General features: G+C 72.0%; 54 protein-coding genes (1 of these 54 running past the window's edge). 32 read left to right on the top strand and 22 right to left on the bottom strand.

Annotated elements, in window-relative coordinates; all coding sequences use genetic code 11:
* Positions 1-107 precede the first annotated feature (107 nt).
* The 5 genes from NIE79_RS23290 to NIE79_RS23310 form a co-directional block, all read right to left on the bottom strand.
* Entirely contained in the window at positions 108-293 is a 186-nt protein-coding gene (locus NIE79_RS23290) for a DUF6104 family protein (RefSeq protein ID WP_238680583.1), read from the bottom strand.
* Positions 294-409: 116 nt separating this feature from the next.
* Positions 410-4,165 carry a multifunctional oxoglutarate decarboxylase/oxoglutarate dehydrogenase thiamine pyrophosphate-binding subunit/dihydrolipoyllysine-residue succinyltransferase subunit gene (locus NIE79_RS23295; RefSeq protein WP_238680584.1) on the bottom strand — a complete coding sequence of 1,252 codons (3,756 nt, stop codon included), beginning with the start codon at positions 4,163-4,165 and terminating at the stop codon, positions 410-412.
* A gap of 287 nt (positions 4,166-4,452) precedes the next feature.
* Positions 4,453-5,265, bottom strand: a complete 813-nt coding sequence (locus NIE79_RS23300) for an ABC transporter permease (protein WP_196929680.1) — start codon at positions 5,263-5,265, stop codon at positions 4,453-4,455.
* Positions 5,262-6,197, bottom strand: coding sequence for an ABC transporter ATP-binding protein (locus tag NIE79_RS23305; RefSeq protein WP_238680585.1), 936 nt, complete (start codon positions 6,195-6,197; stop codon positions 5,262-5,264). Before NIE79_RS23305 ends, NIE79_RS23300 begins: the two co-directional genes overlap by 4 nt.
* Before the next feature lie 142 nt (positions 6,198-6,339).
* A complete protein-coding gene (locus tag NIE79_RS23310; RefSeq protein ID WP_238680586.1) occupies positions 6,340-6,987 on the bottom strand; it encodes a hypothetical protein in 648 nt (215 codons plus the stop codon).
* A gap of 159 nt (positions 6,988-7,146) precedes the next feature.
* Here NIE79_RS23310 and NIE79_RS23315 point away from each other — a divergent pair, with 159 nt between their 5' ends.
* From NIE79_RS23315 to NIE79_RS23355, 9 genes are all read left to right on the top strand, one after another.
* Entirely contained in the window at positions 7,147-7,920 is a 774-nt protein-coding gene (locus NIE79_RS23315; RefSeq protein WP_238680587.1) for a GNAT family N-acetyltransferase, read from the top strand.
* Positions 7,917-8,855 (top strand): lysophospholipid acyltransferase family protein, encoded by a 939-nt coding sequence (locus NIE79_RS23320; RefSeq protein WP_238680588.1) that lies wholly within the window; start codon positions 7,917-7,919, stop codon positions 8,853-8,855. The genes NIE79_RS23315 and NIE79_RS23320 overlap by 4 nt, the downstream gene beginning before the upstream one ends.
* A 123-nt stretch (positions 8,856-8,978) precedes the next feature.
* Entirely contained in the window at positions 8,979-9,803 is an 825-nt protein-coding gene (locus NIE79_RS23325) for a DUF4097 family beta strand repeat-containing protein (RefSeq protein ID WP_238680589.1), read from the top strand.
* Positions 9,800-10,411 (top strand): PadR family transcriptional regulator, encoded by a 612-nt coding sequence (locus NIE79_RS23330; RefSeq protein ID WP_238680590.1) that lies wholly within the window; start codon positions 9,800-9,802, stop codon positions 10,409-10,411. The genes NIE79_RS23325 and NIE79_RS23330 overlap by 4 nt, the downstream gene beginning before the upstream one ends.
* Before the next feature lie 85 nt (positions 10,412-10,496).
* Positions 10,497-11,198, top strand: coding sequence for a response regulator transcription factor (locus NIE79_RS23335; protein WP_184178241.1), 702 nt, complete (start codon positions 10,497-10,499; stop codon positions 11,196-11,198).
* Positions 11,195-12,751, top strand: a complete 1,557-nt coding sequence (locus NIE79_RS23340; protein WP_238680591.1) for a sensor histidine kinase — start codon at positions 11,195-11,197, stop codon at positions 12,749-12,751. Before NIE79_RS23335 ends, NIE79_RS23340 begins: the two co-directional genes overlap by 4 nt.
* A 62-nt stretch (positions 12,752-12,813) precedes the next feature.
* Positions 12,814-14,439: a trypsin-like peptidase domain-containing protein gene (locus NIE79_RS23345; RefSeq protein ID WP_238680592.1), complete on the top strand. Its 1,626-nt coding sequence runs from the start codon at positions 12,814-12,816 to the stop codon at positions 14,437-14,439.
* Positions 14,440-14,616: 177 nt separating this feature from the next.
* Positions 14,617-15,288, top strand: coding sequence for a BON domain-containing protein (locus NIE79_RS23350; RefSeq protein ID WP_238680593.1), 672 nt, complete (start codon positions 14,617-14,619; stop codon positions 15,286-15,288).
* Positions 15,289-15,436: 148 nt separating this feature from the next.
* A complete protein-coding gene (locus tag NIE79_RS23355) occupies positions 15,437-16,492 on the top strand; it encodes a glycosyltransferase family 4 protein (protein ID WP_238680639.1) in 1,056 nt (351 codons plus the stop codon).
* Positions 16,493-16,510: 18 nt separating this feature from the next.
* On the opposite strand, the gene NIE79_RS23360 is transcribed toward NIE79_RS23355, so the two are convergent.
* Entirely contained in the window at positions 16,511-18,010 is a 1,500-nt protein-coding gene (locus NIE79_RS23360; RefSeq protein WP_238680594.1) for a serine/threonine-protein kinase, read from the bottom strand.
* Between the two features lie 165 nt (positions 18,011-18,175).
* On the opposite strand from NIE79_RS23360, the gene NIE79_RS23365 reads away from it, so the two are divergent.
* From NIE79_RS23365 to NIE79_RS23395, 7 genes are all read left to right on the top strand, one after another.
* Positions 18,176-19,009: a patatin-like phospholipase family protein gene (locus tag NIE79_RS23365; RefSeq protein WP_238680595.1), complete on the top strand. Its 834-nt coding sequence runs from the start codon at positions 18,176-18,178 to the stop codon at positions 19,007-19,009.
* The gene (locus tag NIE79_RS23370; RefSeq protein WP_238680596.1) at positions 19,009-20,013 is read left to right on the top strand and encodes a 1-acyl-sn-glycerol-3-phosphate acyltransferase; all 1,005 of its coding nucleotides are present in this window, start codon (positions 19,009-19,011) and stop codon (positions 20,011-20,013) included. Before NIE79_RS23365 ends, NIE79_RS23370 begins: the two co-directional genes overlap by 1 nt.
* 21 nt (positions 20,014-20,034) lie before the next feature.
* The gene (gene cutA, locus NIE79_RS23375; RefSeq protein ID WP_091406014.1) at positions 20,035-20,355 is read left to right on the top strand and encodes a divalent-cation tolerance protein CutA; all 321 of its coding nucleotides are present in this window, start codon (positions 20,035-20,037) and stop codon (positions 20,353-20,355) included.
* 48 nt (positions 20,356-20,403) lie between these two features.
* Positions 20,404-23,865 (top strand): SCO7613 C-terminal domain-containing membrane protein, encoded by a 3,462-nt coding sequence (locus NIE79_RS23380; RefSeq protein WP_238680597.1) that lies wholly within the window; start codon positions 20,404-20,406, stop codon positions 23,863-23,865.
* Positions 23,866-24,001: 136 nt separating this feature from the next.
* Positions 24,002-25,051 carry a fatty acid desaturase family protein gene (locus tag NIE79_RS23385; RefSeq protein ID WP_238680598.1) on the top strand — a complete coding sequence of 350 codons (1,050 nt, stop codon included), beginning with the start codon at positions 24,002-24,004 and terminating at the stop codon, positions 25,049-25,051.
* Between the two features lie 122 nt (positions 25,052-25,173).
* Positions 25,174-25,467: a 4a-hydroxytetrahydrobiopterin dehydratase gene (locus tag NIE79_RS23390; RefSeq protein WP_238680599.1), complete on the top strand. Its 294-nt coding sequence runs from the start codon at positions 25,174-25,176 to the stop codon at positions 25,465-25,467.
* The gene (locus NIE79_RS23395; RefSeq protein ID WP_238680600.1) at positions 25,464-26,618 is read left to right on the top strand and encodes an FHA domain-containing protein; all 1,155 of its coding nucleotides are present in this window, start codon (positions 25,464-25,466) and stop codon (positions 26,616-26,618) included. The genes NIE79_RS23390 and NIE79_RS23395 overlap by 4 nt, the downstream gene beginning before the upstream one ends.
* A gap of 53 nt (positions 26,619-26,671) precedes the next feature.
* On the opposite strand, the gene rocD is transcribed toward NIE79_RS23395, so the two are convergent.
* From rocD to NIE79_RS23410, 3 genes are all read right to left on the bottom strand, one after another.
* Positions 26,672-27,886, bottom strand: a complete 1,215-nt coding sequence (gene rocD, locus NIE79_RS23400) for an ornithine--oxo-acid transaminase (RefSeq protein ID WP_238680640.1) — start codon at positions 27,884-27,886, stop codon at positions 26,672-26,674.
* Positions 27,886-28,701, bottom strand: coding sequence for a dimethylargininase (ddaH, locus tag NIE79_RS23405; protein ID WP_181518433.1), 816 nt, complete (start codon positions 28,699-28,701; stop codon positions 27,886-27,888). The genes rocD and ddaH overlap by 1 nt, the downstream gene beginning before the upstream one ends.
* Positions 28,702-29,030: 329 nt before the next feature.
* Positions 29,031-29,921, bottom strand: a complete 891-nt coding sequence (locus NIE79_RS23410) for a sulfite exporter TauE/SafE family protein (protein ID WP_238680601.1) — start codon at positions 29,919-29,921, stop codon at positions 29,031-29,033.
* Between the two features lie 301 nt (positions 29,922-30,222).
* Between NIE79_RS23410 and NIE79_RS23415 the strand changes: the two genes are divergently transcribed.
* The gene (locus tag NIE79_RS23415; RefSeq protein WP_238680602.1) at positions 30,223-31,032 is read left to right on the top strand and encodes an Fpg/Nei family DNA glycosylase; all 810 of its coding nucleotides are present in this window, start codon (positions 30,223-30,225) and stop codon (positions 31,030-31,032) included.
* Here NIE79_RS23415 and NIE79_RS23420 read toward each other — a convergent pair.
* Positions 31,029-31,916, bottom strand: a complete 888-nt coding sequence (locus NIE79_RS23420) for an aminoglycoside phosphotransferase family protein (protein ID WP_238680603.1) — start codon at positions 31,914-31,916, stop codon at positions 31,029-31,031. The two genes, NIE79_RS23415 and NIE79_RS23420, sit on opposite strands and share 4 nt — an antisense overlap.
* A 98-nt stretch (positions 31,917-32,014) precedes the next feature.
* Here NIE79_RS23420 and NIE79_RS23425 point away from each other — a divergent pair, with 98 nt between their 5' ends.
* The 4 genes from NIE79_RS23425 (at position 32,015) to NIE79_RS23440 (ending at position 35,739) form a co-directional block, all read left to right on the top strand.
* Complete coding sequence (locus NIE79_RS23425; RefSeq protein ID WP_238680604.1) at positions 32,015-32,866, top strand: LLM class flavin-dependent oxidoreductase; 852 nt, start codon at positions 32,015-32,017, stop codon at positions 32,864-32,866.
* Complete coding sequence (locus tag NIE79_RS23430) at positions 32,863-33,288, top strand: nucleoside deaminase (RefSeq protein WP_238680605.1); 426 nt, start codon at positions 32,863-32,865, stop codon at positions 33,286-33,288. Before NIE79_RS23425 ends, NIE79_RS23430 begins: the two co-directional genes overlap by 4 nt.
* Positions 33,289-33,523: 235 nt before the next feature.
* Entirely contained in the window at positions 33,524-34,789 is a 1,266-nt protein-coding gene (locus tag NIE79_RS23435; protein ID WP_308193214.1) for an AGE family epimerase/isomerase, read from the top strand.
* The gene (locus tag NIE79_RS23440) at positions 34,786-35,739 is read left to right on the top strand and encodes a carbohydrate kinase family protein (protein ID WP_238680606.1); all 954 of its coding nucleotides are present in this window, start codon (positions 34,786-34,788) and stop codon (positions 35,737-35,739) included. Before NIE79_RS23435 ends, NIE79_RS23440 begins: the two co-directional genes overlap by 4 nt.
* 167 nt (positions 35,740-35,906) lie before the next feature.
* Here NIE79_RS23440 and NIE79_RS23445 read toward each other — a convergent pair whose 3' ends face one another.
* From NIE79_RS23445 to NIE79_RS23455, 3 genes are read right to left on the bottom strand one after another with little or no spacing between them, the layout of a single operon-like run.
* Positions 35,907-36,920, bottom strand: coding sequence for a LacI family DNA-binding transcriptional regulator (locus NIE79_RS23445; RefSeq protein ID WP_372471766.1), 1,014 nt, complete (start codon positions 36,918-36,920; stop codon positions 35,907-35,909).
* A gap of 27 nt (positions 36,921-36,947) precedes the next feature.
* Entirely contained in the window at positions 36,948-38,327 is a 1,380-nt protein-coding gene (locus tag NIE79_RS23450) for an FAD-dependent oxidoreductase (protein ID WP_238680607.1), read from the bottom strand.
* Positions 38,328-38,350: 23 nt separating this feature from the next.
* A complete protein-coding gene (locus NIE79_RS23455) occupies positions 38,351-39,493 on the bottom strand; it encodes a carboxylate-amine ligase (RefSeq protein WP_372471768.1) in 1,143 nt (380 codons plus the stop codon).
* Positions 39,494-39,649: 156 nt separating this feature from the next.
* Here NIE79_RS23455 and NIE79_RS23460 point away from each other — a divergent pair, with 156 nt between their 5' ends.
* Together NIE79_RS23460 and NIE79_RS23465 are read left to right on the top strand one after the other, a co-directional pair.
* A complete protein-coding gene (locus NIE79_RS23460; RefSeq protein ID WP_238680609.1) occupies positions 39,650-39,943 on the top strand; it encodes a DUF6412 domain-containing protein in 294 nt (97 codons plus the stop codon).
* A gap of 101 nt (positions 39,944-40,044) precedes the next feature.
* Complete coding sequence (locus NIE79_RS23465; RefSeq protein WP_238680610.1) at positions 40,045-40,800, top strand: YidC/Oxa1 family membrane protein insertase; 756 nt, start codon at positions 40,045-40,047, stop codon at positions 40,798-40,800.
* A 6-nt stretch (positions 40,801-40,806) separates the two neighbouring features.
* Here NIE79_RS23465 and NIE79_RS23470 read toward each other — a convergent pair whose 3' ends face one another.
* Positions 40,807-41,478: a DedA family protein gene (locus tag NIE79_RS23470; RefSeq protein WP_238680611.1), complete on the bottom strand. Its 672-nt coding sequence runs from the start codon at positions 41,476-41,478 to the stop codon at positions 40,807-40,809.
* 70 nt (positions 41,479-41,548) lie between these two features.
* On the bottom strand, positions 41,549-42,163 hold the full coding sequence (locus tag NIE79_RS23475; RefSeq protein WP_238680612.1) for a DUF1349 domain-containing protein: 615 nt from the start codon (positions 42,161-42,163) through the stop codon (positions 41,549-41,551).
* A gap of 77 nt (positions 42,164-42,240) precedes the next feature.
* Between NIE79_RS23475 and NIE79_RS23480 the strand changes: the two genes are divergently transcribed.
* Both NIE79_RS23480 and fabG read left to right on the top strand, forming a co-directional pair.
* Entirely contained in the window at positions 42,241-43,893 is a 1,653-nt protein-coding gene (locus NIE79_RS23480) for an alpha-amylase family protein (RefSeq protein ID WP_238680613.1), read from the top strand.
* A gap of 43 nt (positions 43,894-43,936) precedes the next feature.
* Positions 43,937-44,695 (top strand): 3-oxoacyl-ACP reductase FabG, encoded by a 759-nt coding sequence (gene fabG / locus NIE79_RS23485; protein ID WP_238680614.1) that lies wholly within the window; start codon positions 43,937-43,939, stop codon positions 44,693-44,695.
* A gap of 102 nt (positions 44,696-44,797) precedes the next feature.
* Here the strand turns inward: fabG and NIE79_RS23490 are convergent, their stop codons facing one another.
* The 3 genes from NIE79_RS23490 to NIE79_RS23500 all read right to left on the bottom strand — a co-directional run bounded on the left by NIE79_RS23490 (position 44,798) and on the right by NIE79_RS23500 (position 46,090).
* A complete protein-coding gene (locus tag NIE79_RS23490; protein WP_238680615.1) occupies positions 44,798-45,214 on the bottom strand; it encodes a hypothetical protein in 417 nt (138 codons plus the stop codon).
* Positions 45,207-45,599: a hypothetical protein gene (locus tag NIE79_RS23495; RefSeq protein WP_181518429.1), complete on the bottom strand. Its 393-nt coding sequence runs from the start codon at positions 45,597-45,599 to the stop codon at positions 45,207-45,209. The genes NIE79_RS23490 and NIE79_RS23495 overlap by 8 nt, the downstream gene beginning before the upstream one ends.
* Positions 45,600-45,727: 128 nt before the next feature.
* Positions 45,728-46,090 (bottom strand): cupin domain-containing protein, encoded by a 363-nt coding sequence (locus tag NIE79_RS23500; RefSeq protein ID WP_238680616.1) that lies wholly within the window; start codon positions 46,088-46,090, stop codon positions 45,728-45,730.
* Positions 46,091-46,275: 185 nt separating this feature from the next.
* On the opposite strand from NIE79_RS23500, the gene NIE79_RS23505 reads away from it, so the two are divergent.
* Positions 46,276-47,178 (top strand): Gfo/Idh/MocA family protein, encoded by a 903-nt coding sequence (locus NIE79_RS23505; protein WP_238680617.1) that lies wholly within the window; start codon positions 46,276-46,278, stop codon positions 47,176-47,178.
* Positions 47,179-47,289: 111 nt separating this feature from the next.
* Here NIE79_RS23505 and NIE79_RS23510 read toward each other — a convergent pair whose 3' ends face one another.
* Positions 47,290-47,481 carry a DUF2795 domain-containing protein gene (locus tag NIE79_RS23510; protein ID WP_124815096.1) on the bottom strand — a complete coding sequence of 64 codons (192 nt, stop codon included), beginning with the start codon at positions 47,479-47,481 and terminating at the stop codon, positions 47,290-47,292.
* 128 nt (positions 47,482-47,609) lie between these two features.
* On the opposite strand from NIE79_RS23510, the gene NIE79_RS23515 reads away from it, so the two are divergent.
* Positions 47,610-48,866 carry an erythromycin esterase family protein gene (locus NIE79_RS23515; protein ID WP_238680618.1) on the top strand — a complete coding sequence of 419 codons (1,257 nt, stop codon included), beginning with the start codon at positions 47,610-47,612 and terminating at the stop codon, positions 48,864-48,866.
* A 104-nt stretch (positions 48,867-48,970) separates the two neighbouring features.
* Here NIE79_RS23515 and NIE79_RS23520 read toward each other — a convergent pair whose 3' ends face one another.
* From NIE79_RS23520 to NIE79_RS23530, 3 genes are all read right to left on the bottom strand, one after another.
* Positions 48,971-51,208 carry an MMPL family transporter gene (locus NIE79_RS23520; protein ID WP_238680619.1) on the bottom strand — a complete coding sequence of 746 codons (2,238 nt, stop codon included), beginning with the start codon at positions 51,206-51,208 and terminating at the stop codon, positions 48,971-48,973.
* Entirely contained in the window at positions 51,208-51,795 is a 588-nt protein-coding gene (locus tag NIE79_RS23525) for a TetR/AcrR family transcriptional regulator (protein WP_238680620.1), read from the bottom strand. The genes NIE79_RS23520 and NIE79_RS23525 overlap by 1 nt, the downstream gene beginning before the upstream one ends.
* A 101-nt stretch (positions 51,796-51,896) precedes the next feature.
* Positions 51,897-52,331 carry a winged helix-turn-helix transcriptional regulator gene (locus tag NIE79_RS23530; protein WP_372471769.1) on the bottom strand — a complete coding sequence of 145 codons (435 nt, stop codon included), beginning with the start codon at positions 52,329-52,331 and terminating at the stop codon, positions 51,897-51,899.
* A gap of 74 nt (positions 52,332-52,405) precedes the next feature.
* Between NIE79_RS23530 and NIE79_RS23535 the strand changes: the two genes are divergently transcribed.
* From NIE79_RS23535 to NIE79_RS23555, 5 genes are all read left to right on the top strand, one after another.
* Positions 52,406-53,890, top strand: a complete 1,485-nt coding sequence (locus NIE79_RS23535; protein ID WP_238680622.1) for an MFS transporter — start codon at positions 52,406-52,408, stop codon at positions 53,888-53,890.
* 31 nt (positions 53,891-53,921) lie between these two features.
* Positions 53,922-54,881, top strand: a complete 960-nt coding sequence (locus NIE79_RS23540; RefSeq protein ID WP_238680623.1) for a DNA polymerase domain-containing protein — start codon at positions 53,922-53,924, stop codon at positions 54,879-54,881.
* A 72-nt stretch (positions 54,882-54,953) separates the two neighbouring features.
* A complete protein-coding gene (locus NIE79_RS23545; RefSeq protein ID WP_238680624.1) occupies positions 54,954-55,403 on the top strand; it encodes a helix-turn-helix transcriptional regulator in 450 nt (149 codons plus the stop codon).
* A gap of 5 nt (positions 55,404-55,408) precedes the next feature.
* On the top strand, positions 55,409-55,819 hold the full coding sequence (locus NIE79_RS23550) for a VOC family protein (protein ID WP_238680625.1): 411 nt from the start codon (positions 55,409-55,411) through the stop codon (positions 55,817-55,819).
* Between the two features lie 29 nt (positions 55,820-55,848).
* Positions 55,849-57,113, top strand: the 5' portion of a protein-coding gene (locus NIE79_RS23555) for an ATP-binding cassette domain-containing protein (protein ID WP_238680626.1). Its footprint extends 1,117 nt past the window's final position; only the first 1,265 of its 2,382 coding nucleotides appear in the window; it begins with the start codon at positions 55,849-55,851; its stop codon lies beyond the right edge, outside the window.

Below are 57,113 nucleotides of genomic sequence, written 5' to 3' on the forward strand. Positions count from 1 at the left end.
GCGGGCGAGCCCTCCCGCCCCGGTGATCATGGAGTTGGCGCTCGACACGCCGACGACACGCGCGGCTAACCTCATGATCAACGCGTGAGGGCGGGGGTGGGGTGGGGTTAGGCGTCGTCGTCGTCGGGGTCGTCCAGGCGCGCCAGGTAGGTGGCCAGGCGTTCGACGGGGGTTTCGAAGTCGGGGTTGAGGTCGACGAAGTCGCGCAGGCGCTCGCCGAGCCACTCCAGGGTCACCTGCTCCTCGCCCCGGCGCTCGACCAGCTCTTCGATGCCACGGTCGGTGAAGTACATGGGTACGTCCTCGTGCTCGGCCCGGCTCGGGCCGGGCGGGTGATGGGTGGGCCGACGAGAGCCGGGGCAGGACCGCTGTGAAACGGCCCTGCCCCGGCTTCCGTGCTCAGGTCAGGTCACGGGCGGGGGAGAGCCGCCTCGATCAGCGCGTTCTGCTCGACCTCGTGGGTCTTCGCCGAGCCGACAGCCGGGGCGGCCGCGGCCGGGCGGGAGATCCGCCGCAGCCGAACGTCCGTGAGGTGCTCCAGCAGGTTGAGCGCGACGAACGACCAGCCACCCTGGTTGGCCGGCTCCTCCTGCACCCAGGCGAAGTCCTCCGCGTTCGGGAACTGCGCGAGGGCGGCCCGGATCTCCTCCACCGGCAGCGGGTACAGCTGCTCCAGTCGGAGGATCGCGGTGTCGGTGACGCCGCGCTCCTGCCGGGCCTGGAACAGGTCGTAGTAGACCTTGCCGGAGCAGAGCAGCACCCGCTTCACCGCCTCCGGCGCCGGGGCGGCCGTGTCGCGCAGCACCGGCTGGAAGGTGCCGGTGGTGAAGTCCTCCACCGACGAGACGCAGAGCTTGTGCCGCAGCAACGACTTCGGCGTGAACACCACCAGCGGCTTGCGCTTGGGCGACAGGGCCTGGCGGCGCAGCAGGTGGAAGTAGTTCGCCGGGGTCGTCGGGATGGACACCCGCATGTTGTCCTCGGCGCACATCTGCAGGAACCGCTCCGGCCGGCCGGAGGTGTGGTCCGGGCCCTGACCCTCGTGGCCGTGCGGCAGCAGCAGGGTGATGGCGGAGCGCTGGCCCCACTTCACCTCACCGGACGAGATGAACTCGTCGATCACCGACTGGGCGCCGTTGACGAAGTCGCCGAACTGGGCCTCCCAGGCGACGAGGGCGTTGATGTTCTCCACCGAGTAGCCGTACTCGAAGCCCATCGCCGCGTACTCGCTGAGCAGCGAATCGTGCACGAAGAACCGGGAGCGGTCGCCGTCGCCGGTGAGCGACTTCAACGGCAGGTAGTCGTCGCCGGTGCGGGAGTCGACCACCGAGGCGTGCCGCTGGACGAACGTGCCGCGACGGGAGTCCTGACCGGCGAGCCGGACGGTGACCCCGTCGTGCAGCAGTGCCCCGAGCGCGATGATCTCGCCGAAGCCCCAGTCGATGTTGCCCTCGACGGACATCTTGGCCCGTCGGTCCAGCAACTGCTGGATCCGCTTGTGCGGGGTGAAGCCCTCCGGCAGGTTGATGTGCGCCTCGCCGATGGCCTTGACCACCGACGCGTCGGTGGCGGTGTCGACCTGCGGCTCCGGCTCCTCCTCGCGGCGCGGCCGGTTGAGCTGGCGAGGTGCCGAGGCGGCGTCCCGGGTGGCCTTGAAGACCTTCTCCAGCTGCGCCTGGTAGTCGCGAAGCAGCTCCTCCGCGTCCTCCACGGTGATGTCACCGCGACCGATCAGCTCCTCGGTGTAGAGCTTGCGGACCGAGCGCTTCGAGTCAATGATCTTGTACATCTGAGGGTTGGACATCGACGGGTCGTCGCCCTCGTTGTGCCCGCGCCGGCGGTAGCAGACCATGTCGATCACGACGTCCTTGTTGAACGTCTGCCGGTATTCAAATGCCAGCCGGGCCACCCGGACCACTGCCTCCGGGTCGTCGCCGTTGACGTGGAAGATCGGCGCCTGGATCATCCGGGCCACGTCGGTGCTGTAGAGGCTGGACCGGCTGTACTCCGGGGCGGTGGTGAAGCCGACCTGGTTGTTCACCACCACGTGCACTGTGCCGCCGGTGCGGTAGCCGCGCAGCTGGGACAGGTTGAGCGTCTCGGCGACCACGCCCTGACCGGCGAAGGCGGCGTCACCGTGCACCGCCAGCGGCAGCACTGTGTAGCCCTCCAGCTTGAGGTCGATCCGGTCCTGCTTGGCCCGGACGATGCCCTCCAGCACCGGGTCGACGGCCTCCAGGTGCGACGGGTTGGCCACCACCGACACCTTGACCGCGTGCTCGCCGTCGGGGGTGGTGAACTTGCCGTTCTGACCCAGGTGGTACTTCACGTCGCCGGAGCCCTGCGTCGAGCGCGGGTCCAGGTGACCCTCGAACTCAGAGAAGATCTTCTCGTACGGCTTGCCGACGATGTTGGCCAGCACGTTGAGCCGACCCCGGTGGGCCATGCCGATGACGACCTCGTCCAGCCCGTTCTCGGCGGAGGATTCCAGCACCTCACCGAGCAGCGGGATCAGCGACTCGCCGCCCTCCAGCGAGAAGCGCTTCTGGCCGACGTACTTGGTCTGGAGGAAGGTCTCGAACGCCTCGGCGGCGTTCAGCCGGTTGAGCACGTGCTTCTGCTCGTCGGCGGACGGCTTCTCGTACTTGCGCTCGATCCGTTCCTGGACCCAGCGCCGCTCCTCCGGGTCCTGGATGTGCATGTACTCGATGCCGACACGGCGGCAGTACGAGTCGCGCAGCACGCCGAGGATCTCGCGCAGCTTCATCCGCTGCCGGCCGGCGAAGCCGTTGACCGGGAACTCGCGGTCCAGGTCCCACAGGGTGAGCCCGTGCTGGAGGACGTCCAGGTCGGGGTGCTTGCGGATCTTGAATTCCAGCGGGTCGGTGTCGGCCATCAGGTGACCGCGCACCCGGTACGCGTGGATCAGCTCGTGCACCCGGGCGGTCTTGTTGATCTGACCCTCGGAGTTGACCGCGACGTCGCGCATCCAGCGCACCGGCTCGTACGGGATGCGCAGCGCGGTGAAGATCTGGTCGTAGAAGCCGTGCTCGCCCAGGATCAGCTCGTGCATCACCTTGAGGAACTCGCCGGACTGCGCGCCCTGGATGATCCGGTGGTCGTACGTGCTGGTCAGTGTGATGATCTTGCTGACCGCCAGCTCGGCCAGGGTGGCCTCGGACATCCCCTGGTAGGGGGCCGGGTATTCCATCGCGCCGACGCCGATGATCGCGCTCTGCCCCTGCATGAGCCGCGGCATCGAGTGCACGGTGCCGATGCCGCCCGGGTTGGTCAGCGAGATCGTGGTGCCCGAGTAGTCGTCCATGGTCAGCTCGTTGCGCCGCGCCCGTCGGACCACGTCCTCGTACGCCTGCCAGAACTGCCGGAAGTCCATCTGCTCGCAGCCCTTGATGGAGGGGACCACCAGGTTGCGGCTGCCGTCCGGCTTGGCCAGGTCGATAGCGATGCCGAGGTTGACGTGCGCCGGGCGGACCACCGCCGGCTTGCCGTTGGCCTCGGCGAAGGAGTTGTTCATCTCGGGGTGCTGGACCAGCGCGCGCACCATGGCGTAGCCGACCAGGTGCGTGAAGCTGACCTTGCCGCCCCGCCCACGGGCGAGGTGGTTGTTGATCACGATGCGGTTGTCCACCAGCAGCTTGGCCGGGACCGCGCGCACGCTGGTAGCGGTGGGCACGCTCAGCGAAGCGTCCATGTTCTGGACGATCTTCGCCGCGACGCCCCGCAACGGGGTGGTCTGCGGGCCGTCGGCGCTCGGCGCGGCGGCCTTGGCGGCCGGCTTGGCCGGGGCGGCCTTCTCCGGCGTGGCCTTCGGCGTTGCCGGGGCGGCGGGCTTGGCCGGCGCCGGCTGGGTGGCGGCCGGCTTGCTCGCGGACGCCGGCTTGGCCGGGGCGCTCGGCTGGGCCACAGTGGCGGCTGCCTCCGGCTGGCCGTCCGGCTCGGGGGCGGCGGCCGGCTTGTCCGACGATTCGGCGCCGCGCGGGGTGCCCGCACCCGGTGCCGGTCGGTAGTCGGCGAAGAAGTCGTGCCAGGCCGAATCAACGCTCGATGGGTCGGCGAGGTAGCGCTGGTACATCTCCTCGACGATCCACTCATTCGGGCCGAAACCCGCCAGTGGGTTCTCCTGCGAAGTCTGCTGGGTCGACACGGCCGGTAATCGCCTCTTTCACGCGGGTTTGTGTGGCACGCGGTGGGTCCGTCGCGCCCGATTAGGAGCACGGACTGGACGGGTTCCAGGCTACGCCGTACCGATCCCGCAGGCATTTCCGCCTCGGTCCCGTGGCCGGTTTCACAGAAGATGCCAGAAGTTCAGCAACGCCTGCGCGCACCGTGTCGAACTGGTAACACCCCGGCCCTCGCGCGGCCGGTCGCCGAGGGTGACGCCCGACCCCGGAGCGGCCAGCTGCCGTTGCCGCCCCGGGGTCGCAGACGCCATCAGGCGATGTCGCGCCGCCGGGTGAGCAGAATTCCGGCGATTCCGCTGACCAGCGCGTAGCCGATCAGCACCAGGGCCCCGACCCACCAGGACGGGGTGAACTCCGAGGTGCCCTCCGTGATCATGACCTGGGACGCCACAGCGGGCCAGACCACCTGCCACTTCAGCACCGCCTGGCTGTCGAGCACGTTCGACAGGAGCAGGAACAGCAGACCCACCACCTGGGTGCCGATCAGGTAGAGCACCGCCGCCGTGATCACCGCACCGAGCTGGTTGGTGATCAGCGTGCCGATGCCCACCCCGAGGATGGTCCAGATGGCGTAGGCCAGCAGGTTGAACAGCAGCGCCCGCTGTACCGGCCACTCACCGAGCTGAGTGCCGTAGTCGTTGGCGGACAGGAAGATCGCACCGGCGGCCAGGTCGATCAGCGTGGTCGCCAGCCAGAACATGAAGCCGAGCAGGCTGGCGGCGACGAGCTTGCTGACGATGACCGACGTTCGCCGGGGAGTCGTCAGGAACGTCGTGGTCGCGGTCTGGTGGAAGAACTCGTTGGTGACCATCAGGATGCCGATGAGCATCACGAACATCAGCCCGAGGTACTGGCCCGAGGTGTAGAGGTTCGCGGCCTGCGCCGGCGCTGTCGCCTGCTCGGCGCTGACGCCGATCTCCTCGGCGTCGCCGCCGAGCGTCGTGACGAGCAACCACGCGTTGATCGCGAATGCCAGGGCGATCGAGAGGAACGCGCCGAGGGCCAGCCACCACCAGGTGCTGGTGGTACGGATCTTGAGTAGCTCGGATCGGACCAGGTTCATCGGATGCCCGCCTTTCCGGCCGTCAGCTCCAGGAAGACCCGTTCCAGATCGGGCCGTTCGGTGGTCAGTTCGTGCAGCTCGACCCCGGCTGCGAGGGCGGACCGGCCGATCGTCGGGGCGTCCACCCCGGCGACCAGCAGCACACCCTGCTCATCGGTCTCGATGGTCGCCGACTGCGCCTTGAGGGCGGCGGCCAACACCTCGGCCTGCGGGGTGCGGACCCGAACCCGGGCGCTCTGGGCCATCGACCCGAGCACCTGGTCGACAGGACCCTGCCGGACCAACTGCCCGGCCGCGATGATCACCACGTCGTCGGCGAGCAGCTGCATCTCCGACAGCAGGTGGCTGGAGACCAGCACCGTACGGCCCTCGTGGGCGAGGTTCTTGAGGAACCCACGCATCCACCGGATGCCCTCCGGGTCCAGCCCGTTGGCCGGCTCGTCGAGGATCAGCACGCGGGGGTCACCGAGCATCGCGGCGGCGATGCCGAGCCGCTGCTTCATGCCCAGCGAGTAACCCTTGAACTTGCGCTTCGCCGCCGGGGTCAGCCCGACCAGGGCCAACGCCTCGTCGGCCCGCTGCTTGGGCAGCCCGGCCGCGGCGCAGATGACCCGCAGGTGGTTGATGCCGGTGCGGCCCTTGTGCGCGCTGGACGCCTCCAGCACCGCGCCGACCTGCCGCAGCGGGGTGGAGAGGTCGGCGTACCGCTGGCCGCTGATGGTGGCAGTGCCGGCGGTCGGCGTGACCAGATTCAGCAGCATGCGCAGCGTGGTGGTCTTGCCTGCGCCGTTCGGGCCGAGGAAGCCGGTCACCCGCCCCGGCGCCACTGTGAAGGACAGGTTGTTCACCGCCCGGACGTTCTTGTACTGCTTCGTCAGACCGGACACCACGATCTGACCGTCGCTGGTGGGGCTTCGCTGCCCGTCAGTCATCGTTCTCCTCCCGTGTGTGGCGTCGAGGTACGCCGTGGCACAGCGTGACGGCCCGTGGCAACAAGGTCAATCAGGCGCGGTCGGTACGTTTGCCTCCGTCGCGGGGTGGAGGCGACTCATCCCTGCGGACGACGGCCCGGGCTCAGCGGGCGATCCAGGTTGCCCGTGCCGCGCCGAGCAACGACCCGTCCGGGCCGTACAGACTGGTGTGCACGAGCGCCTTGCGCCCATCGACGCGCAGCAACGCCCCGGTCACCACGCACTCGTCGCCCGGCCCGGGCAGCGCCGCGACCACGGCGGCGATCCGGCCCAGCAGGTACGGGCGGCCCGGCGCGAGCACAGCCCAACCGCCGGGGCAGTCCAGCGCCGCCCAGACCGTGGCCGCACCGACCTGAGCTGGCGCGCGGAACGGCGCGGCGGTCCGGCCGTCCGGCAGCCGGCCGGGGAAGATCCGCAGCCCGTCGGCGCGCTGCGGCCCGCAGACGTAACAGGTGGGGAACGGATGCTCGACCAGGCCGGGGTAGCGGGCCGCGGCGGCCACCGCCGTGGCCAGGTCGACCGGGGGTACGACGGCATCGATCATTCCGGCCGGGCGCACCTCGGCCACCAACTCGCCGGCCGGGTCCCGGACCTCGCCGTCGACCACTGTCAGCTCGGTCTCCAGCGGTGGTGGCCGGCGTAGCGTCACCTCGACCGGTCCGCTGCCGCCCGCCTCGGCGGCGAAGACCCCCGCGCTCCAGCCGCCGTTGCCGGAACCGGTCGGCCCGTTGTAGCGGGATTCGATGCGCATCGTGGACCTCCGATGGTGCGTGTCGGCGCCTTCGCCGGCCTGCTTGGGCAGCCTCGCACGGTCCACGCCGGGCGCCGCTAGCGGTCTCGCCTGCCGGCGTTCATCCGATCGACACCGGTGCGCCCCGTGGATGGCAACCCGGGCACCTAGACAGATCCCATGGCCGTTCTGCATGCCGCTGGCACACCCCTGAAGACCAGCGGATACACCCTGCTGATCGCCGACGACCCCACCCAGGTCGCGGCCGCGCAACGCCTGCGCCACGAGGTGTTCGCCACCGAACTCGGCGCCACCCTCCTTCCCGGCGAGGCCGGGTTGGACGTGGACCCCTTCGACGCGTACTGCGACCACCTGATCGTCCGCGAGGACAGCACCGGCGAGGTGGTCGGCACGTACCGGCTGTTGCCGCCGGGGCGCACCACCCGGCGCTACGCCGAGGACGAGTTCGACCTGAGCCCGCTCGACCCGCTGCGCGACGACCTGGTCGAGGCGGGTCGGTCCTGCGTGCACCCGGATCACCGCTCCGGCGCGGTGATCAACCTGATGTGGGCCGGCATCATCCGTTACCTGCACCTGCGCGGCTCCCGCTGGCTCGGCGGCTGCGCGTCGGTGCCGGTGGCTGACGGCGGGCGGACGGTCGCCGAGGTGTGGACCCAGGCCCGCGCCCGGCACCTGTCGCCGCCGCCGCTGCGGGTTCGCCCGTTGCGGCCGTGGTTCACCGAGGGGGCCGCCGCCGGCCCGCTCGCCGCTGCCCCGGCCGGGCGGGTGCCGGTTCCGCCGCTGCTGCGTGGCTACCTCCGGCTCGGCGCGTGGATCTGCGGCGAGCCGTCGTACGACAGCGACTTCGGTTGCGCGGACTTCTACGTCCTCTTTTCCCTGGACCGGATGAACCCGCGCTACCTGCGCCACTTCCTCGGCGGGGAGCAGCGGTGACCGCCGCGCCGCGCGACCTGTGGCGGCCCTCCTCCGGCTGCGACGACGACTGCCTGCCGGCGGTCGGTGAGGTGCCCACCGTGCCGGTTGCCCGCCGGGTGCTCCGGCTGGTCGCCGCGCTCGGCATGCTGCTGGCCGGGATCCCGGTGGTGCTGCTGCTGCCCGTGCTTCCCCGGCGGGAACGGCAGGGCCTGGTCAGCGGCTGGGCCCGGGCCACCGCGCGTGCCTTCGGTGTCCGCCTCGTGATCCGGGGTCGGCTGCCCCGGCGGCGAGCGCTGCTGGTCGCGAACCATGTCTCCTGGCTGGACATCCTCGCCGTGCTGGCGGTCGCGCCCACCCGGATGGTGGCGAAACGGGAGATCCGTTCCTGGCCGGTGGTCGGTCTGCTGGCCGCTGCGGCTGGCACTGTCTTCGTGGACCGCGCCCGGCCGCTGGCGCTGCCGAGGACCGTCGCCCGGGTCGCCGACGCGCTGCGCGCCGGGCGGTCGGTGGCGGTCTTTCCGGAGGGTACGACGTGGTGTGCCGGGAGCGGTGCCACCGACTGCCGCCCCGGCGGCGGTTTCCGGCCCGCGACGTTCCAGGCGGCCATCGACACGGGCAGCCCGGTGGTGCCGCTGCGGCTCACCTACCGCTGTGCGGCCACCGGGTCGAGCACCACGGCAGCCGCCTTCCTCGGTGCGGACACCCTGCTGCGCTCGGTGGCACGGGTCGTCGCGGCGCGGGATCTGCTGGTCTCGGTGACGATCGCCGGTGCGCTGCACCCGGCCCGTGACGCCGATCGGCGGTTGCTGGCCCGGGCCGCCGAGTCGGCCGTACACCTGGTGCCGACGGCGGGTTCCGTGGCGCGGGCCCGGCTGCGGCCGGTGCCGACGGTGACCCCTGTCGTTTCCGTGCCGGCTCCGCTCGTCGATCGGGAGCTGGACCTGGCGGCCTGAGGGGGCACGCCGAACGCCGAGCGGGGCGCCCAACTCGCGACCTGTCTTGTGGTGTCGCGATGTATCGCGTTACAGTCTTCTCCTGTTCGACGTGCTCCTGCGCGTCGTCGAGAGGGGGACGCCATGGCCGGATGGACGGTCGAGAGCCCGCAACGGCTCACACTGGACGCTCCGGTCGTCCGGCTGGACGTTCGACTGATCAGTGGGCGGCTCAACGTGGTCGCCACCGACGGGCCGACCCGGATCGACGTGACCCAGGTCGGCCGTCGGCCGGTCCTGATCGACCACACCGACGGTCGGCTCAGCATCCGCCAGGAGCGCGGTCGGGGCTGGTCGGACGTCCTGCGCTGGTTCCGGATGATCCACCGCTATCCCCGGGTGGACGTCTCCATCGCCGTGCCCGCCGACGTCCTCGCCGATCTGGGCCTGGTCGCGGGCTCGGTGGTCGCCTCCGGCCTGCGCCGGCAGACCACAGTCGACGTCGTCGCCGGCCAGATCACCCTGATGGGGCTGCGCGGCAGCACCTCCGCGAAGATCACCTCAGGGCCTGTGGAGGCGCTCGGCGTCCGCGGCGACCTCACGGTGGAGACGGTCTCCGGGGAGGTGATCCTCGCCGACAGCGCCGCCGACCGGGTCCGGGCGCAGACCGTCTCAGGTCCGATCACCTGTGATTTGGATAATCCTCGGCGCAGCGAGATCCGGTTGACCACGATCTCGGGCAGCATCACCGTCCGGGTCCGCGCGGACAGCGACCTCGCCGTCCGGCTCAACACCGCCTCCGGCCGGATCACCAGCGGCTTTTCGCAGCTGCGCAGCTCGACGTTCCCACTGCCCAGCAGCGAGGGGGTGCTCGGCGCCGGCGAAGGTAAGCTCTGGGCTTCCGCGACCTCGGGGAGCATCGCCCTGCTCGCCCGAGCCGTCGACGACGATGGGGAGGAGCTGCCGTGACCGCCGTGTTCAGCCACGGGCGGCTCCGGCTCTACCTGCTCAAGCTCCTCGACGACGGCCCGAAGCACGGCTACGAGCTGATCCGGTTGCTGGAGGACCGCTTCCTCGGGCTGTACGCGCCCAGCGCCGGCACCATCTACCCCCGCCTGCAACGGCTGGAGGTCGAGGGTCTGGTCAGCCACACCGCGGCCGGTGGCCGCAAGACGTACGACATCACCGACGCCGGCCGGGCGGAGCTGCGCCAACGGGCCGCCGAGTTGACCGCGCTGGAAACGGACATCGCCGCCTCCGTGGCGGATCTCTCCAGCCTCGCCGGCGAGATCCGCAGCGAGGTACGCGGATCGGCACGCGACCTCAAACGGGAGTTGAGCGAGGCCACCCGGCAGACCCGACGAGCCCGGTGGGAGGCGCCAGCACCGCCGCCCCGGCCGGCGTCGACAGCCGGGCCGCAGGCCGAGCTGCTCGACGAACTGGACCAGCGGCTGGCCGCGTTCACCGGCGAGGTGGGCCGGCTGATGCGCGCCCGGCAGTTCAGCGACACCCAGCTGCGCACCGCGATCCGGCTGCTCGACGGCGCCCTGGACGGGCTGCGTCGCCTGCTGCGCTGACCAACGTCTCCGGGCGGCCGGGACTCACAGCCTTTTTGCAGGAAGCGTCCAGCGCTGGCGCAGTGATGTCACCGATGATGGGGGCATGCCCGCTACCCAGACCGAGGCGCGACTGCTCGTCGTCGAGGACGACCCCAACATCCTCGAACTGCTCTCCGCGAGCCTGCGGTTCGCGGGCTTCGACGTGGCGACCGCGACAAGCGGAAGCGCGGCGCTCAACGCCGCCAAGGACCACCGGCCCGACCTGGTGGTGCTCGACGTGATGCTCCCCGACCTGGACGGCTTCGAGGTCATCCGGATGCTCCGCGAGGGCGGCACGCGTACCCCTGTGGTGTTCCTGACCGCCCGGGACGCCACCGACGACAAGATCCGTGGGCTGACCCTGGGCGGCGACGACTACGTCACGAAGCCGTTCAGCCTGGAGGAGCTGACAGCCCGGATCCGCGCCGTGCTGCGCCGCACCACGACCGGCGAGCAGACACCGTCCCGGCTCACCTTCGCCGACCTGGAGTTGGACGAGGAGACCCACGAGGTGCACCGGGCCGGCCAGCGGGTGCAGCTCTCGCCAACCGAGTTCAAGCTCCTGCGGTACCTGATGCTCAACGCCAACCGGGTGCTGTCCAAGGCGCAGATCCTCGACCACGTCTGGAACTACGACTTCCGTGGCGACGACAACATCGTCGAGTCCTACATCTCGTACCTGCGGCGCAAGGTCGACACCACCCAACCCCGGCTGATCCACACTCTTCGCGGCGTCGGGTACGTCCTGCGCAAGCCGGCGGCGTGAACGCGGTCCAGCAGGCGAAGGGGCGGGTGCGCAGCGTTCCGCTGCGGGTGAAGCTGGTCACCTCGGTGCTCGCGCTGGTCGCCGTCGCGCTTCTGGTGATCAGCTCGCTGACCGCGTACTTCCTCCGCAACTACCTGGAGGGCCAGGTCGACGGGCAGGTCCGGTCGACAGCCCAGGGCCTCGGCCAGTTTCTCCCGAAGCTGCGCACCGGTGAGGTTGGCGCGATGCTGCCCAGCGACTACGTCGTCATCGTGGCCGACGAGCAGCAGGTGTACCGACCCCAGTACGACGGCCGCAGCTTCGACCCCGACCAACTGCCCGCATTCCCTAACACTCGCGCGGGTTTCGAGGCCGCGGAGGGCGAGCCGCAGACCGTCCGGTCCCACGACGGCTACACCCGCTGGCGGGTCTACTACGCCCCCCAGCGGGACGGCTCGGTGCTGGCCGTCGGTCAGCCGCTGACCGACGTGGACCGGGCGGTGAAGCAACTCGTCTGGATAGACCTCCTGGTCGGTGGTGCAGTGCTGATCATGCTGGCCTCGGTCGGCGCGGCGATCGTCCGGACCAGCCTCAAGCCCCTCGTCGAGATCGAACAGACCGCCGCGGCGATCGCCGGCGGTGACCTGACCCGCCGGGTGCCCGACCCGGAGGAGGGTCAGGCCGAGCCAACCTCGGAGCTGGGCCGGCTCTCCCGGGCGCTGAACGCGATGCTCACCCAGATCGAGGCGGCGTTCACCGCCCGAGCCGCGTCCGAGACGTCGGCCCGCTGGGCGGAGAGCGCCGCTCGGGACGCCGCCGTCGCCGCTCAGGCGTCCGAGGCGCGGGCCATCCGCTCCGAGGAGCGGATGCGGCAGTTCGTCGCCGATGCCTCCCACGAGCTGCGGACTCCGCTCACCACCATTCGTGGCTTCGCCGAGCTGTACCGGCAGGGTGCCGCCCGTGCGCCCGAACAGACCGCCGGCCTGTTGCGCCGGATCGAGGACGAGGCCGCCCGGATGGGGCTGCTGGTGGAGGACCTGCTGCTGCTCGCCCGGTTGGACATGGAACGGCCGCTCTCGCTGACCCCGGTGGAGCTGCCGGTGCTCGCCTCCGACGCGGTGCAGGCCGCGCGGGCGATGGCACCGGACCGGGGGATCGAGCTGGAGATCGCGCCCGAATCGGGCCCGCTCGTCGTCTCCGCCGACGACGCGCGGCTGCGGCAGGTGATCGGCAACCTGGTCACCAACGCGCTCACCCACACCCCACCGGAGGCCGAGATCCGGGTCCGGCTGCGCGCCGAACCGGGTGGCTTTGCCGTCGTGGAGGTGGCCGACACCGGCCCCGGCCTCTCAGCCGAACAGGCGGAACGCGTCTTCGAGCGGTTCTACCGGGCCGACGCGGCCCGTACCCGGCGGGCCGACGGCAACACCGGCACCGGCCTCGGCCTGGCCATCGTGGCGGCGCTGGTCGCCGCCCACCACGGCTCGGTCGAGGTGGCCGAGACGCCCGGCGGCGGGGCCACCTTCCGGGTTCGGCTGCCGCTGCTGCCACAGGTCGACGGAGCGGGCGAGTGACTTTCAGCCAACTTCCAGGACGGTTCCAGGTTGATTGCAGTGCGGAGGGAGAAGGTAGTGCCATGACCGAGTTCGAGTCCGACCCGCAGCGCCGGCCGGCCCCCACCGACGCCGAGCCGTCGCACCCCACCGCCGAGCTGCCGCGCGACGAGCGCGTGCAGTCCGACTCCCCGACCACTCCCGTACCGGTCGTCTCGACCGGCGGTGAGCCGACGGTCGCCTCCACCACCGGTGACGCCGACAGCACCGCCGTCACCCCGGCCGGCTACACCGGCTCCACCGCACCCGCCGGCCCGCCGGCCGGCGCTCAGCCCACCGGGTACGAGCCGTCGACCGGCTACGAGCGCCCGGCCGCCGCCGCGTCCGCGCCGCCGTACCCGGTCTCCGGTCACCCGGCGCCCGGCCAGCCCGGCTACCCACAGCCGGCCGCCGGCCACTACCCCGGTGCACCCTGGTACCCGGGCCAGCAGTCCGGCTGGGCCGGCGGGGGCCAGCCGGGCATGCCGTACGCCCAGCACCAGCAGCACCCCGGGCAGCACGCCCAGCACCCCGGGCAACACCCGCACCACCCGGGCCAGCCGGTCCCGCCGTGGGGCCCGCAGGTCGCGCCGCCCGGCAGCGGCCCCCGGCCGGGTCGGATCGCCAAGTTCGCCGGTGCCGGCGTCGCGGTGTTCGCCCTGATGCTCGGTTCCGGCGTGGCCGGTGGGGCACTCGCGCTCGCCCTCGACGGCGACGGCGGTGGCATCACCCGCACCTACTCCGCGGCTCCCGTGATCAATGGCGCCGACCTGCCGAAGATCGCCGCGGCGGTGCAGGACAGCGTCGTCTCGATCACCACGGACAGCGGTGAGGGCTCCGGGGTGGTGCTCAGCGCCGACGGGTACGTGCTGACCAACAACCACGTCGTCGCGTCCGCCGCCGGCGACGCCGTGCGGGTGGTCTTCGCTGACGGCAAGACCGCCGACGCGAAGATCATCGGCACCGACCCGAAGACCGACCTGGCCGTGGTGAAGGCCAACGGGGTGAGCGACCTCAAGCCGGCCAAGTTCGGCGACAGCGACGCCATGCAGGTCGGCGACCAGGTGCTCGCCCTGGGCAGCCCGCTCGGTCTCCAGGGTTCGGTGACCTCGGGCATCCTCAGCGCCCGGGACCGCACCATCCGGGCCGGTGAGGGTCAGCCGCAGGACCCGACCCAGCAGCAGGGCCAGGCGGTCAGCTCGATCTCCGGCCTGCTCCAGACGGACGCGCCGATCAACCCCGGCAACTCCGGTGGCGCGCTGGTCAACACCCGGGGCGAGGTGATCGGCGTCAACACCGCCATCGCGACCTCCGGGCAGAGCACCGGCAACATCGGTGTCGGGTTCGCCATCCCCAGCAACAAGGCCAAGGACGTCGCGGGCAAGCTCCAGCGTGGCGAGAAGGTCAGCCACCCGTCGCTCGGCGTCGGTGTCAACCAGGCCGAGGGCGGCGGCGCCCTCGTCGCGTCGGTCACCCCGGGCAGCCCGGCGGAGAAGGCCGGCCTCCAGCGCGGCGACGTCGTCACCCGGTTCGGCGACAAGCCCGTCAACGACTCTGACGACCTGGTCGGCGCGGTGCAGGCCGGCAAGGTCGGCGACCGGGTCGAGGTGCAGTTCAAGCGCAACGGTGTCGAGAAGACGGAGACCGTGACGCTCGCCGAGACGTCCTGACCAGCTGTCTGAACCTGCTTCCTCCCTCCGGCGGCGGGTGGCGGGGCCGAGGGGGTCGGCTCCGTCACCCGCCGCTTTTTCCGCCCAGACGGCGGTTCACCCGGATCGGGTGAACCGCCGTCACCCGTTCGCCCGACAGGTTCGGAGGGCGACGACCGGAACCGGGGGTGGTGTGGCATGACCGAGGTGGTGGGTGTCCGCGACGACCAGCGGATCCAACGCGACGTCCTGGCCGAGCTGGCCTGGGACGCCCGGCTGCGACCGAACGAGATCGGGGTGACCGTCGACCAGGGCGTCGTCACCCTGACCGGATTCGTGGACGGTGCCGCTCGCGGTTGGGCCGCGACCCGGTGCGCACAGCGGGTTCGCGGCGTACGGGCGGTGGCCGACGAGATGGAGGTGCGGCTGCCCGGCACTCCGGGGCGTACCGACGCCGAGGTCGCCAACGCCGCCACCCGCGCCCTGGAGTGGGACAGCTTCGTGCCCGCCGAACGGCTGGACGTGACAGTGGCCAACGGCTGGCTGATGCTGCGCGGTGAGGTCGAGTTCGGGTGGCAGCGGCGAGCCGCCGAGGGCGAGGTGCGCCGGCTCGACGGCGTACGGGGGATCACCAACCTGATCGAGGTACGACCCGCGGCGCCACCGGCGGCCGAGCGGCTACGGCGGGACGTCCAGCGGGCGCTGATGCGCACGCTCGGCGGCGAGCGGGTGACAGTCGAGGTGGACGGCGACACGCTGGTCCTCGCCGGGGTGGTCCGCTCCTGGTGGGAACGCGACCAGGTCGAGCGGGTGGCATGGTCCGCGCCCGGGGTGCGGGTGGTCCACGACCAACTCCTGGTGGGCGGGTGATCGTCCGCCATGTCCGGTTTACCCGGGACACCACCGGGAAACCGCCGCCGACCGGCGGTGCCGCCGCACCGGGGAGCAACGGGGAGGACTCGTGGCCGTGAACCACCCGCCTGCGGGCCGCCCAGAGGAGCGGTCGCTGCGCATCGCGATGGTGGTTCCGCCGTGGTTGTCAGTACCGCCGCCCGGCTACGGCGGCCTCGAACAGGTCGTCGCCGCGCTGGTGGACGCGCTCTGCGGGCAGGGGCACTCGGTGACCCTGTTCGGCGCCGGCGGTGACCACGGCACGGCGGCCGACGGCTTCGTCTCCACAGTCGCCGAGGTCCAGTACGAGCGGCTCGGTGAGTCACTGCCCGAGCTGGCCCACCTGGCCCGGGTGAATCGGCTGATCAGCGCGGCCGACTTCGACGTGATCCACGACCACACCACCATCGGTCCGCTGGTCGCCGGCCGTCGGGCCGTTCCGACTGTCGCGACAGTGCACGGCAACCCCGTCGGGGAGTACGGCGACGTGCTGAGCGACATCGACGCGGGCGTCGCGCTGGTCGCCATCTCGCACGCCCAGCGTCGGCTGAACCCGAACCTGCCCTGGGCCGGCACCGTGCACAACGCGTTGGACATCCGGGGCTTCCCGCGCAAGCACACGCCCGGCGCGGGGCCGGTGCTGTGGCTGGCCCGGTTCAGCCCGGACAAGGGTCCGGACACCGCCATCCGGGCGTGCCGGGCGGCCGGTGTGCCCCTGCTGCTGGCCGGCAAGTGCAACGAGCCGGCCGAGCGCCGCTACTACGAGCAGGTCGTCGCGCCGATGGTCGACGAGGATGTGACAGTCGTGCTCAACGCGGACCGCGCGACGACGCTGCGGATGCTCGTCGACGCCCGCTGCCTGATCATGCCGATCCAGTGGGACGAGCCGTTCGGCATGGTGATGCTGGAGGCGATGGCCACCGGCACGCCGGTGGTCGCGCTCAACCGGGGTGCGGTGCCGGAGCTGGTCCGGCCGGGGCTGACCGGGCTCGTCGTCGAGCGGTCGGAGGAGCTGCCCGCGGCATTGCTCGCGGCGGAGCGACTCGACCCGGAGGACTGCGTGGCGCACGTCGCGCGGAACTTCTCGGTGGAGCGGATGGCGAGCGGCTACGCGGAGGTCTATCGGCGCTTCGCCCTCGGCCGGCACGACGTCCGTGAACCGGCCCGGGTGCCGGTGCGCTGACCCACGGGTGCCGCCGGGTCAGGCCCCGGTCGCGCCCAGCTGGGCGATGGCGGCGTCGAGCCGAGAGGCGTACGCCGGGCTGATGCCACCCTCACCGAGGCGGACGGCGACCTTGGTGCGCAGCCGCGCCACCGGCGGCGCCAGCTCTTCGCGCCCGGAGCTGACCGCCACGGTCAGGTTGCGCAGCTCGTTGCGCAGGTCGAGGGCCACGTCGTCGCGGATCTCCCCGGCGCTCAGCCCGGCGCCGATCAACCCGTCGACCCGGTTCGCGACAGCGGTCAGGGTGCCCGGGTTCGAGGTGGGCGCCCCGGTGGTCGGCTTCGTCGACGGCGCCGTGGCCGGCGGGGACGACGTGATCGGCGCGGATGACTCGGGGGCTGGCGGGTCGGTCGACGGTGTCGTCACCGGCCCGGCGGAGGGCTGCGCCCGGCGGGTCGGCTGCTGTTCGGGCAGCAGGGCCACGCCGGCCAGTGTCACCCCGACGGCCAGCAGCAGCAGCAACACCAGCCGCCGCCGCGACCAGCCCGACCCGGTCGCCGGCCCGCCCGCGCCGGAGGAGGCCCCACCGTCCGAGGTGTCTCCACCCAGCTGCGCCGCCGCCGGGACGCTGGCCGTCGCGACGGCGGCCGGCTGTGGTGGCAGGGGCTGGGTGGGCACCCGGATCGTCGCGGTCGGAGGCTCGGCGGGCAGCGAGTGGTCGCGGAGTGCGGTGGCGACCTGCCGGGCGGTCGGCCGATCGGCCGGGTTCCGGGCGAGGCTGCGCAGGCAGATCTGGGCCACCGGTGCGGGCAGGTCCGGCAGGTCGGCCAGCGTCGGCGGCGGGCCACTGGCCAGCGCGGCGCTGAGCTGCTCCCAGGTGTCCGCCGGATACGGAACCCGGCCGGTGAGCGCCTCGTGCAGCAGCACGCCGAGCGAGTAGACGTCGGTGGACGGTTGGGCCGGCGCGCCGTCGAGACGTTCCGGGGCGACGTACGCCGGGGTGCCGAAGGTCTCGCCGTCCTCGTCCTCGTCGGGCGCGCCGATCCGGGTGGCGATGCCGAAGTCGAGCACCTTGACGCCCGTCCCCGTCATCATCACGTTGGCCGGGGTGATGTCCCGGTGCACGATGCCGAGCCGGTGCGCGGCGGCCAGCGCGTCCGCGACCTGCGCGCCCACCTGCACCGCCTCGGTCCACGGCAACGGCCCCTCGGTGAGCCGCAGCTTCAACTCCTCGCCGCTGAGCAGCTCCATCACCACGAACGAGGTGATGGATCCGTCCGGGTCGACAGTCTCGCCGTAGTCGTGCACGGAGGTCAGGTGCGGGTGCACCAGCTGGGCGGCGGCCCGTGCCTCCTCGCGCACCATGCCGCGGAACCGCGCGTCGGCGGCTAGTGACGGGGCGAGCACCTTCAGCGCGACCACCCGGTCCAGTACCTCGTCCCGGGCACGCCAGATGACCGACATGCCACCGGCGCCGATCTGGTCCAGAAGTCGGTATCTGCGAGCCAGCAATCGGCCCGGATGCAGCGCTGCCTTCACGGATCGCACCTGCCTCAGGGGTGGGAGCTGTATCAGGTTGCGCGAATGCGTGCGGCCTGTCAACGCCGTCGGCGCCGGCCGTCGACGGACGGTGCGTGCCCTGCGCTGACCGCCGGTCGACGCCGGCCCACCGGTCGGCGGCGGGCCCGTGCCAGGATGAGAGACATGGCGGGGGGACCGGTGGCGTTCGTGCTCGGCGGCGGGGGAGTGCTCGGCGCGGTCGAGGTCGGCATGTTGCGGGCCCTGTTCCGCGCTGGCATCCAACCCGACATGGTGCTCGGCACCTCGATCGGAGCGGTGAACGGCGCGTTGGTCGCCGCCGACCCGTCCGAGGCGGTGACCGACCGGCTGGTCCGGCTCTGGGCCTCACCGGAGGCCAGCGAGGTGTACGGCGACTCGGTGGCCCGGCAGCTGCGCCGCTTCGCCGCCCGCACCCACCTGCACTCACCCCGGCCGCTGCGCCGCCTGTTGGAAACCGAGCTGGGGGTGGACACCACCTTCGCCGACCTGCGGGTGCCGTTCCGGTGCTGCGCCGCCCACATCGAGCGGGCCGCCGAGCACTGGTTCGACAGTGGTCCGGTGGTGCCGGCGGTGATGGCGTCGGCCTCGGTGCCGGGCCTGCTGCCGCCGATGGAGATCGACGGCGCGCACTACGTGGACGGCGGGATCGTCAACTCCATCCCGATCGGCGAGGCCGTGGCCGTCGGCGCCCGCCGGATCTACGTCCTCCAGGTGGGTCGGATCGAACGGGAGCTGACCCCGCCCCGCCGGCCGTGGGAGATCGCGCAGGTCGCGTTCGAGATCTCCCGCCGGCACCGCTTCTTCCGGGAGATGGCGGCGCTACCCGAGGGGGTGGAGGTGCACGTGCTGCCGACCGGCGGGCTCAACCCCCGCGACGACACGCCGTGGGCGTACCGGGACATGGCGGCGGTGGGACGGCGGATCAGCCGCGCGTACACCGCCTCCCGGCGCTACCTCGCCACCCACCTGGAGCGGTGATGCCGCTGCCTCCCCGGTGGCTGCGTCGGCTGCTGCTCGCCCCCGCGGTCGTGCTGCTCGCCTTCCTCGTGGTCACCACGTTGCCGATCTGGGCGCTGCTCGCCGCGGCCGCGTCCCCGCTGGTCCCGGGCCGGTTGCGCCCGCTGCGACTGCTCTGGATCGGCTGCTTCTACCTGGTCTGGGACGCCGCCGCGCTGCTCGCGCTCTTCCTGCTCTGGGTCGTCTCCGGCTTCGGCTGGCGGACCCGGTCGCCGGCCTTCCAGCGTGCGCACTACGTGCTGGCGGGCTGGTTCCTGCGCGTGTTGTTCTGGCAGGCACATTGGACACTGCGGTTGCGCATCGACGTGGTGGGCACCGACCCGGACACCGCGCTGCCCGGCCGGCCCGAGTTGGTGCTCTGTCGGCACGCCGGGCCGGGCGACTCGTTCATCCTGATCCACGGGCTGGTCAACTGGTTCCACCGGGAACCCCGGATCGTCCTCAAGGACAGCCTCCAGTGGGATCCGGCGATCGACGTGCTGCTCAACCGGCTGCCCAACCGGTTCATCGCGCCGACCCCGGAGCGCGGCGAGGAGACGGTACGCCAGGTCGGGCACCTCGCCAACGGCCTGGACGACAACGACGCGTTCGTGATCTTCCCCGAGGGCGGCAACTTCACCCCCCGGCGACGGCTGCGCGCCATCGCCCGGCTGCGCTCCCTCGGCCTGGAACGGATGGCCCTGCGCGCCGAGCGGATGCGCCACGTGCTCGCCCCGCAGCCCGGTGGGATGCTCGCCGCGCTGGACGCCGCACCGGACGCCGGGGTCATCTTCGTCGCCCACACCGGGTTGGACCGGATGCTCACCGTCGCCGACGTGTGGCGTGAGCTGCCGATGGACAAGCGGATCGTGATGCGGTTCTGGTCCGTGCCGCCGGAGGACGTACCGACCGGACGGCAGCAACGCATCGACTGGCTCTTCGATTGGTGGGCGCAGATTGATGCCTGGATCGCCGTTAATCGGTAGATGTCCGCGTAGGGTGCGGGCGTGGACGAGATCTGCGTGGTGACAACGGTGGTGGATGCGCGTTCGGTCGCCGACGTGCTGGCGGCTGCGGCCGTCGCCGGCAGGCTCGCCGCCTGCGCCCAGGTGGGTGGTCAGGTGGACAGCACCTACTGGTGGCGGTCCGGGATGGAGACGAGCACCGAGTGGTCGGTGCAGTTCAAGACCGCACCGGATCGGCTCACCGCGTTGCTGGACCAGATCCGGGTCAGCCACCCGTACGAGGTGCCGGAGATCCTGGTGTCCAGGGTGGAGAGCGGCAACCCCGACTACGCCACCTGGGTGTACGAGCACACCCGATCCTGAGTACGCGCACTCTGGGTCGCACCCCGTTCGGTTGTCGATGATGACCGGGTGGACGACACCCGTTACCCCTGCCCCGCCTGCGGTGCACCGGCCGATCTGAGCGCCGGTTGCTCCGGCTGCCGACGCGCGCCCGACCCGATCGCCGCTGAGGTGGTTCGGCTGAGCCGGGAGGTCGCCGAGCTTGAGCCGCAGGTGGAGCGGGCGCGCCGCGCGTACACCGAGTTGGCGGGACGCCTGTCGACAGTGTCCGGGCGGCGGGCCGAACTGGCGGCGGTCGTCCGCGCCGGGATGGCGGCCTCGGTCGTGGCGCGTCCGGCGCCTCTCGTCGGCCCGGCGCCGTCGATCGGCCCGGGTCCCGGTGTCGCGACGGATCCGCGACCGGGTGCGGCGGAGACCTCTACCCGGACGGTCCAGGGTCTGCTCTTCGTCCTCGGTGGACTTCTGCTGGGGACCGCGGCTGTGGTGTTCACAGCGGTCGCCTGGGCGGCGGTGGGGGTCGCCGGGCGGGCGTTGATCCTGGCCGTGTTCACCGCGCTCACGCTGGGCGTGCCGCTGCTGGCGGTCCGCCGAGGGCTGCGCGGTACGGCGGAGACGTTCGCCGCGGTGGGGTTGCTGCTGGTGGTGCTGGACGGTTACGCGGCCTGGTCGGTGGACCTGGCCGGTGTGACCGGCTGGTCGGGCAGCAGGTACGCCGCGCTGGTCGGGGGGGCCAGCGCGGCGGTCGCCGTGGCGTACGGCCGGTGGAGCGGGTTGACGGGGCCCTGGTTCGCCGCCCTGGTGGCCGCCCAGCCGGTGTTGCCGCTGCTCGCCGCCGAGGCCGGGTTGGGTGCGGCGGGCTGGGCGTTGGTACTGCTCGGGGTGGCGTCGCTGAACCTGGCCGTGCTGGCCGCGCTGCGGGGCCGGGAGGGGGCGGCGCAGCTCGTCGGCCGGGTGTTGGCCGGTGCCGGTCACGTCGCCGCGCTGGTTGGCGCCTCGGCGTGCGCGGTGGTGCCGCTGGTCAGTGGGCGGGCGGGGGGCTCGCCACTGCTGGCCGGGGTGCCGCTGCTGCTGGTCGCGCTGACCGGGTTCGGCGCGGCCTGGCTCGTCGGGGGGCGGGCGCTGCGGGCGGTGGCGGCCGGGCTGCTGGTGCCGGTGCTCGCCGCCGCCCTGCTGCGTCCGGTGGCGGAGCTGCGGCCGTCCCTGCTGCTGCTGGCGGCGGCGACTGTGGCGCTGGGGATGGCCGCAGCCGTGCGGCTCCTGCCGGCGGCGGCCGGGGCGGCGCTGGACGGTGGCGGCGGTTGGCGGGCCGGTCCGCGGGCGGGTGCGCTGTTCGTCGCGGCGGGCACGGCGCAGGTCACCGTGTTGATCACCATCGGGCTGGCGGTCGCCGCCGTCGGCCGGTCGCTGCCGCCCTGGGGCGGGGCTGGGACGGGGCCGGACCTGCGCTGGGGTTGGCAGCTGGCACCTGCTGTGGCGCTGGCGATCGGCGCGACTGTGCTGCTGCTCCCTCGGCACACGCGGAGGGTGCTCGCCACGGCCGGCGCGGTGGCGGTGCTGTTCGCCGTGCCCGCCGGTTGGACGGCCTCCTGGCCTCAGGTGGTGGCCATCGACCTGGTCGGCGGGGTCGCGTTGCTGCTCGCCGTGCTGGCCCGCCCGAGCACCCCGCCGGTCGCCCTGCGCACCAGTGCGCTCGGCGGCGCCGTGCTGCTCGGGCACGGGCTGCTGGTGGCCCTGGCCACCCCGATCGGTGCCCTGGTGGCGCTCGGCGTGCTCGCCGTGGTCGGGCTGGCTCTCGCCGTCCGACGGGGGGCCGGCCCGTACCGGGGGGTGGCCGGCGCGGGTCTGCTGGTCGGGCAGCTCGCGCTGCCCGGGATCGCGGCGGTGGCGATGTTCGCCGCGGGCGGGCCGCCCTGGTGGCAGGCCCGGCTCGCGCTGGCCGCCGCCGGGCTGTCGCTGGTCGCGGCGCTCGCGGCCCGCCGCCACCGGGTGGAGCTGATCGGGTACGCGGTGACCGGCGCCGTCGCGGCGGTGGCCGTGCCCGGCCTCGCGCCGCTGGTCGGGGCGGGTGACGAGCCGCTCGCGCTGTACGCGGCGCTGGCCGCGCTGGGTGTCTGCTGGCTGCCGTCGGCGAGCGCCGCCGGTCAGGCGGCCCTCGGGGACCGGCCGACGACCGATGACCGCGAGTCGGCCCGGTCGGCGCTGGTGCTGGCGGCCGGCGGAACGCTGGCGGTGGTCGCCGTCCTGGCGGCCCTGCCAACGGTGCTGACCGCGCTCGTGTCGCCCTACGGCGTCCGGGGCCGGGTGTGGTCGGGGGTCCCCACTGTCGTCGCCGACCCGACGGTGCTCCCGATCGGGTTCGCGCTGGTCGTACTGGCGGCGGCCGGGGCGCTGGCCGGTCGGCGGTTCGGCCTGCCGGTGCCGCCCGCGCTGCCGTTCGCCGCGGCGGCGCTGCCGGTGCTGCTCATCGCGGTCGGCGCGCCGTGGCCGATGCTGCCGGCCGCCGTCCTGCTCGCCGGCCTGGGCGCGCTGCTGTTCATCGCGCTGGCCGCGGCCCGCCCGGCGCTCGCACCGGTCGCCCTGCCGGTCGGCGTGGTGCTGGTGGCCTCCGGGGTGCTCGGTCTGCTGGCCACCCGGGCCGGGACGCTGGCGGCCGAGGGGGCGCTGCTGGTGGCGGCGGTCGCGGTCACCGTCGGAGCGCGCAACCTCGCGGTACGGGTCGCCGGTTGTCTCGCCGCCGTGGGTGCGGCGTCCGCGTTGGCGGTGACCGCCCCGCTCGCCGGTGGGCTGCCGTTGCGGGCTGCCGCGTACCCACTACTGGCGGTGGCCGCGTTGGTGCTGGCCGCCGCGGCGGTCACCCCGGCGCGGGCCCGGCTGGGACGGGTGCTGGACGCCACAGCGCAGGCTGTCGCGCTGGTGGCGGCGGTGCTCACCGTCGAGGTGGCACGACACCTCGCCACAGTCTGCGTGCTCTGGGGTGTCGCCGTGGCGCTGCGGCTGCTGCGCCGGGGCGAACCGGCCGGTCGACGGTGGGCGTTCGCAGGGATCGCCGCCGGCAGCGAGTTGCTCGGGGCCTGGGTGCTGCTGGCCGCCGGTGGGGTGACAGTGCTGGAGGCGTACACCCTGCCGGCTGCGGCGCTCGCCATCGGCGCGGGTCTGCTGGCGCTGCGTACCCGAGCGGGGTTGACCAGCTGGCCGGCCCTCGGCCCTGGGCTGGTCGCGGCGTTGCTGCCCAGCCTCGTGTCGGTGCTGGCCGGGGCGGACCCACAGCCGTGGCGGCGGCTGCTCCTCGGCGCGGCGGCGACCGGCGCGGTGCTGGCCGGCGCGACCCGCCGCTGGCAGGCGCCGGTGCTGCTGGGGGGCGGGGTGCTGACGCTGTTGGCGCTGCACGAGCTGGCCCGAGGGTGGGACCTGCTGCCCCGTTGGATCTACCTGGGGGTCGGCGGGCTGGCGCTGGTCGGGCTCGCCGCCACCTATGAGCGGCGTCGACGTGACCTGGCTCGACTGCGCGCCGCGGTGGGCCGACTCGGCTGAGTCGAGCCCGTAGGGGTAGGGCCTGCCCTACCCCCCATTCGGGGGTTGTCGGGGTTACTCACCGCTACCGCGATCGGGAGACTTGACATTAAGCCCGAACCACCCTGGTACGGGCGCAAGCGGAACGGGAGCAGCGATGGCGCTCGGAGCGGTGGCGGAACCGCCGGTACGACGGCGAGGTAGTGACTACGCACAGCTGTCCCGACGGATCAGCCAGGCGGGCCTGCTGGAGCGGCGCCCGGGCTGGTATGTCACCCGCATCGTGTTCACCCTTGGTGCCTTCGTGGCCGGCTGGGTGGCCGTTGTCCTGCTCGGCGACTCCTGGTGGCAGCTTCCGCTCGCGGCCCTGATGGCGGTGGCCACCACCCAGGTCGCGTTCCTCGGTCACGACGCCGGGCACCGCCAGATGTTCCGTCGGCGTGGCCCCAGCGAGGTGGTGGGGCTGCTCGCCGGCAACGTGGCGGTGGGGATCAGCTACGGCTGGTGGGTCGACAAGCACAACCGGCACCACGCCAACCCGAACCACGAGGACGAGGACCCGGACGTCGGCGCGGGGGCCCTGGTGTGGACGCCCGAGCAGGCGTTGGAGACCCGTGGGTTCGGCCGTTGGATGGCTCAGCGGCAGGCGTACTTCTTCTTCCCGATGCTGCTGCTTGAGGGTCTGAGCCTGCACGTGGCGAGCATCCGGGCGATCGTCGGCCGGGAGGACGGCAAGTACGCCGTCCCGATGCGGCACCGGGCGGTCGAGGCAGCGTTGCTCGTCGCGCACACCGCCGCCTACGTGGCGCTGCTGTTGGCGGTCATGTCCCCGGTCAAGGCGCTGCTCTTCGCCGTCGTGCACCAGGCGCTGTGGGGCCTCTACATGGGCTGCGCGTTCGCGCCGAACCACAAGGGCATGCCGATGCCGACCGCCGAGGACGAGCTGGACTTCCTGCGCAAGCAGGTGCTGACCTCCCGCAACGTGCGCGGCAGTCGACTGGTGGACGCCACGCTCGGCGGTCTCAACTACCAGATCGAGCATCACCTCTTCCCGAACATGCCCCGCGCCAACCTGCGCCGGGCCCAGCCGATCGTGCGCGCCTACTGCGTCGAGCAGGGCATCCCGTACGCCGAGACCGGGCTGGTCGAGTCGTACCGGCAGGCGCTCGGTCACCTGCACGAGGTGGGGCGGCCGCTGCGCGGCTGACGCGATACCGATCGGCGGGGTGGCATCTGATGATGCCGCCCCGCCGTCGCGTTTCTGGCAGTCCGCCGCCACCGCCGGTGGCGCGTCCGGCTCCCTGCATGCGCCACCGGTAAGGTCTGGTCATGGCAGACCTGCTCACCGCGGACGCGGTGCGAGAAGAGCTGAGCCGGTTGCCCGACTGGTCGGGCGACCCGACCGGCATCGGTCGTACCGCCCAGCTCGGCAGTTTCCCGGCGGCCATCGCTGTGGTGGACCGGGTGGCGACGGTGGCCGAGGAGCTCGACCACCATCCCGACATCGACATCCGATGGCGGACCCTGACCTTCCGCTGTGTCACGCACTCGGCCGGTGGGGTCACTCACCGGGACATCGAGTTGGCCGGGCGGATCGACGACATCGTCCGGAGCGCGGCATGAGATTTGAGATCAGCAAGGTGTTGGACGCCATCGAAGGTCGCGTCTGCACCGACCCGTCACTGGCCCGAGCCGTGATCGACCTGGCCGAGGTGATCCGCTACCAGGACATCGACGGTGGCCGGCCGGCCAGCCTGCTGCGCCTCGGCATGGTCATCGACGCGCTCTCCCGCGAGTTGGAGGAGGACAGCGTCCAGGTCTACGCGGTCGTGCACCGGGCGTTGCTCTCCGACGCCGACCTCACCTCCAACGAGCGGATGGTCGTCCGCCGCTGGGCCGACGACGGGCTCGTCGAGGTGCTCGACAACCCGGGTGACCGGATGTTGGAGGTCGCCGACCTGCTCGGTCTGCCGGTGCTCAGCCGGGTCCGCTTCGACGGGTTGCGCGGTCGGTTCCCCTGGCTCGTCGAGCAGCCCGGTCGGGTGGTCGCGCCGGTGCCGGGCGCCGGCGGGCCGGTGTTCATCGCGCACGTCGGTGGTGGGCACTCGCCGGTGGCCGGCAAACGGTCGCCGACCGGCGTCAAGCTGCTGGCCCGCCAGTGGCGCTGCCCGGAGTCGGGCTGCGCGTTGTTCGGCGGTGCTGGTGGGGGTGGCGCGTTCGCCGACCTGGCCGGGGGTGCCGACCGCAGCCCCGCCGCACAGCCGCCTCCCGCGCTGCGCAACGGCGTGCCGACCTGCCCCCGACACGGCGTACGGCTCGGTGACGGCGGCCCGCGTCCGCGTACCGAGGTGCTCGCGGTGCGCGTCGGCGGCCTGGTCCGGCGGCGGTTCGTGCTCAGCGAGGAGCAGCCGATCGTGGCCGGTCGGGCTCCCGAGCAGGACGGCGGGATCATGCTCGGGCAGTGGCTCAACGACGAGGCACGGCGGTGGATCAGCCGTGGTCACGTCCGCTTCGAGCTGCGGGTCGGCGAGGTCATCGTGACCGACGTCAGCACCAACGGCTCCGGCATCCGCCCGGCCGGTTCGATGACTGAGTCCGACCGGATCCCGCTGGCCCCTCAGCAGTCCCGGGTGCTGGGCGAGAACGACATGGTGGAGCTGTACCCGGGGGTGCAGATCGGTCGGGCCGAGGAGTTGCCCACCGGCGCACCGTTCACGCCCACCTCGGTGATGGCCGAGGCCCCGACGATGGCCATGCGCCTACCCCGTCCCTGACGCGAAAGGCGGGCGCCGGAATCCCGACGCCCGCCTTTCACCACGTTCCTGGGTCAGCCGGCCAGCACCTCGGCCAGCTGGGTCACCGCCAGGTCGATCTCCTCCTCGGTGATCACCAGCGGTGGGGCGAGCCGGATGGTGGAGCCGTGGGTGTCCTTGGCGAGCACTCCACGCTCGGCCAGCCGCTCGCACGCCTCCCGACCGCTCATCAGCGCCGGGTCGATGTCCAGACCGGCCCACAGGCCACGGACGCGTACCCCGACGAGACCCTTGCCGACCAGCCCTTCCAGGCCGGCCCGCAGCCGCTCACCCAGCTCGGCCGAGCGGCGCTGGAACTCGCCGGTCGCCAGCAGCCGGACCACCTCGATGGCCACCGCGCAGGCGAGCGGGTTGCCGCCGAACGTGGAGCCGTGCTGGCCGGGCTTGAGCACGCCGAGCACGTCGGCATTCGCGGCCACCGCGGAGACCGGCACGATGCCGCCGCCGAGCGCCTTGCCGAGCAGGTACATGTCGGGCACGACGCCCTCGTGGTCACAGGCGAAGGTCGCGCCGGTACGCCCCAGACCCGACTGGATCTCGTCGGCGATGAACAGCACGTCGCGTTCGGTGCAGACCTGGCGTACGCCTGGCAGGTAGCCCTCCGGCGGCACCACCACACCCTGCTCACCCTGGATCGGCTCCAGCAGCACGGCCACTGTGTTCTCGTCGATCGCGGCGGTCAGCGCGTCCAGGTCGCCGTACGGCACGACAGTGAACCCCGGCGTGTACGGCCCGAAGTCGGCGCGGGCGTCCTCGTCGGTGGAGAAGCTCACGATGGTGGTGGTACGCCCGTGGAAGTTGCCCTCGGCGACCACGATGTTGGCCTGCCCGGCGGCCACGCCCTTGACCTGGTAGCCCCACTTGCGGGCCACCTTGATCCCGGTCTCCACCGCCTCGGCGCCGGTGTTCATCGGCAGGACGAGGTCCTTGCCGCACAGCTCGGCCAGCTCCCGGCAGAAGTCGGCGAACTGGTCGTGGATGAACGCCCGGCTGGTCAGCGTCAGCCGGTCCAGTTGGGTGTGCGCTGCGGCGATCAGCTGCGGGTGCCGGTGACCGAAGTTCAGCGCGGAGTAGCCGGCCAGGCAGTCCAGGTAGCGGCGGCCGTCCACATCGGTGAGCCAGGCGCCCTCGGCGGACGAGATCACCACAGGCAGCGGGTGGTAGTTGTGCGCAGTCCAGCGCTCGGCGTCCCGGACCGCTCCCGGCGTACGCAGCTTGTCATCCACGATCACTTGCTTGCCTTTCCCTGACGGAGTCGCAGCGTGCAGCACTTCGGTCCGCCGCCGGCCTTACGTAGCTCGGACAGGTCGACCCCGATGGTCTCGTAGCCCCGGTCGCGCAGCTTGGCGGCCAGGTCGGTTGCCTGCGCGGGCAGCACCACGTGCCGCCCGTCGCTGACCGCGTTCAGCCCCAGCACCTCGGCGTCGGCCATCGTGGCGTGCACCGCGTCGGGGAAGAGCCGGCGCAGCACGGCCTGGCTGCCGGGGGAGAACGCCTCCGGCAGGTACGCCACGGTCCGCTCGTCGAGCACTGTCAACGCGGTGTCCAGGTGGTAGAAGCGCGGGTCGACAAGCTGCATGGTGATCACCGGGTAGCCGAAGACCTCCTGCAACTGGGCGTGCGCGGCGTGCGCCGTGCGGAAGCCGGTACCGGCCAGCAGGTGGTCACCGGCCAGCAGGACGTCGCCCTCACCCTCGTTGACGTGCTTCGGGTCGTACATCTCGAAGCCGGCGGCCTCGAACCAGGCCCGGTACGCCGGCGCCTCGTCGGCGCGCTGCGGGTCCCGGAACTGCACTGCCATCGCCTTGCCGTCGATCACGGTGCCGCCGTTGGCGGCGAAGACCATGTCGGGCAGGCCGGGCACCGGAGTGATCTCCTCGACGGTGTGGCCCAGGTCAAGGTACGTCTGGCGCAGCTGCTCCCACTGCCGGACGGCCAGCGCGGCGTCGACCGGCGCGCTCGGGTCCATCCAGGGGTTGATCGCGTAATCGACGGCGAAGTACGTCGGCCGGCACATCAACAGGCGCTGGCTGGTGGCGTCCATCGTCATTGTCCTGCTCCCAGGGGTCGGGCGCGCCCGGCCACCGTGGCCCACGGGCTGGCGCCGTTGCTCAACGGTATGCGGCGTCAGCGGCAGGATCCACCACCGAGAGTTGCGCAGACCGAAGATTCGTTGCGTCTGGGCGCTCTCGGACTGCGAATCGTTGCGTTGGAGGCTGCCTGGTCGGCATTCGGCCCCGGACACACTTCAGGGGCGGCGAACCGCCGCCCCTGAAAGGGTGTCGCCCGGCCGGTGAACCACCGGACTGATCGGGCTGCCGGCGAACCGCCGGCTGTTCGCCGGTGCATCACCGGCGAGCGGAACAGTGCCCGCTAGAAACGATCCACAAACTGTGAGTCAAGCCACTCCCGGAAGCGCGACACCCAGTCGCCGTCGGTGGTCGGCCAGTCGAACTGGCCGGTCATCGCGAGCACCCCGATCACGACCGCGGCCAGCCCGATCAGCACGCCGAAGAGCGCGTCGGTCTTGCCGGCGACGTGCCGACGGCGGGTGGCCATCAGGCCGAGCACCGCCAGCACCGCACCGAAGGCACCGAGCCCGATGCCGTACCCGGCCAGGGTCCCGGTCAGCACGAACATCGCGGCGACGACCGACACGATCAGGCCGAGGGTGGCGAGCAGGCTGGCCCGCGGCTTCGGGCCACGCGTCACCGGCGGCTCGGGCGTGTTCACACCCGGGGTCGGGTCGACCGGGCGGTCGGTGGTGTCCGGCTCACGGGTGGTGCTGTCCAGGTCGGCGTCCCGCTCGGCGGTGCGCGCCACGGTCGGGGCGACGACTGGCCGGGACTCGGTCTCCACCTTGTGGGCGGTGCCGGTGGGGGGCTCCGGCGTGACCGGGCGGGTCGTGCCGTTCAGGGGCTCGGGCGCGACCGGGCGGTCCGTGCCGTTCACGGGCTCGGGCGCGACCGGGCGAGCGGTGCCCCGGGGCTCGGTCTCCGCCGGTCGCGCGGTGGCGGCTCGGGCCACCGCCGCCCGCTCGTTGGCTCGCCGCTCGGCCTCGCTGGTCTGGCCGCCGGTCGCGCCTGCGCTGCGGTACGTCGTCTGGTCGGCGTCCCGGTCGGTGACCACCGGGCGGCCGGCGCTGTCGTCGGACTGACCGGTCTCGGTGACCGGGGTGTCGCGGCCGTCCACGCGGCCGTCGAGGTTCTCGTCCCGCGTCGGTGCCGGCTCGGACCGGCGGGACAGCGAAGGAATCCTGACCACTACACACCTCCTGATGAATGCGTGGTGGCCGACGGAAAGGGTGGCACCCACGCGGTGTCGCCCCTCAGATACCCACCTGGGCGTTTCCTGACACCAATCCTGGGTACGGCCGCCGAGACCTGCCTGACCGGCGCTGGTCCCGGTTGGGCCCGGCCTTGATCGACTCGCCTTCCTTGAAGTCGGGGTGTCCCGCCTACGTGGACGCCCCGGTTTCCTTGAACCCGAGTCGATCAAGGCGGCGGCGGGGCCGAGTCGATCGGCGCGCGGGCCGGTCGGGCGGGGCTGGCTATCCTTGGCACCTGTGCCAGAGGGACACACGATCCATCGCCTGGCGGCCCGGCACGCCGAGCTGTTCGCCGGGGACAAGCTGCACGCCGCGAGCCCACAGGGCCGCTTCGCCGAGGGTGCCGCCCGGCTCACCGGGACGGTGCTGGACGGCACCGAGGCGTACGGCAAGCACCTGCTGCATCACTACGCCGGCGAGCTGACCCTGCACGTACACCTCGGGTTGTACGGCAAGTTCACCGACGGGGCGGGGGAGCCGCCGGAGCCGGTCGGGCAGGTGCGGCTGCGACTGGCCAGCGACCGGCACTGGCTCGACCTGCGCGGGCCCACGGCCTGTGAGCTGCTCACCCCACCCGAGGTGGCCGCGCTGCGGGACCGCCTCGGGCCGGATCCGCTGCGCGCCGACGCCGACCCGGAGCGGGCGTACGCCCGGATCGCCCGCAGCCCCACACCTCTCGCCGCGCTGCTGCTGGACCAGTCGGTGGTGGCCGGCACCGGCTTGATCTTCGTGACCGAGGCGCTGTTCCGGGCGGGGCTGCCGCCCACGATGCCCGGCCGACAGGTGACCAGACCCGGCTGGGACGCGCTCTGGGCCGACCTGGTCGGGCTGATGCGGCTCGCGGTCGGGCAGGGCCGGATCGACACGGTCCGCGACACGCACCTGCCGGAGGCGATGGGCCGGCCGGCGCGGGTGGACCGGCACGGTGGCGAGGTGTACGTCTACCGCCGCCCGGGAGCGCCCTGCCACGTCTGCGGCACCGACATCAGCCGAGGCGAGCTGGCCGGCCGCAACCTGTACTGGTGCCCCACCTGCCAGGCCGGCTAACCTGCCCGGGTGTCGAGCAGCCAGCGGACCACCTCGATCTTCTCGGGGAAGATCAGGTCGTCGGCGACGCTCCAGGCCAGCGTGTGCCCGATCGTCCAACCCCGGACACGTTCCCGGTCCAACCCCAGTTCGGTGCTGAGCCGGTCCAGCCGGTGCCGGACCGCGGTCGGTGAGTGGCCCAACTCCGGGCCGCGCACCATCGGCACGACCGAGAACTCCCGTTCCCCGGTCAGCGGCTTGGGGTCGATGGCCAACCACGGCCCTCGGTCCTCGGCGAGCGCGTCGGCGGCGAGGATGTTGCCGGCGTGCAGGTCCTGATTGACAAGCACCTGCTCACCCTGGCGAGACGCCAGGCCGGTGAGCAGGTCGAGCGCGGCATCGAGCAGCCGCCGCTCGTACGGTCGGCCGGCCCGTTCCCAGGCCCGGGGCATCCGGTCGATCCAACCCGCCGCCTCCTGCGCCAGCGGGGTGAACGGCGCGCCGGCTGGTCGCCAGAGCCGGGGGAGTAGCCCGATCACCGCGTCCAGCGCCCGGTCCGCCGGAAGGTCGTGCAGGGGAGTGCCGGGCTGGCAGCGTTCGAGCAGCAGGGCGCGCCGCCCGGGGTCGTGGGCGAGCAGACGGATCGCCGCGTCGCCGTTCCAGCGGGCCAAGGCGTCGGCCTCGTGCCGGCTTTCCTCGTCGGGATACTGGAGCTTCAGCACCGCCGCCGTGCCGTCGGGCAGGTCGGCGGGGAGCGCCAGTGAGGCGTACGCCTGCCGGAAGGGCGGACCGACCCGCAGCGACCACCGCTCGGCGCACTCGGTCAGCCACGTCGGAAGTGCGGCCAGCCAGGCGCGGCCGACGGGTGTTCCGCGTACCCAGTCAAGTCCCTCGGGCAGATCCATCTGGCCCTCCTGAGCCGTGCGGCGATTCGTGCCGGCTGCCAGGTGATCCAGCCGGCCACGGCGTTCACACGCCGGTCCACAGTGGCTAGCGTGGACAGGTGCAGATTGGCGTGAACGTACCGAACTTCGCCCCGGGCACCGACCCCGACGTCCTGCGTCGGTGGGCGCAGACGGTGGAGGGTCTCGGCTTCGACCTGTTGATGGTCTCCGATCACATCGCGGTGACCCCGGACGTGGCCGAGCAGTATCCGGCGCCGTTCTACGAGCCGTTCACCACGCTGTCCTGGCTGGCCGGTGTGACCAGCCGGGTCCGGCTGGGCACCACTGTGCTCATCGTGCCGTACCGACACCCGCTGCTCACGGCCCGGATGGCGGCGAACCTCAACCGGCTCAGCGGCGGCCGGCTCGTCCTCGGTGTCGGCGTCGGCTGGGCCCGGCAGGAGTTCGAGGCGCTCGGCGTGCCGTTCCGGCAGCGCGGCGCGCTGACCGACGAGTACCTGCGCACCATGCGTGCGGCCTGGCGGGACACCGAGGACTACGACACGGATGCGATCCCGATCTGGGTCGGTGGCAACAGCGAAGCCGGCATGCGCCGCGCGGTACTGCTCGGTGACGCCTGGCACCCGCTGCGCGTCACGCCGGGACGGCTGGCCGAGGCGGTCGGACGGTTGACTGCCATCGCCGACGAGCTGGGTCGTCCGGCGCCCGCGTTGGTGCCGCGGATCGCGCTCCAGGAGACCCGGGAACCGATCGCCGACCCGGACCGACTCGCCGGTGTCGGCACCATCGATCAGATCGTCGCCGACCTCGACCAGCTTCGTGTGCTCGGCGCGGAGACGGTGGTGCTGGACCCGTTCAACGGCGACCTGACCGAGATCCGCCAGCCCGAACGCGCCTGGCGGACCCTTGCCGCAGTGGCCGCACATCACGCAACCCAGGAGGACCGATGACCCCCGACGACGAGAAGTTTCTCCGCCACGCAGTGGACATCGCCAGGCGAGCGGGGGCTTCCGGCGAACGGCCGTTCGGCTCGTTGCTGGTCGACGCGGCCGGCGTCGTCCTGATCGAGGACCACAACACAGTGGTCTCCGACGCGGACATCAGCGCCCATCCGGAGTTGAAGCTGGCCCGCTGGGCGGCTCGGGAACTCTCCCCAGAGGTGGCCGCCGGCACCACGATGTTCACCAGTTGCCAGCCCTGCGCGATGTGCGCGACGGCGATCGACAGGTCCGGCCTCGGGCGGGTGGTGTACGCGCTGTCCACCGAGCAGTTCGAGGAGGTCAAGCCGGCCACTCCGCCGCTGCCTCCGGTCCGCTACGAGGGGCCGGCTCTGTTCGACGAGGCACGCCGGCCGATCGACGACTACTACTGATCGGCGCTGTCCCGGGGCGGTGTGACGCAGCCGGAATTGACAGTCGACCGGCTGCCAGAGCAGGGTTGAGTGGTGACAACGATGTCAACGGGCAAATGGGAGCAAAAGCTCCCGGCGCGCGTCGACCCTGGCCAGTCGATTCGTGGCGTACCGTTGGCGGTTTTGCGGCGCGGACCCGGTCCGTCCGCCGATCCTGGCCGTATGTCCCTTTCCTACCCGACGGTGACCAGCTGAAATGACCGACGTGCCCCGATCCGACGCCGCAACGACCCCCACTCCGGCGGGGTCGCCAGACCTGCCCGATCTGGACGACTTCCTCGTCGATCAGACCCGGACGCTGCTCGACACCGCCCGCCGCTCGGTCCGGCCCGAGGGCGGCTTCTGGTGGCTCACCGACGACCGCACCCCGGACCGCGGCGAACCGATCCACACCTGGATCACCTGCCGGATGACCCACGTGGCCGCCCTCGCCCACCGCAACGGCGACCCGGACGCCGCCGCCCTGGTCGACCACGGGATCGCCGCGCTCAGCACGCTCCTGCGCGACGACCGGTACGGCGGCTGGTTCGGCGCGGTGGACCAGCAGGGAGTGCCCGTCAACGACCGCAAGGCCGGCTACGACCACGCGTTCGTCCTGCTCGCCGCCTCCAGCGCCGCACGCGCCGGCCGGCCCGGCGCGGACCGGTTGCTCGCCGACGTGCTGGCGGTCGTGCGGGACCGGTTCTGGGACGACGAGGTTGGCGCGGTCCGCGAATCGTGGAACCGGGACTGGACGGTCACCGAGGACTACCGGGGCGCCAACAGCAGCATGCACATGGTCGAGGCGTACCTCGCCGCTGCCGCCGCCACCGGCGACGCGAGCTGGGCCGACCGGGCCCTGCGGATCGCCACCCACCTCGTGCACGGTGAGGCGGCCCGGCACGACTGGCGACTGCCCGAGCACTTCACCACCGACTGGACGCCCCTGCCCGACTACAACCGGGACCAGCCCGCCGACCCGTTCCGGCCGTACGGCTCCACGATCGGGCACTGGCTGGAGTGGGCCCGGCTGCTGCTGGAGTTGGAGGCGGTGCTGCCGCAGCCACCCCGCTGGCTGCTCGCCGACGCCCGCGCCCTGTTCGCCGCCGCCGTGCGTCGCGGCTGGGCTGTCGACGGCGCCGACGGCTTCGTCTACACGATCGACTGGGACGACCGCCCGGTGGTGCGCTCCCGGATGCACTGGGTTCTCGCCGAGGCCATCGGCGCGGCGATCACACTGCACCGCCGCACCGGGGACGCGGTCTACCTCGACTGGTACCGGGTCTTCTGGGCGTACGCCCGTCGCAGCCTCATCGACCAGACCGGATGGCGGCACGAGTTGGACGCGCAGAACCTGCCCGCCGACACGGTCTGGCACGGCCGACCGGACGTCTACCACGCCTACCAGGCGGTACTGCTGTCCCGCGCGGCCGACGGGCTCGGCGGCCCCGGCCCGCTCGCACCGGGGGAGGTGACCGCGTGATCGTCGTCGCGGGTGAGGCACTGATCGACCTGGTCGTCACCGCCGAGGGGCAGCGGGCCGTCCCGGGTGGCTCCCCGGCCAACGTCGCTGTCACAGTGGCCCGGCTCGACCAGCCGGTACGGCTGCTGGCCCGGCTCGCCGGCGACGAGTACGGTCGGCAACTCGTCGAGCATCTGAGCGCCAACCGGGTGGGCCTGGAGTGGGCGGTACGCGCCGAGGAGCCCACGTCGGTGGCGGTGGCCACACTGAACACCGCCGGGCAGGCCAGCTACGAGTTCCGGCTGGCCGGCGCGGCCGACTGGCAGTGGACGCCGCAGGAGTTGCCCGAGCTGGCCGGGTCACCGGTGATCGCGCTGCACACCGGGTCCCTCGCGCTCGCGCTGGCACCCGGCGCGGACGCGCTGGAGGGCCTGCTCGCCCGGGAACGCCGGCGCGACGGGCTCACCGTCTCCATCGACCTCAACCTGCGGCCGAGCATCGTCACCGACCGGGCGGCGGAGCAGGAGCGGGTACGCCGACAGATACCCCTCGCGCACCTGGTCAAGGCCAGCGACGAGGACCTGGCCTGGCTCTACCCGGACCGTTCGGTGGCCGACGTGATGACCGAATGGCGTACGGCCGGCGTGTCCTGTGCCGTGGTGACCCGGGGCGGGGACGGCGCCTGGCTGCTCGCGCCGGACGGCTCGTTGCACGAGGAGCCAGCGGTCCGCACCACAGTGGTCGACACCGTCGGTGCCGGCGACTCGTTCACCGGTGGGCTGTTGGCCGCGCTGGCCGACCTCGACGCGCTCGGTGACCGGCCGGCCGACCGGCTCGCCGCGGTGACCCCGCAGCAGTGGGCGGAGGTGCTCCGGCAGGCCGCCACTGTGGCCGCGCTGACCTGCGGCCGCCGAGGCGCCGACCCGCCGACCCGCGCCGAGGTGGACAAACTCCTGAACCCCGCAAGCTAACCCCGCCCGCCCGCCCGCCCCTGCCCCGCCCCTGCCCCCCGCGATCTTGCACTTTCTGTCCCGACAAATCGGGTCGTCTGCCGCAAAACGGCAACCGAAACTGCAAGATCGCGGGGCGGGGCGGGGCGGGGCGGGGCGGGGCGAGCGCGGGGGCGCGAGGGCGCGGGTCAGGTCAGGCCGCGCTTCAGCAGCCTGGTCGGGAGGACAGTGATCGAGGGTGGGGTGTCGTCGCCGGCTACTCGTTGGAACAGCCGCTCGGTGGCGACTCTCGCCAGCTCCCTCGTGTCGTACGCGACGACGGTCAGCGGTCGGGGCATCAGGTGGGCCAGTTCGAAGTCGTCGAAGCCGACCAGCGCGGCGTCACTGCCCCGCCGGTGCAGCTCCTGAAGCGCGCCGACGGTGAGCCGGTTGTTGGCGCAGAAGAACGCGGTGGGCGGCTCCGGAAGGTCGAGCAGCGCGGCGACCGCCCGCCCGGCCTCCTCGGGCGCGATGAGCCGCTCACGGATCAGCGTCTCGTCCGGCTCGACCCCGGCGGCGTCCAGTGCCGCCCGCGCCCCCGCCAGCCGCTCCCGCATGGTGGGCACGCTCGGCGCGCCGAGCAGCAGCCCGACCCGTCGGTGTCCCTCGTCGAGCAGCGCGCTTACCCCGGCGTGGCTGCCACCTCGGTTGTCCAACAGCACGGCGTCGGCTTGCAGCCCCTGCGGCGGCCGGTCCAGGAACACCACAGGCATGCCCAGCTCGACCTCGCGACGCAGGAACGAGTGGTCCAGGCCCGCCGGCACCACCAGCAGGCCGTCGACCCGGCGCTGGGTGAAGTCCTGGAGCAGGGCGCGTTCCCGCTCCGGGTCCTCCTCCGACGACGCGGTGATCAGCATGGTGCCGTGGGCGGCGGCGATCTCGGCGGCGACGCTGGCGATGGTCGCGTAGAACGGGTTGGCGATCTCCTCGATCAGCAGCCCCACGGTGGCGTTGAGCTGCCGGGAGCGCAGGTTACGAGCGATGTCGTTACGCCGGAAGCCCAGCTCGGCGATCGCGGCCAGCACCCGGCCGACCAGCTCCTGACCCACCGGCTCGTCGTTGACGACCCGGGAGACCGTCTTCAGGCTGACGTCGGCCCGCCGGGCCACGTCGACCATCGTGGGACGCCGACGCACGGTCGGCCGGGTCGGGGTCTGGGTCACGGGGTGGTCCTCCACGGCGGGCGCGGGTCAGCGGTCGAGGGCGGCGAGCGCGTCGACCGCTTTTCGGGCGGCGATGAGCACCGGATCCCAGACCGGCGCGTACGGCGGAGCGTAGCCCAGGTCCAGCTGCGTCATATCGTCCACCGTCATGCCGTTCCACAGCGCCACGGCCAGCGAGTCGATCCGTTTGGCAGCCTCGGACCAACCGACGATCTGCGCGCCGAGCAAGCGGCCGCTGGGGCGCTCGGCGATCAGCTTGACAGTCATCGGCCGGGCACCCGGGTAGTAGCCGGCCCGGTTGGTCGACTCGGCGATCACCGAGACGAACTCGAAGCCGGCAGCCGTGGCGTCGCGCTCGCGCAGACCCGTCCGACCCACCTCCAGGTCGCAGACCTTGGTCACCGCCGTGCCGATCACACCCGTGAAGGTGGCGTACCCGCCGCCGATGTTGATCCCGGCGACCCGGCCCTGCTTGTTGGCGTGCGTGCCGAGCGGCACGTGCACCGGCAGCCCGCTGACCCGGTGCAGGGTCTCCACGCAGTCACCGGCCGCCCAGACCCCTGGGTGTCCGGGCACCCGCATCCGCCGGTCCACCCGGATCGCACCGGTCGGGCCGAGGGGCAGCCCGGCCGCCTCCGCGAGCGCCGTGTTGGGGCGTACGCCAAGACCCATGACCACGACGTCGGTCGGGATCGGCCCCTCGGCGGTGACCACGGCGGACACCCGGCCGTCCCGCTCCTCCAGGCCGGTCACCGGCAGGCTGCCGCGGATCGTGATGCCGAGGCCGCGCATCGCCTCGGCGACCAGCTCGCCCATGTCGCTGTCGACCGTCGACATGGGCTGTTCGCCCGCCTCCACCAGGGTCACCGAGAGGCCCCGCTGGATGAGGGCCTCGGCGATCTCGACGCCGATGTACCCGCCGCCCACCACCACGGCCCGGCGGGGCTGCGGGTCGGCGTCCAGCCAGTCGCGCAGCGCCGCACCGTCGTCGAGGGTCTGCATGCCGAACACGCCGCCCGCGTCGGTGATCGCCCACGGCGGCTTCACCGGCACCGCGCCGGTGGCGTACATCAGGTCGTCGAATCGCTCGCGGACCTCGCCGGCGCCCTTGAGGTCCCGGGCCACCACCTCGCGGCGTTCCAGGTCGATGGCCGTGACCTCGTGGCGCATCCGGACGTCCATCGCGTACTCGGTGCGGAACGTCTCCGGGGTCCGGGCGATCAACGCCTCGGGACCGGGCACCAGGCCGCTGATCCAGTACGGGATGCCGCACGCCGAGTAGGAGGTGAAGTGGCCCCGCTCGAAGACGATGATCTCCAGGTCGCCACGGTCACGGCGGCGTCGGGCCTGGGACGCCGCCGACATTCCGGCGGCGTCCCCGCCGATGACGATCAGCCGTTGCGCCACGGGTCCATCCTGTCACGCGGTGATCAGCCGCGGGTCTGCCGTGCGACGTCCTGTACCACGTCGGTGAGTCGGCCGGTGCGCTCGAACACCGCGCGCTGCCGTGCCGCGCCGCTGCCGTGCCGGCGCAACCCACCCAGCAGGTCGGTCACCTCGGCCCAGTCGCCGTGCTCCTCCAGCGCCGGGCGCATCCGCTCCACGAACCGGTCCAACAGCTCCCAGGCGGGGCGCAACTCACCGTTTGTGACGTCGACGGCCTCGCCTTCCAGGCCGTCATGGGCGGCCCGCCAGTGCGCGCCGACCAGCAGGTGGTGGTCGGTCTGCAACGCCGGCCGGCCGGCCTCGACATCCGCCATGGCGGTGGCCACCAGCGCCCGGACCAGCGCGGCGACCAGCACGGCGTCGTCCACCGACGGGCAGACGTCGCCGATCCGCAGCTCCACCGTCGGGTACTTCGCCGACAGGCGGGCGTACCAGTAGAGCATCCCCTCGTCGAGCATCACCCCGCTGGAGATCAACTGGCGGATCAGCCGCTGGTAGTGCTCGTGCGACTCCAGGAACGGCGTCGGCGCCACCGATGGCCAGCGCTCCCACTCCACCGAGCGCCAACTGGCGTACCCGGTGTCCTCGCCCCGGGAGAACGGCGAGTTGGTGGTCACGGCGTGCAGCATCGGCAGCCACGGCCGTACGTGGTTGAGCACCTGAACGCCGGTGTCCGGGTCGGGCACCCCCACGTGTACGTGCATACCGTTGTTGCCGGGGCCGGGGACGAGCAGCCGGAACCGCTCGATCATCCGGTCGAAGCGCGGCTTGTCCACCACCGGTGGCACCGGGCCGTCCACCGGGCCGGTGCCGATGGCGAGCAGGCGTACGCCGGCCCGCTCGGCGGCGTCGGAGAGCGCCCGACGCAGGACGCCGAGGGAGTGCCGGATCGACGAGAGCTCCAGGCCGGGCGGGCTGCCGATCTCGATCTGACTGGTCTGGAACTCCCGCTCCACCTGCCCGCGAAGTTCGGCCGGCACCTGCTCCATGACCAGGTCCACGGCCGGAACCGCGGCCCCGGTGTGCGGGTCGACGAGCAGGAACTCCTCCTCGACACCCACGGTGAGCAACCCGGCCGCCGCAGCCATGTCGCTGGGCGCCTCCGCCACCTGACCGGTCATCGACATCACCCGTCCGTTTCTACCGTTCGCGGTCCGTCCGCGTTGGTCCGCCGTTGGTTACCCAACGTGGCGATGCCGGGAAACGTGGCGGCGGTGCGTCGTCTTCGGGGCGAGCAGGCGGATTTGGCTGGGTGACGTGACAGCGGGTCCTATGCTGGGCCCGTGCCGGTGCTGCTGGGCTATGTCGGGGTCGCGTGGATGTCCGCGTTCGCCCAGCTCACAGTGCTCGCGGGCCGACCGGCCGACCTGCTCGCCGGCGCCGCGCTGACCGCCCTGGTGCTGCTCGCTGTGGTGTTGGCGGCCCGGGTGCACGACCGGGCTGGCGCGCCCGGTGCCGGGCCGCGCTGGGCCGGCCTGCGGGCCCGCTCCCGAAGTCGACGCATGCCCCGCCAGATCGACCCGGATGCGGCCGGTCGTCCTCGTCCCCGTGCTCCGGGGCACCCCTCGGCCGCGTAGCGCCTCGCCGCCGCGCGGCCGATCCCGCCGTCGCCGGCCCCCTTGCTGAGCGGATACCGCCCGGGGGAGGGCCTCACCGGAATCGGACCGAGGGGTTTCCCATGCTTGCCTTCGCACCACTGCACGACGCTGTCGCCGCTGCCGGCAGCGCGCTGTCCTGGCTCACCGGACTGCTCGAACCACTGGCCGGCGGTGGAGCGACAGCCGCCGCCATCGTGCTCTTCACCATCGCCGTCCGCCTGCTGATCTCCCCGCTGACCGTCGCGCAGGTCCGCGGCGAGCGGCGCCGCGCGGCGCTCGCCCCGCAGGTGCGTGAGCTTCAGCAGCGGCACGCGGACGACCCGGCCACGCTCCAGCGCGAGGTGTTCTCGTTGTACCGGGAGGCCGGCGCGAACCCGATCGCCGGCTGCCTGCCGCTGCTCATCCAGGCGCCGTTCCTGCTGGTGCTGTACCGGTTGTTCAGCACCAGTGAGGGCGGCACCGGGCTGCTGGACGAGCGGTTGGCCGGCGTGCCACTGGGTCACCACCTCAGCGACGGGCTGGCCGGTGCGGCCGGACCGCTGTTCGGCGTACTGCTTGTGGTGTTGCTGGTGGTGGCCTGGTGGTCGTCGCGGCGGGCCCGTCGGGCGTCGGCGGCGGTGGGCACTGTGGCCGGTACGCCGACCGAGGGTCCGGGGGCGGCCACGCTCGGCCGGCTGCTGCCCCTGCTGCCGTTCACGACAGTGCTGGTGGCGCTGGTGCTGCCGCTCGCCGCGGTGATCTACCTGGTGACCACCAGCGTGTGGTCGGCCCTTGAGCAGGCGGTGCTGCGCCGCCCGCAGGCGGTCCCGTCGCGCCCCCTGGACAGAAACAGGTAACGCGGATCAGCGACCGGCGGTCACCGACCGCCGGTCGTCGCGATCCCGACGCTTGCGAACCTTGCGGATCACCCAACTGGCCACCATCACGACGAAGACCGCGACGATCGCGTAGTTGAACCAGTCGCTGTAACGCTCGACGTCCTGCCACTGGTTGCCGAGCGCGTAACCAGCGCCCACGATGAGACCGTTCCACACCCCGCTGCCGATGGTGGTGAGCAGGATGAACTCACCCAGCGGCATCCGGTTGGCCCCGGCCGGCACGGAGACCAGGCTGCGGACCACCGGCACCACCCGGCCGATCAGCACCGCCCACCGACCGTGCCGCTCGAACCACTTGTCGGCCTTCTCCAGGTCGTCGCTGTCCACCAACGGGATGTGGTCCAGCCAGCGCTTGAGCCGTTCCTCGCCCAGCGCCGCGCCCAGCCAGTAGAGCACCAACGCGCCGACCAACGAGCCGACCGTCGCGGCCAGCACCACGAGGAAGACGTTGAACTCGCCCTCGTGCGCCAGGAAACCGGCGAGCGCCAGCACGATCTCACTGGGGATCGGCGGAACGATGCTCTCCAACGCCACCAGCAGCGCCACGCCGACCGGGCCCATCGCCTCGATCACCGAAGCCACCCAGCCGGTCAACCCGGTGAACTCGGACGGGTCGCCAGCCTGGGCGTACGCCATGGGTCGTCCTTCCGGTCGGCTGTCGGGGATCGGATGGTCATACCCAGCGGGGACCGAACTACACCTGCGCTCAGTGCTCCGGGTGCAGCGCGGTGTCCGCCGGCCCCTGCCGCCAGCCGGTGAAGACCACGCTAAGACCGGCGCGGGACGGCGCGCAGCAGAACGGGCCGGCCACGGCCTCGGCCGTCGGGTCCAGCGGGGCGAGCCGGACCAGTTGCCACGGCTCGTCGTCGACCCGGGCGCGGATGGTCAACGCGTCGCCGGCCCGGCTGACCCGGACTGTCACCTCCCGGCCCGCCCACTCCGGCACCGGCCCCACGGACCAGTCGGAGAACTCCCGGGTCACCACCGCGCCGAGCTGCACCTCGCCGTCGCTGATCTCCACGCCGGCCTTGGTCCAGGTGCGTTCGTCCACGCGGACGAACGCACCTGCCTGGTCGAACTGCGCCGAGAAGTCGAGCCGGAAGCTCACCTCCATGGCGGCGCCCACCGGCAGCGGCGCCAGCAGGGCCGGGCCGTTGTCGTGCACGAAGCCGTAGCTGGTCCGCCGCCAGAAGTCGCTGTCCGCCGCCGGCTCGACGATCAGTTCGCCGGCCGGGCCCTCCTCGACGCGTACCGGCGGGTGCAGCCAGCTGCCCCGGGACCAGTCCAACAGTTCGCTCGGCGGTACGAGGTCGTTCTCCATGACGGCACGGTAACCAACGCCGCCCGCAGCCGCCGCACGGGTTTGCCGCGGTGATCGAACGGAGATGTTCCTCCGGCATGGGTGACCGTTGGTATTCCGAAGCCGTCGTCTACTGCCTCGACATCGACACGTACGCCGACTCGGACGGCGACGGGGTCGGTGACATCCGTGGGCTGATCGGGAGGCTGGACTACCTGGCCCGGCTCGGGGTGACCTGCCTGTGGCTGCACCCGATCCACCCGTCGCCCAACCGCGACGACGGCTACGACGCCACCGACTTCTACAACGTGGACCCGCGCTTCGGCACGCTGGGCGACTTCGCCGAGCTGCTGCACCAGGCGCAGAACCGGGGCATCCGCGTGATCATCGACCTGGTGGTCAACCACACCTCCGACGAGCACCCGTGGTTCCAGTCCGCCCGTTCCTCGCCGGACTCGCCCTACCGGGACTGGTACGTCTGGTCCGACACCGAACCGGACGACCGGCACCAGGGCATGGTCTTCCCCGGCGAGCAGGACGAGACCTGGAGCTACGACCGGACCGCCAAGGCGTGGTTCTACCACCGGTTCTACAAGTTCCAGCCGGACCTCAACTTCGCCAACCCGCAGGTCCGGGACGAGATCAAGAAGATCATGTCGTTCTGGCTCCAGCTCGGCGTCTCTGGCTTCCGGATGGACGCGGTGCCGTTCATCATCGAGCTGACCGAACCGGGCAACCCGAACTCCCCGAAGGACTTCGAGTTCCTCACCGAGATGCGCCAGCACGTCCAGTGGCGCCGCGGCGACGCCGTCCTGCTGGCCGAGGCGAACGTCGAACCGGACCAACTGCCGACGTTCTTCGGCGACGCCAGTGGCTCGGGCAACCGGATCCACATGCTCTTCGACTTCATGCTCAACGGGCGACTCATGCTCTCCCTGGCCCGGCAGGACCCGGAGCAGTTGATCGACGCGTTGCACGACACCCCGAAGCTGCCGGTTGGCGGGCAGTGGGCCACCTTCCTGCGCAACCACGACGAGATCGACCTGTCCCGGCTGACGACCGAACAGCGCAACCAGGTGTACGAGCAGTTCGGCCCGGACGAGAACATGCGCATCTACGACCGGGGCATCCGTCGCCGGCTCGCCCCGATGCTCGGCAACGACCGGCGGCGCATCGAGCTGGCGTACGCCCTCCAGTTCTCCATGCGCGGCACGCCGGTGCTGCGTTACGGCGAGGAGATCGGGATGGGCGAGGACCTGTCACTGCGCGGTCGGGACGCGATCCGTACCCCGATGCAGTGGTCGTACCAGCCGAACTCCGGCTTCTCCACGGCGGACCCGGAGAAGCTGATCCGCCCGGTCATCGACAAGGGTGAGTTCGGCTACCAGACGGTGAACGTCACCGCCCAGCGGGGCGACCCGAAGTCGCTGCTCGCCTGGTTCGAGCGCATGATCCGTACGCTGCGGGAGGCGCCGGAGATCGGCTCCGGCTCGACCAGCCACATCGACGTGCCGGTGCCGCCCGGCGTGCTGACGCACCGGGCGGACGGGCCGACCGGGACGATGGTCTTCGTGCACAACCTGGGCACCGACGACGTCGAGGTGGACCTCAGCAGCCTCGAACCGGAGGCCGACCTGCCGATCGACGTACTCGCCGACCGTGGCTACGGAGAGCTGGGCAAGCTCGGGGCGGTGAAGGTCTCCGGCTACGGATACCGGTGGATTCGCCTATGCCGGGGGTCGGCCTGTTGAGGTTAAGCTCCTCCGATCGACCCCAAGTTACCGGGAGGTAATCATGTCGGAGGAGTCCCGCGTCGCCATCGTCACCGGAGCCGCACGTGGCATCGGCGCGGCCACCGCCCGACGGCTGGCCGCCGACGGAATGGCAGTCGCCGTGGTCGACATCGAGGAGGCGGCCACCAAGGAGACGGTGGACGCCATCGCTGGCGCTGGTGGCCGGGCGCTCGGGGTGGGCGCCGACGTGTCCGACCGGGACCAGGTCGAGGCGGCGGTGAGCCGGATCGCCGGAGAGCTGGGCGCGCCGACCGTGCTGGTCAACAACGCCGGTGTGCTCCGCGACAACCTGCTGTTCAAGATGACCAACGCCGACTGGGACACGGTGATGGGCGTGCACCTGCGCGGCGCGTTCCTGTTCAGCCAGGCCGCCCAGAAGCACATGGTGGACCGGAAGTGGGGGCGGATCGTCAACCTCTCCAGCACCTCGGCGCTGGGCAATCGGGGCCAGGCGAACTACGCCGCCGCCAAGGCCGGTCTCCAGGGCTTCACCAAGACGCTCGCCATCGAGCTGGGGCCGTTCGGGGTGACAGTGAACGCTGTCGCACCCGGCTTCATCGTCACCGACATGACGGCGGCCACCGCCGCCCGCATGAAGGTCGACTTCGACGACTTCCAGAAGCACGCCGCCGCCGAGATCCCGGTCCGTCGCCCGGGCCGGCCGGAGGACGTCGCGCACACCATCTCGTTCCTGGCGAGCGAGGGCGCCGGCTTCGTCTCCGGTCAGGTCATCTATGTCGCGGGCGGCCCGCGGGACTGACAGGTACCGCACGACGAGGGCGCTCCGGCAGGCGAGCCGGCGCCCTCGTCGCCGGGTCTCGTCGCCGGGTCCTTTCGCCGGTCAGGCGGAGCGTGCGTTGGATCAGGCGGGTGCCTGGCGGGTGCGCCAGAGCCAGATCAGGCCGAGCACCGGCAGTACCAGCGGGATGTAGCCGTACCCACTGCCGAACTGCGACCAGACCGTCTCGTCCGGGAAGAGGTCCTTGTCGACCAGGCTCAGGATGCCGACCGCGACGACCCCGACCAGCTCCACCGAGCAGCACGCCAGCGCGACCCGACGGCCGGTGTGCCCGGCGCGGGCCAACCCCACCGCCGCCACGATGTAGATGAGCGCGGCCACCCCGGACAGCAGGTACGCCACCGGCGCCTCGTCGAACTTGGTGGCGATCTGCAACCCCGCCCGACTCGTCGCCGCGATCGCGAAGAGCAGGTAGACAGCGATCAGCAGCCGACCGGGGCCGGAGTTCGTGCGCTGCCGAGCCGGTCCTGTCTCAACCACCGAGCACCTCCCAGGTCTGTTGCAACCGGACCACCACCACCGGGGCCACCAGGCAGACCGCGCACACGATCGCCGAACCCCAGCGGGTCGGTTCCATCCGGGCCAGCACCCAGGCCAGCGGCGGCAGGCACACCAGCGTGACCAGATAGCCGAAGAAGGCGCCGGGCTCGCCGGGCCGATCCCCGCCGCCGACCGCGACGAGCGCCAGCACGCTCAACACCAACAACGCCACTTCGAGTACGGCCAGACCGACGAACTGCACCCGGTCCGGCGGCCGGTGGCGTACCGCCGCCACCAGCGCCCACACCGCCACGAGCAGCGACAGCACGATGGGCACAGTCGCGACGATCCCGTCCACCGGCGAATCGGCGCCCACGCTGGTCACCGGCACCACCCGGTCGTTGCCTCGGTCACCGGCACAGCCTACTAACCGTCGTAGTAAAGGGGTGCCCTGCCTCTCCGCGTGTGACGCCCACCCGTCGCCAGGTCCGCGGGTCCCTGTCCCTACAGGCGTCAGTCGTTCGCCTGCAGCCAGTAGACGGAGACGGCAAGGAGCGGATCCGGCCCGTCGTTGCGAATCTGGTGCGGCACCCCGCTGTCGAACGCCACGACATCTCCGGCCCGCAGGACGCCCGTCTGGTCGGCGAACGTCACGGTTCCGGTCCCGGCCACGATGATCCACATTTCACGGGACCGGTGGACGTCCAGATCGTTGGCCGTGTTCGGGGGCACCGACCAGCGAGCAACCTCGAACGGGGCGGGCACCGTCGACGGAAACGGCAGCAGCGCGCGGTGCACGGGGCCGCCCTCGGTGAAGTCGTACCAGTGGTCGAACGTCACGACACCACTTGTCGTCGCTGGACTCGTGCTCGGCATGTCGTCGAGACTGCCCCGCCGTACCGGGGGTGTCTGGCGGCATTCGGACCTGACGTTCCCGAGAGCGGAAACGGCGGTGGGCTGCTTCGATTGGTCGAACCCGCCGCCGTCATGACCGCCGGGGCGACTAGCGTGGATCACGTCCGTGGCGTTGCCGCGGTGCGGGGAAAACAGCGGAGGTACACGTGCTGCGGTTCGGCTTGTTCGGCACCGGTCACTGGGCAATCGAGACACACGGGAAAGCCCTGCACGCACATCCTGACGCCGAGTTGGTCGGGGTGTGGGGCCGCAACCCGGAGCGAGCGTCAGCGCTGGCCGAGCGGTACGGGGTGCCCGCCTACGCCGACGTCGACGCGCTGATCGAGCAGTGCGAGGCGATCGCCGTCGCGCTGCCGCCGGACATCCAGGCCGACATCGCGGTCCGGGCGGCCCGCGCCGGTCGGCACCTGCTGCTGGACAAGCCGCTGGCGCTCAACGTGGCCGACGCCGACCGGGTCGTGGCCGCCGCCGAGGAGTCCGGGGTCGCCTCGGTCGTCTTCTTCACCCAGCGGTTCCAGCCGAACGTGACAGCGTTCCTCGCCGCCACCGCCGCCGCCGGGGGCTGGCAGCACGGTCGGACCACAGCGTTCGCCTCGATCTTCCAGGATGGCAGCCCGTACGGCGGCTCGTTGTGGCGCCGGGAGCACGGGGCGCTCTGGGACATCGCCCCGCACGCCCTCTCGATCCTCCTGCCGGTGCTGGGTCGGGTGACCCAGGTGGCGGCGATGGACGGGCCGAGCGGGATGGTGCATCTGCTGCTCACCCACGAGGGCGGCGCCACGAGCAGCGCCTCGCTCTCCCTGGATGCCCCGACCGAGTCGATGGCCCGGGAGTTCGTGTTCTACGGCGAGAACGGCATCGAGGAGGTCCCGTTCGGCGAGAACGACGCCGCCACCGCGTTCGGCGTCGCCATCGACCAGCTCGTCGAGCAGGTCCAGGCCGGCACGCGGGACCACCGCTGCGACGTCCGCTTCGGCCGCGAGGTCGTCGCCATCCTCGCCGCCGCCGAAACCGCACGAGCAGAAGCCCGCACAATCCCCCTCCCGTAACCCCACCCACCCCCCCTCGTACCTGCGGTGATCATGAAGTTAGCGGCGCGACACGCCGTGCCGGACGGCAACAACTTCATGATCACCGAGGCCACAAGGAAGTGATCGGGTTTAGGTGGGGGTGGTCAGGGCGGCGTTCAGTTCGTCGGGGGAGTTGAACTGGTCGGGTGGTAGGGCCTGGAGCATCTGGAGCATGGCCGTGCTGGCCCCGTTCTCCTGACCCCAGCGGATCAGGTCCTCCCGCGAGACCGGGTAGTCGAGCCCGGCCAGGTACTCCTGCAACTGGACGCCGGTGACGGTCATGTCGGCCGGCTACCCGCTCGCGGTGGTCGTACACCGGCTGGGTTGGGGCCCACGACGGCCCGGCGGCCGGCGTGTCGGCCCGCGACGCGCGGACGGTTTGCCGCAGCGGCGGCCGGGTAGCCGCTGGCATGCTGGTTCAGCGGCTCGGCGCGCCGAGCGATTTCGACCCCCTGCTGGAGCGCGTCCGGAACGCCAGGGTGGTGATGATCGGTGAGTCCACCCACGGCAGTTACGACTACTACCGGTTGCGCGAGCAGCTCACCCGCCGGTTGATCGCGGAGTGCGGTTTCTCCTTCGTCGCTGTGGAGGGTGACTGGCCCGACTGCGATCGGGTGCACCGTTCGGTGACGGCCGCGCCGGGCGGCGCGCTCGAACCGCAGCTCGCACTCGAGGCGTTTGAGCGATGGCCGACCTGGATGTGGGCCAATGCCGAGGTGGCCCGGTTCGCGAGCTGGCTGCGGGCCTGGAACGTGGAGCGGCCGGAGGAGCAACGGGCCGGGTTCCACGGGCTCGACGTGTACAGCCTCTGGGAGTCGATGCAGGCGATCTTCGACTACCTGGGGGAGGAGGACCCGAAGTCGCTGGAGGCGGCGCAGGACGCGTACCGGTGCTTCGAGCCGTACGGCAAGAGGGTCGAGGAGTACGGCGCGGCCAGCCGGTTCGTCTCCGCCCGCTGCGAGGAGGAGGTCGTCCGGTTGCTCGCCCGGACCCGCGAGCACGCCCTCTCCGACGGCCCGGACCGCTTCTCGGCCTGGCAGAACGCGGAGGTGGTGGCCGGCGCCGAGCGGTACTACCGGGCGATGGTGGCCGGCGGGCCGGACTCGTGGAACATCCGCGACACCCACATGCAGGACACCCTGGACCGGCTGTTGGACCGGTACGGTCCCGACGCCCGGGGCATCGTCTGGGCGCACAACACGCACGTCGGGGATGCGCGGGCCACCGACATGGCCGCCGACGGGATGGTCAACATTGGTCAGTTGGCCCGGGAACGGCACGGTGAGGACGCTGTGGCCCTGGTCGGCTTCGGCAGCTACCGGGGCACAGTGATCGCCGCACCCCGTTGGGGTTCGCCGCCCGAGGCGATGGTGGTGCCCCCGGCTCGGGAGGGTTCGATCGAGCGGCGGTTGCACGAGCTGATGCCGGAGCGGGCGGTGCTGATCTTCGGCGGTGACGACCAGCCGGGCTGGGTCACCGAGACAGTGGACCATCGGGCGATCGGGGTCGTCTACGACCCGTCGTTCGAGTCCTGGGGCAACTACGTGCCCACCCGGCTCGGCGACCGCTATGACGCCTTCCTCTGGTGCGACGACACCACAGCACTGCACCCGCTACCGGTGCCGGCGCTCCCCGGCGAGATGGAGACCTACCCGGCGGGTGTCTGACTGCTGCTTGATCGCATCGATCATGGAGTTGTGGTGCGTGACGAAGGCCTCTGATCGGGGCACGACGGGCACCACAACTCCATGATCGACAGGGTGGTGTGGAGTTAGACGCGGGTCGGGGTGCGGTCTTCGAGGTGGGTGCGCAGGCCCTCGCCCTCGATGTCCACGTTGGGCAGGGCGCGGTTGAGCCAGCGGGGCAGCCACCAGGCGCGGTCGCCGAGGAGTGACATCACCGCCGGGACGATGGTCATCCGGACCACGAACGCGTCGATGGCGACGCCGATCGCGAGCGCGAAGCCCATCGACTTGATCACCGGGTCCTCCAGGAAGACGAAGCCCCCGAAGACCGAGATCATGATCAGCGCGGCGGCCGTGACCACCCGTGCGCCGTGCCCCATGCCGCTGATGGTGGCCTGTCGGGCGGTCTCACCGTGCACGAAGTCCTCCCGCATCCGGGACACCAGGAACACCTCGTAGTCCATGGCGAGCCCGAACAGGATGCCGATGAGCAGGATCGGCAGGAAGCTGATCAGCGGGCCGGGCGTGTCCAGGCCGACGAGGTCGGCGAGGTGTCCCTGCTGGAAGACGGCCACCGTGATGCCGAACGTTGCGGCGACGGTGAGCAGGAAGCCCAGCGCCGCCTTGATCGGCACCAGCAGCGAGCGGAACACCAGCATCAGCAGCAGCACCGAGAGCCCGACCACCAGCAGCAGGTAGATCGGTAGCGCGTCGGAGAGCTTCTCGGAGACGTCGATGCCGATGGCGGTGACGCCGGTGAGCAGCACGTCCGCGTCGGGGATCCCGCTCACCGCGCCACGGATGTCGTGCACCAGGGTCTCGGTGGCCTCGTCGGTCGGGCCGGTCTTCGGCACCACGCCGAGCAGTGCGGTCCGGCCGTCCGGGCTGAGCTGGGGCGGCGCCACCGCGAGGACGTTCTCGGTGCGCTGGAGCAGGGCGGTGACCTGCGGCACGGCGGCCGAGGTGGCCTGTGGCGTGTCACCGGCGACCACCACCGCGAGCCGGCCGGTGAAGCCCGCTCCGAAGCCCTCGACGGTCAGGTCGTTCGCCACCCGGGCGGGTGAGCCGACGGCTGCCGTCGCGGCGCCCGGCAGGGCCAGCCGCATGTCCGGCGTGGGCAGCGCGAGCAACCCCAGGCCGAGCAGGCCGACCAGGATGACAGGTACCCGGAACCGGGTGACCAGTCGCGCCCAGCGGAAGCCGAACCGGTTGCGCTCCTCGGTCGTGGTCGTGGTCGTCGTCGCGGCCGGCCGGTCGGTGACGTCCGAGTCGTCCTCGTCACCGGTGGTGCCGTCGGTGGCGGTGGCAACGGAGCGCAGCCGGCGGGGGAGCACCCGGCGACCGGCGAAGCCGAGCAGCGCCGGCTGGAGGGTGATGGCGACCAGCACGGCGACGGTGACAGTGCCGGCGGCGGCGAGACCCATCACGGTGAGGAACGGGATGTCCACCACGGCGAGCCCGGCCAGGGCGATGACCACCGTGGCGCCGGCGAAGACCACCGCCGAGCCGGCGGTGCCCACGGCCCGGCCGACCGCCTCCTCCGGGGACAGGCCGTCGAGCAGGTTCTGCCGGTGCCGGGAGGTGATGAAGAGTGAGTAGTCGATGCCGACCGCGAGACCGAGCATCAGCGCCAGGATCGGCGCGGTGCTGGTGAGCTGCACGACGCCGCTCAGCGCGAACAGTCCGGCCATGCCGGCGCCCACACCGATCAGCGCATTGAGCATCGTCATGCCGGCGGCGACCAGGGAACCGAACGTGATGATCAGGACGATCGCTGCGACCAGCACGCCGAGCGCCTCGGTGGAGCCGATCTCCGGCTCGCCACCGAGCACCTCACCGCCGGGGGCGACCTGCCAGCCCTGCGCCTTGGCCGCTGCGCCGACCTGCTCGTACGCGGTGCGCTGCTCGTCGGTCACGTCGTCGCCGCCGGTGGCGAACTGGACCTGGACCAGCGCGTACCGGCCGTTGGGTGAGACCGCGCCTACCTGGAGCGGGTTGACCGCGCCGACCACGCCGGGCAGTGTCGACGCCTGCTGGACGAGTTCCTGCACCACGGCCTGACCCTGCGGGGTGGCCAGTTGACCGTCGGCGGGCGCCTTGAGCGCGATGGTGCCGGTGGCGCCACTGGCCGCGGGGAACTGGTCGGCCAGCAGGTCGAGCGCACGCTGGCTCTCGGTGCCGGGCATGGTGAAGTTGCTCGCCGTCGGGCCGCGCAGGGTCGCCGCGGCCAGGCCGGCGGCGACGAGTACGACGAGCCAGAGCGCGACGACGAGCCGTCGCCGGCGCAACGCGCCCCGGCCGAGCCGGTAGAGCAGGGTGGCCATCAGGAGTCCTTGTCCTCGGTCGTGGGTTGATGGGGCAGGGGTGCGTCGACGGGTTCGACGGCCCGTCGGGCGAGGGTGAGCAGGGCGAGGCGCAGCTCGTCGTCGGGGATGTCGGCGAACTCGGCGCACGCCTCGGAGATGCCGGCGAGCAGCACCAGCGCGGCGATCCGGGCGCCCGGCCGGTCGGAGTGCCCGGCCAACGCGTCCCGCAGCCGGTCGGAGATCTCCTGGATGTGCGCGAAGGCCGGCTGGCACAGCAGCTCCGGGAACTCGCCGCGCAGTACGGCGATCTCCTGCCGGAACCGGACCGCGAGGTCGACGAAGCCCTGTGCGGCGACCTCCTGGGCGGCCGCTCCGGTCAGGCCGGTGAGCTGGTCGTCGAGGCTGCGGAGCACCTCGATCGCGGGGGCCATCAGCTCGGCGAGCAGGGCTTCCTTGTTGGCGAAGTGGTAGAGCACAGTGGCCTTGGAGCAGCCGACCTCCCGGGCGATGTCCTGCAATGAGGTGCCCCGGTAGCCGGTCACCGTGAACTGCCGCGCCGCCGCGGCGAGGATCTCGCCGTGCGTGTCGGGTACCGCTCTGACCATGCCCGGTCCACCTCCCGCAGACCAGCATGCCTGACCGATCGGTCAGACCCTGACCGATCGGTCAGATGGAAGCGGTGGCGTTCACCACACTCGAGCCCGGTTCAGCCGGTGTGCTGGGCGTCGTACGTGGTCCGGGCCTCGGCGATGGCTCGGCGGTGCCGCTCGGCCCAGCTGGTCAGCGCTACCAGCGACTCGTAGAGCTCCAGCGCCATCGGGGTGGCGGTGTATTCGACCTTGGGCGGGACGGTCGGATAGACAGTGCGGTGCAGCAGGCCGTCCCGTTCCAGGTTGCGCAGCGTCAGCGTGAGCATCCGGCGGCTGATCCCCTCGATGTGCCGCTCCAGCTCGGTGAAGCGCACCGGCCCGTTCGAGGCGGCCACCAGGATGCCGATGCTCCACTTGCCGCCGACCCGGTCGAGCACCTCGCGGACTGTGCACGCCCGAGCCTGACCCGGGGTGAACGGCACGTTCTCGGCCGAGCAGGTCAGCTCGGCCTCGACCAGCGCGGGCACATCGCTGTTCCTCTGGGACATCAAAGTGCCTCCTTCCGCTCCGGTTCATGGTCACAGACGATGACCTCGGTAACAAACCGTGCACCAAGGAGGGTTCCGTGGAACGTGTCGTCCCATCCCGTTGGCCGGCGCTGCTGGTGCTCTGCGCCGGCAGCCTGATGATCATCCTGGATGGCACAGTCGTCGCGGTGGCGCTGCCCGCCATCCAACGCGACCTGGGCTTCAGCGCCGCAGGCCTGGCCTGGGTGGTGAACGCCTACCTGGTCGCGTTCGGCGGGCTGCTGCTGCTCGCCGGCCGGCTCGGTGACCTGCTGGGCCGGCGCAGGGTCTTCCTGGCCGGCGTCGCGCTGTTCACACTCGCCTCGCTGGCCTGCGCTGTCGCCACCGGGCCGGCAGTGCTGGTGGGCGCGCGGTTCGGGCAGGGCGTCGGCGGCGCGCTGGCCATGGCCGTCAGCCTCGGCATGATCGTCCGGCTCTACCCCGAAGCTGCCGAACGGGCCCGCGCCATCGCCGTCTTCAGCTTCACCGGCGCGGCCGGCGCCTCGGTCGGCACTGTCGCCGGAGGGGTGCTCACCCAGGCCGCCGGGTGGCGGACGATCTTCCTGGTCAACGTGCCGATCGGGGCGGCCATCCTCATCGCGGCCCTCCGCCGGCTCCCGGCCGAACGAGGGATCGGCCTGCGCGCCGGCCTGGACCTGCCCGGCGCGTTGCTCGCCACCGCCGGTCTGATGGCCGCCGTGTTGGGCATCGTCGGAACTGGCGAGCACGGCTGGGCCAGCCCTCGGACGCTCGGCGCGGCGGCCCTCGCGGCGCTGCTGCTCGGCGGGTTCGCGCTGCGCCAACGGGTGGCGGCGACCCCGCTGGTGCCGTCCCGGGTGCTGCGCGTCCCGGGTCTGGTGGCGGCGAACGCCGTGCAGTTCCTCATGGTCTGCGCGTACTTCGGGTTCCAGTTCCTGCTCGCCGTGGAGCTGCAACTGGTGCTGGGGTTGGACGCCGCCGCGACCGGCTGGGCCTTCCTGCCCACCCCGGTCGTGATCGCCGTGGTCTCGCTCGGCCTGGCCGGTCGGCTGATCGCCCGCTTCGGTGCCCGGATGGTTCTGCTGGTCGGGCTCGGCCTGGCGACCGTCGGTTTTCTCCTGCTCGCCCGGCTGCCCGCCGACGGCGGCTACGTCGTGGACGTACTCCCGGCGATGTTGATCTTCGGGGTGGCCGGCGGCCTGACCCTGCCGGCGGTCACCACACTGGCAATGGCCGGCGCTACCGACACCGACGCCGGGCTCGCCTCCGGCCTGGCCAACACCACCCAACAGGTCGGCGGAGCGGTCGGCCTGGCCGCACTGGCCACCCTGGCCGCCACCCGCAGCGACGGGCTGCGGGCCGCCGGCTGGGCCGAGACCGCCGCGCTCGCCGGCGGCTACCGGACCGCGTTCGCCGTGGCCGCCGGTCTCGTGGTCGCCGCATGGCTGGTGGCGTTGACCACACTGCCCCGATGCCCGGCCGGGCCGTCGTCGGCGGCCGACCCGTCGGAACCGGCCGGGGTGGGCACCGGAATCGGTCCGTACCGAAGCGCCGCGTCCAGTTGACCGACGGCAGCGAGGCCGGGAGGGTGGTCGGGTGAGCAAGGCTGACGAGACCCGGGACGGCGTGGCCCTGACCAACCTGGACCAGCCGCTGTCCGACAGCGACGACGCGACGAAGCGTGACCTGGTCGACTACCTCGACGCGGTCCGGGACCGGATCCTCCCGCAGTTGCGGGGCCGGCCGCTGTCGGTGATCAGGGTCCGCCCCGGCCAGCCGCCGTTCATGCAGAAGAACCTGCCCCGCTACACCCCGGACTGGGTCCGCCGGGCGCCGGTCTGGGCGGAGGCGTCGCACCGGGAGATCTCGTACGCCCTCTGCGACGACCGCCGCACCCTGCTCTGGTTCGCCAACCAGCGGGCGGTGGAGTACCACCCGACGCTGGCCACCGTGGCGGACCTGCACCGCCCCACCCACCTGATCCTCGACCTGGACCCGCCGGACGGCGACGGGTTCCGCGCGGCTGTCGACGCCGCCCTGCTGGTCCGTCAGGCGCTCGCCGATGCCGGCCTGGCCGGCGCCGTCAAGACCAGCGGTGCCAAGGGCGTGCACGTCTTCGTCCCGGTGACCGACGAACCCACTGCCGAGGAGTTGTCAGCCGCCACCCGGGCGCTCGCCGTCCGCGCCGAGCGGCTCGACCCGGCGCTGGCCACCACGGCGTACATCAAGGAGGACCGGGGTGGCCGGGTCTTCGTGGACGCCACCCGGGCGGGCGGGGCGACGGTGGCCGCCGCGTACAGCCCCCGGCTGCGACCGGGGATGCCTGTCTCGTTCCCTGTCGACTGGGCCGACCTGACCGAGGTGACGCCCGCCGACTTCACCATTCGGACCGCGCCCGCACTGCTCGCCGACGGCGACCCGTGGGCCGCGCTGATGCCGGCCCCGCAACAGCTCCCCGCCGATCTGGTCGCCGAGGGCCGGACCATCCCGGTGGCCCGGGTGCAGGCCATGCACGAGGGGAAGCGCCGGGCCCGCGCCCGCCGCGAGGCTGGCTGACCGGCTCGTCGGGCCCCGCCCGCGCGCCCGGCGAGCGGCGGATTGTCGGTGGGTTGTGGCACGATTTCGCAGGTGAGCAGCAAATCCGACGCGACCCAGCGACTGGCCGACCTGGCGCGGCTGCGCCGGGTCCGCGATCGGATCGACAGGGAGTACGCGTCTCCGTTGGACGTCGAGGCGCTCGCCCGTGGCGCGCACATGTCCGCCGGGCACCTCAGCCGCGAGTTCCGGCTCGCCTACGGCGAATCTCCGTACAGCTACCTGATGACCCGCCGGATCGAGCGGGCGATGGCCCTGTTGCGCCGTGGCGACCTGAGCGTCACCGATGTCTGTTTCGCCGTCGGTTGTTCGTCGTTGGGCACCTTCAGCACCCGCTTCACCGAGCTGGTGGGCGTTCCACCCAGCGTCTACCGGCGGCAGGCGGCGCAGGCGACGGCCGGAATGCCGTCGTGTGTGGCGAAGCAGGTGACCAGACCGGTCAGGAATCGAGAAGCGCGGGTCACCGAGCCGCAACTAGCGTGACCAGCATGGACATCACCATTCACTCGAGTTTCCTTCCGCACACCGATCCGGAGGCCTCGCTGGTCTTCTACCGCGACATCCTCGGCTTCGAGGTCCGCCTCGACGTCGGATACGAGGGGATGCGGTGGATCACGGTCGGGCCGGTCGGCCAGCCCAGCACTGCCATCGTCCTGCACCCGCCGGCCGCCAACCCCGGCATCACCGACGAAGAGCGCCAGACAATCCTTGAGCTGATGGCCAAGGGCAGCTACTTCGGCGTCAACCTCGCCACCACCGACCTCGACGCCACCTTCGCCAAGCTGGAGGCCAGCGACGCCGAGGTCGTCCAGGAGCCGACCGAGCAGCCGTACGGCGTGCGCGACTGTGCCTTCCGGGACCCGGCGGGCAATATGGTCCGCATCCAGGAAGTGCGCTGAGTCCTGCGCGCCCGACAGATGGAGACACGATGAGCACGGCCATCCAGCCGTCCGCGCCGCACGTCGCCGACAGCCACGACCTGATCCGGGTGCAGGGCGCGCGGGTGAACAACCTCAAGGACGTCAGCGTCGAGATCCCGAAGCGGCGGCTGACTGTGTTCACCGGTGTCTCCGGCTCCGGCAAGAGCTCGCTGGTGTTCGGCACCATCGCTGCCGAGTCGCAGCGGATGATCAACGAGACCTACAGCGCCTTCGTGCAGGGCTTCATGCCGACGTTGGCGCGGCCCGAGGTCGACCTGCTGGATGGCCTGACCACGGCGATCATCGTGGACCAGGAGCGGATGGGCGCGAACTCCCGCTCCACGGTCGGCACCGCCACCGACGCCAACGCGATGCTGCGCATCCTGTTCAGTCGGCTCGGGCAGCCGCACATCGGCTCGCCCAACGCGTACTCCTTCAATGTTCCCTCGGTGAAGGCGACCGGGGCGATCACAGTCGATCGCGGCGCCGGCAAGACGAAGACCGAGAAGGCGACCTTCAACCGTCTCGGCGGCATGTGCCCGCGGTGCGAGGGCATGGGCGCGGTGACCGACATCGACCTGTCGGCGCTCTACGACGACAGCCTCTCGCTCAACGAGGGCGCGATCACCATCCCGGGTTACAGCATGGAGGGCTGGTTCGGCCGGATCTTCCGGGGCTGCGGTTACTTCGACCCGGACAAGCCGATCGCCAAGTTCACCAAGCGGGAGCTGCACGACCTGCTCCACCGGGAGCCCACCAAGATCAAAATCGACGGGATCAACCTGACGTACGCGGGCCTGATCCCCTCGATCCAGAAGTCCTTCCTCGCCAAGGACATCGACGCGTTGCAGCCGCACATCCGCGCCTTCGTGGAGCGCGCGGTGACCTTCACGACCTGCCCCGAGTGTGCCGGCACCCGGCTCAGCAAGGAGGCCCGGTCGTCGAAGATCAAGGGCAGGAACATCGCCGACGCGTGCGCGATGCAGATCAGCGACCTGGCCGCCTGGGTGCGCGGGATCGAAGAGCCGTCGGTGGCCCCGTTGCTGGCCGGCCTGCAACACCTCCTCGACTCGTTCGAGGAGATCGGGCTGGGCTACCTGTCGCTCGACCGACCATCGGGCACCCTCTCCGGGGGTGAGGCGCAGCGCACCAAGATGATCCGCCACCTCGGCTCCTCGCTCACCGACGTCACCTACGTCTTCGACGAGCCGACGATCGGGCTGCACCCGCACGACATCCAACGGATGAACGAGCTGCTGCTCCAACTGCGCGA

The sequence above is a fragment of the Micromonospora trifolii genome, assembly GCF_022229005.1.
Taxonomy (GTDB): Bacteria; Actinomycetota; Actinomycetes; order Mycobacteriales; family Micromonosporaceae; genus Micromonospora; species Micromonospora trifolii.

Bases quoted from the DNA above. Each gene is read 5' to 3' on its own strand.
- NIE79_RS23290 (WP_238680583.1), bottom strand. From the start codon at position 293: ATGTACTTCACCGACCGTGGCATCGAAGAGCTGGTCGAGCGCCGGGGC.
- NIE79_RS23300 (WP_196929680.1), bottom strand. From the start codon at position 5,265: ATGAACCTGGTCCGATCCGAGCTACTCAAGATCCGTACCACCAGCACC.
- NIE79_RS23305 (WP_238680585.1), bottom strand. From the start codon at position 6,197: ATGACTGACGGGCAGCGAAGCCCCACCAGCGACGGTCAGATCGTGGTG.
- NIE79_RS23310 (WP_238680586.1), bottom strand. From the start codon at position 6,987: ATGCGCATCGAATCCCGCTACAACGGGCCGACCGGTTCCGGCAACGGC.
- NIE79_RS23315 (WP_238680587.1), top strand. From the start codon at position 7,147: ATGGCCGTTCTGCATGCCGCTGGCACACCCCTGAAGACCAGCGGATAC.
- NIE79_RS23325 (WP_238680589.1), top strand. From the start codon at position 8,979: ATGGCCGGATGGACGGTCGAGAGCCCGCAACGGCTCACACTGGACGCT.
- NIE79_RS23335 (WP_184178241.1), top strand. From the start codon at position 10,497: ATGCCCGCTACCCAGACCGAGGCGCGACTGCTCGTCGTCGAGGACGAC.
- NIE79_RS23345 (WP_238680592.1), top strand. From the start codon at position 12,814: ATGACCGAGTTCGAGTCCGACCCGCAGCGCCGGCCGGCCCCCACCGAC.
- NIE79_RS23350 (WP_238680593.1), top strand. From the start codon at position 14,617: ATGACCGAGGTGGTGGGTGTCCGCGACGACCAGCGGATCCAACGCGAC.
- NIE79_RS23355 (WP_238680639.1), top strand. From the start codon at position 15,437: ATGGTGGTTCCGCCGTGGTTGTCAGTACCGCCGCCCGGCTACGGCGGC.
- NIE79_RS23365 (WP_238680595.1), top strand. From the start codon at position 18,176: ATGGCGGGGGGACCGGTGGCGTTCGTGCTCGGCGGCGGGGGAGTGCTC.
- NIE79_RS23370 (WP_238680596.1), top strand. From the start codon at position 19,009: ATGCCGCTGCCTCCCCGGTGGCTGCGTCGGCTGCTGCTCGCCCCCGCG.
- NIE79_RS23385 (WP_238680598.1), top strand. From the start codon at position 24,002: ATGGCGCTCGGAGCGGTGGCGGAACCGCCGGTACGACGGCGAGGTAGT.
- NIE79_RS23390 (WP_238680599.1), top strand. From the start codon at position 25,174: ATGGCAGACCTGCTCACCGCGGACGCGGTGCGAGAAGAGCTGAGCCGG.
- NIE79_RS23395 (WP_238680600.1), top strand. From the start codon at position 25,464: ATGAGATTTGAGATCAGCAAGGTGTTGGACGCCATCGAAGGTCGCGTC.
- ddaH (WP_181518433.1), bottom strand. From the start codon at position 28,701: ATGGACGCCACCAGCCAGCGCCTGTTGATGTGCCGGCCGACGTACTTC.
- NIE79_RS23420 (WP_238680603.1), bottom strand. From the start codon at position 31,916: ATGGATCTGCCCGAGGGACTTGACTGGGTACGCGGAACACCCGTCGGC.
- NIE79_RS23430 (WP_238680605.1), top strand. From the start codon at position 32,863: ATGACCCCCGACGACGAGAAGTTTCTCCGCCACGCAGTGGACATCGCC.
- NIE79_RS23435 (WP_308193214.1), top strand. From the start codon at position 33,524: ATGACCGACGTGCCCCGATCCGACGCCGCAACGACCCCCACTCCGGCG.
- NIE79_RS23455 (WP_372471768.1), bottom strand. From the start codon at position 39,493: ATGTCGATGACCGGTCAGGTGGCGGAGGCGCCCAGCGACATGGCTGCG.
- NIE79_RS23465 (WP_238680610.1), top strand. From the start codon at position 40,045: ATGCTTGCCTTCGCACCACTGCACGACGCTGTCGCCGCTGCCGGCAGC.
- NIE79_RS23470 (WP_238680611.1), bottom strand. From the start codon at position 41,478: ATGGCGTACGCCCAGGCTGGCGACCCGTCCGAGTTCACCGGGTTGACC.
- NIE79_RS23475 (WP_238680612.1), bottom strand. From the start codon at position 42,163: ATGGAGAACGACCTCGTACCGCCGAGCGAACTGTTGGACTGGTCCCGG.
- NIE79_RS23480 (WP_238680613.1), top strand. From the start codon at position 42,241: ATGGGTGACCGTTGGTATTCCGAAGCCGTCGTCTACTGCCTCGACATC.
- fabG (WP_238680614.1), top strand. From the start codon at position 43,937: ATGTCGGAGGAGTCCCGCGTCGCCATCGTCACCGGAGCCGCACGTGGC.
- NIE79_RS23500 (WP_238680616.1), bottom strand. From the start codon at position 46,090: ATGCCGAGCACGAGTCCAGCGACGACAAGTGGTGTCGTGACGTTCGAC.
- NIE79_RS23510 (WP_124815096.1), bottom strand. From the start codon at position 47,481: ATGACCGTCACCGGCGTCCAGTTGCAGGAGTACCTGGCCGGGCTCGAC.
- NIE79_RS23515 (WP_238680618.1), top strand. From the start codon at position 47,610: ATGCTGGTTCAGCGGCTCGGCGCGCCGAGCGATTTCGACCCCCTGCTG.
- NIE79_RS23520 (WP_238680619.1), bottom strand. From the start codon at position 51,208: ATGGCCACCCTGCTCTACCGGCTCGGCCGGGGCGCGTTGCGCCGGCGA.
- NIE79_RS23525 (WP_238680620.1), bottom strand. From the start codon at position 51,795: ATGGTCAGAGCGGTACCCGACACGCACGGCGAGATCCTCGCCGCGGCG.
- NIE79_RS23550 (WP_238680625.1), top strand. From the start codon at position 55,409: ATGGACATCACCATTCACTCGAGTTTCCTTCCGCACACCGATCCGGAG.